We start from the raw sequence: 55,937 nt of genomic DNA, 5'->3' as shown, positions 1-55,937 counted from the left end.
TCCTCCGAACCAATCGTGTCGCTCCGCGACGTGCAGAAGAGCTTTGGCCCGCTCCGGGTGCTCGACGGCGTCAGCTTTGCCGTCGAGCGCGGCGAGGTGCTGGCGCTCATCGGCCGCTCCGGCTCGGGCAAGAGCACGGCGCTCCGCTGCATCGACCGCTTCGAGAAGGTTGACGGCGGCGAGATCGTCGTCTGCGGACATCGCGTCGACCGTCCCGACGTCGATCTGCGCGCGCTCCGTCAGGACGTCGGCATCGTGTTCCAGAGCTACAATCTGTTTCCGCACCTCACGATCGAGCAGAACATCACGCTCGCCCCCTGCGCCGTGAAGGGCATGGCGACGTCCCGAGCCAAGGAGTTGGCAGGCAAGGTGCTGGCGCAAGTCGGGCTCGAGGAAAAGCTGCACGCCTATCCCGAGCAGCTCTCGGGCGGCCAGCAGCAGCGCGCCGCGATCGCCCGTTCGCTGGCCATGCAGCCGAAAGTCATGCTGTTCGACGAGGTCACATCCGCGCTCGATCCCGAACTGACCGGTGAAGTGCTGAAGGTGATCGAACAGCTGGCGGCCGACGGCATGACCATGGTGATGGTCACCCACGAGATGGGATTTGCCAAAGGTATCGCCGACCGGATCGTCTTCATGCATCGCGGCAAGGTCCACGAGACCGGACCCGCCTCGATCCTGACGTCGCCCACGACGGCCGAACTCACGCAATTCGTCGGCACTGGAAATCTAAAATCATAACAGGAGAGGAGAACCAAGGATGATAAACAAGAAACTGCTTGGAGCTGCCGCCGCGCTATGCGGCTTCATCATGATGTCAACCACGTCGGCATCGGCCGACCTGCTCGACGACATCGTGCAGGCAAAGAAGATCCGCATTTCGACGGATGTCGCCATTCCGCCCTCGGGCATGATGGATTCCAGCATGAAGCCGACCGGCTCCGACGTCGAAGTGGCCCAGCTGCTCGCCAAGGACTGGGGGTTCGAGCTCGAATTCATCCAGACCACTGGCGCGACCCGCATACCGAACGTCCTGACCGGCAAGGCCGACATCATTATCTCGACCCTGTCGGTGACGGCCGAGCGCGCCAAGGTCATCGACTTCACGAAGCGCTACGCGACGCTCCAATCGGATGTCGGTTGCCTGAAGTCGTCGACCGTCAAGGACTGGCCTGACCTGAAAGACAAGTCGATCGGCGTCTCGCGCGGCACTACGCAGGACACGACCCTGTCCAACATGAAGGACAAGGACCTCAAGATCGCGCGTTACGACGACGATGCTACGATGGTGACGGCAGCCGTCTCCGGGCAGGTCGATTGCGTCGGCTCGTCGGCGACGATCATCAATCAGATCGGGGTGAAAAATCCGGCGCGCGTCTTCGAGTCCAGGATTCCGCTCGCGACCTTCGATCTCGCCATCGGCCTGAAGAAGGGCGAACAGCGCCTGATGGACAAGCTCAACGCCTGGATCGCAGAGAACGTCAAAAACGGCAAGCTGAACGCCATCTACAAGAAATTCCACGGGGTCGATCTGCCGCCCGACATGCGCAGCTGAACCAGAAAGAAGCCGTGACAGCCGTTTTGCGGCTGTCACGGTCAATGCACAATCGAAAAGGAAATCATATGCGTCTCGTCATCGGATCCGACCACGCCGGCTGGCCGCTCAAGCAAACCATCATCGACCACATCCGCAGCCTCGGCCACGAAATCGTCGACGTCGGCTCCTATGACGACAAGCCGGTGGACTTCCCCGACATCGCACGCGCCGTGGCGCAGAAGGTGAGCTCGGGCGAAGCGGCACGCGGCATCATGGTGTGCGGCACCGGCGTCGGTGCCTCGATCGCCGCCAACAAGATGAAAGGCATTCGCGCCGCGGTCTGCCACGACATCCATTCCGCTCATCAAAGCGTCGAGCATGACGACGTCAACGTCATGTGCATCGGCGCGCAGATCGTCGGCGCCTGGCTCGCCGTGGATCTCGTCTCGTCCTATCTCTCCGCCGAATTCTCGACCGATGAGGATTTCCGCCGCCGGGTCGAAAAGCTGCGCGTTATGGACGAGCAAGGCTGACAGGCCGCCTACCATGATCCTGGTGTTCGGATCGCTCAACGTCGATCTGGTTGCTCTGGTCCCGGTCATTCCCGGCCCCGGCCGGACGGTGCTCGCGCCGTCCTATCAGACGCATTTCGGCGGCAAGGGCGCCAATCAGGCGGTCGCCGCCGCGCGGATCGCAGGACCGCGACAGGTCCGGATGGCGGGCCGCGTCGGCCAGGACGGATTCGGCGACAGCGCGATCGAGAACCTCCGGGCAAACGGCGTCGACACCGATCTCGTCGTCAGGTCCGAGGAACCGACCGGCTGCGCCTTCATCACGGTCGATCAGGCCGGCGAGAATGCGATCACGGTGGCAAGCGGCGCCAACATGGCCGCGACCGCCGGTAACTTGCCTGCCGCACTCTTCAGTCCCGACACGGTGCTGGTGCTTCAGATGGAAGTTCCTTTTGCGCATGCGGTCGAGGCCGCGCGCCGGACGACATCGGCCTCCGGCACGGTCATCTGGAACCTCGCGCCGGTCCCGGAGAAGATGACCCGTGAGATGGTGACGGAGCTTCTCGCCGTCACTGACTATCTCCTCGTCAACGAACATGAGGCGCTGGATGCCGCCGCGGCCATCGGCCTCGCACCATCTGATTACGAAGTCGCGGCCGCTGAGCTCGCCAGAGCCGGTAACCTCAGCTGCATCGTCACCGCCGGCGCACAAGGCGCGCTGGCCGTTACCGCCGACGCCACCCGCCTGCGCGCGCCCGCCCCGCGCATCACGCCCGTGGACACGACCGGTGCCGGCGACACTTTTGTCGGCGCATTTGCGGCCATGCTGCACGAGGGGGCCTCCCTGCAACACGCGCTCGATGTGAGCTGCGAAGCTGCTGCATTAAAGTGCCTCAAGGCGGGCGCCCAAACGGGCATGCCAATGCGCAGTGCGATAGGTTCCCTCGCCTAGGACGAATCGCCCGCGTGACCGCCCCCGGCTAAACTCTCCCGATTCGTGGAGACCATTTTGGCCTTTCTCTTCGTCCTCATCGTCGGCCTCCTGGCCGGCACCATCTCAGGCATCGTCGGCACGGGGTCGTCGATCATGCTGATGCCGGTGCTGGTCTATGCCTATGGGCCGAAGGAAGCCGTGCCGATCATGGCGGTGGCTTCCGTGATGGCGAATTTTTCGCGGATCTTGGCCTGGTGGCGCGAGGTCGACTGGCGGGCCTGCGCGGCCTATTCGGTCACGGGCATCCCGGCCGCCGCGCTCGGCGCGCGCACGCTGCTGGCGCTGCCCGCGCACGCGGTCGATCTCGCCATCGGCATCTTCCTGATCGCGATGGTGCCGGTGCGGCACTGGCTCGCGCGCCATGCCCTCAAGGCCAATCTCTGGCACCTCGCGATCGGCGGAGCGATCATCGGCTATCTCACCGGCATCGTGGTCTCGACCGGCCCGCTCAGCGTACCGCTGTTCCTGTTCTACGGCCTGTCCAAGGGCGCCTTTCTTGCAACCGAGGCTGCCGCATCGCTCGGGCTCTACTTCGCGAAGTCCGTGACCTTCGAACGTTTCGGCGCGTTGACGCAGGATGTCTTCATCAAGGGCCTGGTCGCCGGCTCCTCGCTGATGGCAGGCGCCTTCATCGCAAAACGCTTCGTGCTGCGCCTGAAGCCGGAAATGTTCCGCCTGGTGATGGACGCGATCATGGTCGCGGCGGGGCTCTCCATGCTATGGAACGCGACGCAATCCTCCTGAGTACGACTCACTATCCCATGGCCAAATCCACCCTTTCCTTCGTCTGCCAGAACTGCGGCGCGGCCTATAACCGCTGGCAGGGCAAGTGCGAGTCCTGCGGTGAGTGGAATACACTCGCCGAGGAGGACGCGACCGGCAGCGTGCCGGTGTCGATCCGCTCCAAGCGCAAGGGACGGACGTTTGCGCTCGAGAGTCTGTCGGGAAAAACCCAGGACGCACCTCGCCTATCCTCCGGCATGACCGAGCTCGATCGCGTGACCGGCGGCGGCTTCGTCCGGGGCTCGGTGCTGCTGGTCGGCGGCGATCCTGGCATCGGCAAGTCGACGCTGCTCACGCAAGCAACCAGCCTGCTGGCACGCGCCGGCCACCGCATCGTCTACATCTCCGGCGAAGAGGCGGTCGCTCAGGTGCGCCTGCGCGCCGAGCGTCTCGGGCTATCGGATGCACCGGTGCAGCTTGCCGCCGAGACATCGGTGGAAGACATCGTCTCGACGCTGTCGGAAGGCGCGGTCCCCCGGCTGATCGTGATCGATTCGATCCAGACCATGTGGACCGACACGGCGGAATCCGCGCCCGGCACGGTGACGCAGGTGCGTGCCTCGGCGCAGGCCTTGATCCGCTTCGCCAAGAAGACGGGCGCGGCCATCATCCTGGTCGGCCACGTCACCAAGGACGGCCAGATCGCAGGCCCCCGCGTGGTCGAGCACATGGTCGATGCCGTACTGTCCTTCGAGGGCGAAGGCTCGCAGCAATTCCGCATCCTGCGCGCCGTGAAGAACCGTTTCGGGCCCACCGACGAAATCGGCGTGTTCGAGATGACGGGCCTTGGCCTGCGCGAGGTCACCAACCCGTCGGAGCTGTTCCTGTCGGAACGCGATCTCGGCACACCGGGCACGGCCGTGTTCGCGGGCATCGAGGGGACCCGGCCGGTCCTGGTCGAATTGCAGGCGCTGGTGGCTCCGACCTCGCTCGGCACCCCGCGCCGGGCCGTGGTCGGCTGGGACCCGAGCCGGCTCTCGATGGTACTGGCCGTGCTGGAGGCCCATTGCGGGGTCAAGCTGTCCGGCCACGACGTCTATCTGAACGTCGCCGGCGGCTTGCGCATCCACGAGCCGGCCGCCGATCTGGCCGCCGCGGCGGCGCTGGTGTCTTCCCTGGTTAACGCGCAGTTACCGACCGATGCGGTCTATTTCGGCGAGATATCGCTCTCCGGCGTGGTCCGCCCAGTGGCGCAGACCCCGGCCCGGCTGAAGGAAGCGGCAAAACTCGGCTTCCAGCGCGCCGTACTGCCCGAATCGGCCCGCGGCGAAGCCGGCGGAGACGCCGGGCTCACGCTCAATGCGGTCAACAACCTGACGACCCTGGTGGCGGAAATCGCCGCCCGCGGCTCCCGCAGGGGCGAATCGAACGCACCGGCAGAGAAAAATGCCACACCGGCAAGATTCCGCCGTGGAGAGGGTTAGCCGGAGGTGACGTCTCCGGCCCCTGCCGCTATACAGCCGTCACAAAAGCAGCATGGGATTGCGTGGTTGCGGCCTTGCCGGCAGCGTCGTCTGCCCCTCAGTTAGGGCGGCGGCCAAACACCGATTCGCTGAGCACCTTCGAGAGTACGAGCGGACCAGACCAGCCGATGCCAGTAACACTCCTCGACCTGATCCTGCTCGGTGTGATGCTGATCTCGGGCCTGCTCGCGATGGTCCGCGGCTTCATGCGCGAAATCCTGTCGATCGCGGCGTGGGGCACGGCGGCGATCGTGACGCTCTATTCCTTCTCAAAGCTGCTGCCGACCGCAAAGACCTATTTCAACAACGATACCGTCGCGAGCGTGGTCGTGGTCGCTGGCGTGTTCGTGGGCACCCTGGTCGTGGTCTCCGTGATCACGGTCCGGATCTCCGACATGATCCTGGATTCGCGGATCGGCGCGCTGGACCGCACCCTCGGCTTCCTGTTCGGGCTGGCTCGCGGGCTTTTGATCGTTGTGGTCGCCTTCCTGTTCTTCACCTGGCTGGTGCCGGACAAGCAGCGCCCGGATTGGGTCACGGGAGCCAAGTCCCGCGTGGTTCTCCAGGGAACCGGGGATTGGCTGATGGCCCTCTTGCCGGATGACCCCGAGAACACCATCTTGAAGAGATTCAAGAAAAACAAACCAGATGATGATCAAGCTGAGTCCGAGCAGCAGCCTTCGAGCAGTGGCGACGGATACAGTAAACCGGCTCGTGACAGCCTTAAAAAGCTGATCGAGAAACCTGCGGCGCGTTGATTAGGCCCTACAGAGAGGCGCGGACGAGATGCGAAACCCTGACCAGGACGCCCAGCTTGATCTCGATCCAAAGGCCAATTTGAGTCCGGCCGCGCTAGAGCTTCAGGACGATCTGGAGGGAGATACGCTGCGCGAGGAATGCGGCGTATTCGGCATCTACGGTCACCCGGACGCCGCCGCCGTCACCGCCCTCGGCCTCCACGCCCTTCAGCACCGCGGCCAGGAAGCCGCCGGCATCGTCTCCTACGACGGCAGCCGCTTTCATTCCGAACGCCGCCTCGGTCTCGTCGGCGACACTTTCTCCCGCCGTGAAGTGATCGACCGCCTGCCCGGCACTGTCGCGGTCGGCCATGTCCGCTATTCCACGACCGGCGCAACCATCCTGCGCAACGTGCAGCCGCTGTTCGCCGAATTGAATGCCGGCGGCCTGGCCGTCGCGCATAACGGCAATCTCACCAACGGCCTGACGCTGCGCCGCGAGCTGGTGAAGAACGGCTCGATGATGCAGTCGACCACTGACACCGAGGTGATCCTGCATCTGGTCGCACGCTCCAGGCGCAGCCGCTTCATCGAACGCTATATCGACGCGCTGCGCGAGATCGAAGGCGCCTATGCGCTGGTGTCGCTGACCAACAAGAAGCTGGTCGGCGCGCGCGACCCGCGCGGCATCCGCCCGCTGGTGCTTGGCGATCTCGACGGCTGCCCGATCCTGACCTCGGAGACCTGTGCACTCGACATCATCGGCGCGCGCTTCGTGCGCGACATCGAGCCTGGCGAAGTCATCGTGTTCGACGAGAACGGCCAGGACATCCACAAGCCGTTCCCCCCGATAGCCCCGCGTCCCTGCATCTTCGAATACATCTACTTCTCCCGTCCGGATTCCATCGTCCACGGCCGCTCCGTCTACGAGGTGCGCAAGGCCTTTGGCGCGCAGCTCGCGCGCGAGAGCCATGTGCCGGTCGACGTCGTGGTGCCGGTGCCGGATTCCGGCGTGCCCGCCGCGGTCGGTTACAGTCAGCATTCCGGCGTGCCGTTCGAGCTCGGCATCATCCGCAACCACTATGTCGGCCGCACCTTCATCCAGCCGACGCAGGCGATCCGCGAGTCCGGCGTGCGCATGAAGCATTCGGCGAACCGCGCCGCGATCGAGGGCAAGCGCATCATCCTGATCGATGACTCGCTGGTGCGCGGCACCACCTCGAGGAAGATCGTGCGTATGATGCGCGACGCCGGTGCGAAGGAAGTTCACTTCCGTCTCGCTTCGCCGCCGATCCTTTATCCGGACTATTACGGCATCGACCTGCCCGACCGCGGCGGCCTGCTCGCCGCGACGCATTCGCTCGAGGAAATGCGCGAGATCATCGGCGCCGACTCGCTTGCTTTCCTCTCGATCGACGGCATGTACCGCGCCATGGGCGAGCCCGGCCGCGACCCGGCCAATCCGAAGTTCTCGGATCACTGCTTTACCGGCGCCTATCCGACGCACCTCACCGACCAGACCCAGACCGAACCGCAGCCACGGCAATTGTCGCTGTTGGCGGAGGCGAGTTAAGTTCGTCGTCCTGGCGAAAGCCAGGACCCATTACCACAGGCCTCCGTGGTTCGAAGAAGGTGTGACAACCATCTTCCCCAGCCATAAACGTCACGGCGTATGGGTCCTGGCTTTCGCCAGGACGACGCTGGATAGAACCTTTCAATGACAAAGCTCCTCGCCAACCGCATCGCTCTCGTCACCGGCGCCTCGCGCGGCATCGGCTTCGCCACGGCAAGAGCGCTGGCCAGGGCCGGCGCGCATATCGTGGCGGTCGCGCGCACGCAGGGCGGGCTCGAAGAGCTCGATGACGAGATCCGGAAAGACGGCGGCAGCGCCACGCTAGTGCCGCTCAACCTAACCGATTCCGACGGCATCGCGCGGCTTGGCGCCGGCCTTCACGAGCGCTACGGCAAGCTCGATATTCTCGTCGGCAATGCCGGCGTACTTGGCCCCTCCTCGCCGGTCGGCCATATCGAGCTGAAGACCTTCAACGACGTGATGGCCGTGAACGTCTCCGCGAACTTCCAGCTGATCCGCTGCATGGAGCCGCTTCTCAAGCAGTCCGACGCCGGCCGCGCCGTGTTCATCACCTCGGGCGCCGCCAACAAGGCGACCGCCTATGTCAGCCCCTACGCCGCCTCCAAAGCCGCGCTGGAAACGCTGGCGCGCGCCTGGGCGCAGGAGACCGCGAACACCAAGCTCCGCATCAACCTGTTCAACCCGGGTCCGATCCGCACTCGCATGCGCGCAACCCTGATGCCGGGCGAGGATCCAGCGACGCTGGAGACGCCCGAGCAGGTCGCCGAACTCATCGTGCCGATGTGCGCGCCCGACTGGACCGAGACCGGCAAATTCTACGACTACAAGACGCGCAGCTTGATGAGCTTCCGCTCGCCGGCCTGATTGACTTGGCCTGATTGACTTGGCCCCCCTCCCGCGATTGACTGCCGCGCTCAAGCGGCAGCAAGCCGCAAGCCAAAAAGGGAGGTTGCCATGGCACCGTGGCAGAATCGCGCAGGCCTCGACCGTGCGCTCGCACGCGTCTCCCACGCCGTCTCCATCCTGATTGCAGCAATCGCATTCGCCCTTCCAGCTGTTGCGGCCGCGGGCGATGTCCCGACCTTCGCGGTCGATCCCTCCTGGCCGAACCCGCTGCCGAACAACTGGATCCTCGGCCAGGTCGGCGGCATCACCGTCGACTGGCAAGGCCACATCTGGGTGATCCATCGCCCGCGCTCGCTCACCGACGACGAGAAAGGCGCGAGCCTCAACCCGCCGCGGTCCAAGTGCTGCGTGTCGGCGCCGCCCGTGCTCGAATTCGACACCGACGGCAACCTGCTGCGATCCTGGGGCGGTCCGGGCGAAGGCTATGAATGGGTCGGCCGCGAGCATGGCATCGAGGTCGACGAGCGCGGCTTCGTCTGGGTGGGCGGCAATGCCGACAACGACAACGCCATCCTGAAGTTCACGCTCGAGGGCAAGTTCGTCGCCCAAATCGGCAAGATCGCGCCGAGCCTGGGCAGCAACGACACGACGCAGCTTGGCAAGCCCGCCGAGACCGCGATCGACAAGGAGGCCAACGAAATCTACGTCGCCGACGGCTATGGCAACCGCCGCGTCATCGTGTTCGACGCGAGCACGCTGGCCTACAAGCGGCACTGGGGCGCCTATGGCAACAAGCCGAACGACGACAAGCAGTCGGCCTATGATCCCAAGGCCCCCGTTGCCCAACAATTTGGCAACCCCGTCCACTGCGTGAAACTCGCCAATGACGCGCTGGTCTATGTCTGCGACCGCATCAACAACCGCATCCAGGTGTTCCGGAAGGATGGCACCTTCGTGAAGGAGTTCTTCTTCGAGAGGAACACGCTCGGCAACGGCGCGGTTTGGGACATTGCGATCTGGCCCGATCCGAAGCAGACTTATCTGCTCAGCGCAGACGGCGAGAACAACGAGATCCGGATCATCAAGCGCGATGACGGCAGCGTGGTCGGCAGCTTCGGCCGCAATGGCCGCAATGCCGGGCAATTCCACTGGGTGCATGCCATGGCCATCGACGCCAAGGGTAACGTCTATACCGCCGAGGTCGATACCGGGAAGCGCATCCAGAAATTCAAGTTGACCTCGGACGCGCTCAAATAGATCGCGGCCGGTCCTGCCCAAAAGTTAACGGCCGGACGACGCTTCGACACAGCATCGTCCGGCTTAAGGCGCATTGCCGCGGACCGCGGGACACGCTAGAGCCATCAACCGGAACAAGGCTCCATCCAAGAGAGCCGCCCGAATATTTGACAATGGAGGAAACCTTTCATGACGACGCTCGCGCGCCGCACTGCGGCATTTCTGGCCTGTGCCACCTTCGGTTTTGCAACATCCGCCTACGCCCAGGACAAGACCGTCAAGATCGGCGTGTTGAACGACATGTCGAGCCTCTATGCCGACATCGGCGGACCAAATTCGGTGGCCGCGGTGAAAATGGCGGTCGAAGATTCCGGCCTGAAGGCCAAGGGTTGGACCATCGAGGTCATCTCGGGTGATCACCAGAACAAGCCCGACATCGGCGTCAACATCGCCCGGCAATGGATCGACAACGACAAGGTCGACGTCATCTCGGACACCCCGAGTTCGGGCGTGGCGCTCGCGGTCAATAACCTTGTCAAGGAAAAGAACTCGGTGCTGCTCAATTCGGGCGCGGCGACCGCCGATCTCACCGGCAAGGCCTGCACGCCGAACACGGTCTCCTACACCTATGACACCTACATGTTGGCCAATGGCACCGGCAAGGCGCTGACCAAGGCCGGCGGCGACAGCTGGTTCTTCCTGACCGCCGACTATGCGTTCGGCCATGCGCTGGAGCGCGACACCAGCGCCGTCGTTACCGCCAATGGCGGCAAGGTGCTCGGCGGCGTCAAGCACCCGCTCAACACGGCTGACTTCTCCTCCTTCCTGCTTCAGGCTCAGTCATCGAAAGCCAAGATCGTCGGCCTCGCCAACGCCGGCGGCGACACGACCAACGCGATCAAGCAGGCCTCCGAATTCGGCATCGTTCAGGGCGGCCAGAAGCTTGCGGCGCTGCTGCTGTTCATCAACGACGTGCACTCGCTGGGCTTGAAGACCGCGCAGGGCCTGACCTTCACCGAGTCCTTCTACTGGGACCTCAACGACCAGACCCGCGAATGGTCGAAGCGCTTCCAGAAGGTCTCGCCCAAGGGCTCGATGCCGTCGATGACGGTTGCGGGCCTTTATGCCGGCGTCCTGCATTACCTGAAGGCGATGGACGCGCTCGGCGGCAATCCGCATGACGGCGCCAAGGTCGTGGCCAAGATGAAGGAGATCCCGACCGACGATCCGCTGTTCGGCAAAGGCCCGCTGCGCGCCGATGGCCGCCGCCTCATCCCCGCCTACCTGTTCGAGGTGAAGAAGCCGGAAGAGTCGAAGGGGCCGTGGGACTACTACAAGCTGGTGGCCACCATCGCGCCCGAAGACGCCGCCAAGCCGCTCGAGGCCAGCGACTGCCCGCTGGTGAAGAAATAAGTCGATGCTGACGTAGGGTGGGCAAAGGCGCGAAAGCGCCGTGCCCACCATCTCTCCGCCGTCGGGAAGAAAAAGCGGTGGGCACGCTTCTCGCTTTGCCCACCCTACGAAACCGTCTTCGTCGCAGTCAGCGTCCTCATCGCGATTGCCACGCACGCCACCATCAACACTCCCGCAAGCAAAAACGGCGCGCCGGGCAGATGCAGCGGCGCGCCACCGCCGATGAAGTAAGAGAACGTCAGCGTGAACAGGAAAGGGCCGACGAGCTGCGACACGCTCTGCACGCTCGCGGTCGCGCCCTGCAATTGGCCCTGCTGGTCGGGCGCGACCAGCCGCGTCATCAGCGATTGCATCGCGGCTCCCGAGATGCCCCACAGCGACATCACGGGAATGCCGAGCCAGAACAGCGGTCCGGTCGGCGCACTGCCGAAGATCATGAAGCCGATCGCGCCACAGCACAGGCCGAGCAGCAGCGCATTCCGCTCGCCAAGCACGCGCACGATCGGACCAATGGCAAGCCCCTGCACCACCATGGCGCAGATGCCGACCATTGCGAGCGTCAGCCCGACCGTCTTGGAATCCCAGCCATAGCGGTAGGTCGCATAGAGCACGAAGGTCGATGGCAGCACCACATGCGCGACCTGCGCGACGAAGTTGACGACCGACAACGCAGCCAGCACCGTGTTGGAACGCAGCAGGCGCAGCGCACCGATCGGATTGGCGCTCCGCCAGCGGAACGGCGCGCGCTTCTCCGGCGCCAGCGATTCCGGCAGGATCAAGAGGCCATAGAGCGCATTGGCGAAGCTCAGGACCGCCGATGCCCAGAACGGCAGTCGCGGATCGATGTCGCCGAGCAAACCGCCCAGCGCCGGGCCCAGGATAAAACCGGCGCCGAAGGCCGCCCCGATCCTGCCGAAGACCGCCGCACGCCGTTCCGGCGGCGTGATGTCGGCGATATAGGCGAAGGCGGTCGAGATGCTGGCCGAGGTGATGCCCGAGATCACGCGGCCGACGAACAGCCAGACGAGCGACGGCGCGAGCGCCATCAGCACGTAGTCGGCCGCGAGCCCGAAGTTCGACATCAGCACCACCGGACGCCGCCCGAAGCGATCCGACAGCGCACCCAGGAGCGGCGAGAACACGAACTGCATCAGCGCCCAGGCGGTGCCGAACAGTCCAAAAATGCGTGCCGCATGCGCCGTGTCGTTGTCGACAAAGCTCTCGATCAGTTTCGGCAGAATCGGCATGATCACGCCGAGCGCGAGCATGTCGAGCAGGATGGTGACGAAGATGAAGGCGACCGCGCCGCGCCGGACCGGCGCAGCGCCTGGCGCTGTCGCCTCACCGGCCTCTTCGCTCACGACAATCGCTTGCGCTTGTGCGCGAAGGGATTGGCTTTCTCGCGCAAGGTGATGCGTACAGGTGTGCCCGGCAGATCGAAGGCCTCACGCAGCGAATTGGTGAGATAGCGAAGGTAGGACTGCGGCACGGCGTCCGCGCGCGAGCAGAACAGCACAAAGCTCGGCGGGCGCGCCTTGGTCTGCGTGATGTAGTTCAGCTTGAGCCGTCGGCCTGACACGGCGGGCGGCGGATTGGCCTGGACTGCCTCCTCGAACCAGCGGTTCAATGCCGAGGTCGACACGCGCCTGTTCCACAGCGCGTAGGCGTCCTGGATCGCCTGCATCAGGCGATCAATGCCCTCGCCCATCAAGCCGGAGACGGCGACGATCGGCACGCCCTTGACCTGCGGCAGCAAGTGGTCGGCGTCGCGGCGCAAGCCCGAGATGGCACCGCCACCTTTGCTCTCCATCAGGTCCCATTTGTTGGCGGCGAGCACGATCGCGCGGCCCTCGCGCTCGATCAGGTCGGCGATGCGCAGGTCCTGCTCCTCGAAGCGGTTTTGCGCATCCATCGTCATCACGACGACTTCGGCAAATCGCACCGCGCGCAATGCGTCCGCAACCGAGAGCTTCTCCAGCTTCTCCTCGATGCGCGAGCGCCGGCGCAGGCCGGCGGTGTCGAACACGCGAAACTCGCGGCCCTTCCAGTTGATCTCGACCGCGATGGAATCGCGCGTGGTGCCGGCCTCCGGGCTCGTCAGCAGGCGCTCCTCGCCGAGCAGGTGGTTGATCAGCGTCGACTTGCCGGCATTGGGCCGGCCGACGATCGCGACCCGGATCGGGCGCGTCGCTGCCTCTTCCTCCGAGAGCGGCTCGTCGTCCTCGGCTTCATCTTCGTCGACAGGTTCAGGCATCAGCCGGGCCAGGGCGTCGTAAAGCTCGCCCATGCCCTCGCCGTGCTCGGCCGAGACCTGGATGGGATCGCCGAGGCCGAGCGCAAAGGCCTCCATCGCGCCGGCATCACCATGCTTGCCCTCGCTCTTGTTGGCGACCAGCAGCACCGGCTTGTTGGCGCGGCGGGCGAAATCGGCGAAGGCGCGGTCGTTCGGCGTAAGGCCAGCGCGGGCATCGATCACGAAGAACAGGGCGTCGGCCTGCGCGATCGCGGTCTCCGTCTGCTCCTGCATGCGCGCCGTGAGCGAACCCTTGGCGCCCTCGTCGAGGCCGGCGGTGTCGATGATGATGAATTCGAGGTCGCCGAGCCTGGCCTCACCCTCGCGACGGTCGCGGGTGACGCCGGGGAGATCGTCGACGAGCGCGAGCTTCTGTCCGACCAGGCGGTTGAACAACGTTGACTTGCCGACATTGGGCCGGCCGATAATGGCAATCGTAAAGGACATGGGTCATTCGTGCGCTGCGGGGGCCGCGCCTGTCAATGCAATGAAACAATCAGCGGGAGAAACTGCCGCTCGGCATCGGCGCCGGGAAGGCTCCCTGCGATTGCTGCTGCGTGGTTTGGGTCGGTTGCGCCTGCTGGGCGGGCTGATCCGACGGTGGCGCGGTGGTGCGCTTGCGCACGATCTTCTGCTTGGGCGGCGGAGCGGCCGTGGGCGGCGCTGCCTCGGGCTGGACCTCGCCGTCGACTTCGCCGGCCGGCGCCTCAGCGGGCGCGGTCGCGGCGGTGGCAGGCTGCCTGGTCTTCTTCGCCTTGGCACCCTTTGCCGATTTGGCCGACTCGGGCGGTGGCTCGACCGGCGCAGCGGCAACGGCAGCCGTGTTCGGATCCGGCTGCTGCTGCGCGCCCTTGTACATGTCCCGCGGGACGCCCTGCTCGAGGCCCGGCACCCCCTCGGGGAAGACCGGCTTGCGGTCGCCCGGAAGCTTCTTCTTGGTGTCGAGGAAGTCGAGCATGTCGCTCGGATCGAAGCTGGAGCAGCCGCCCAGGACGCCCGTGAAGGCGATCAGGACGGCGGCTGCGATCAAGCGTGGCGTGCGGCGCATATCGGTATCTCGTCTCAGCTCTCGGGGCCGTCAGCTTTTGGCGACGGGCGGCAGCAGGGCCTGGAGCGCGTCAGCGCGCGAACGCAGGCCCGGCGGCGTTTCGCCATCCTCGGCGATCGCGTCGAGCCATTTGCGGGCCGCGGTCATGTCGTTGTTGCGCCAGGCCGATAGCGCCAACATCTCGCGGGCGCTGTGACGGAAAGTCGACTTGGGCGCGGCGGAGGCCTCCAGCCGCTGCTGCATGTCGGCATAGCCAACGCTGTCGAGCAGCAAGCCGGCCGCGCGGACCTTGGCGAGGTCCTGCCACTCACCGGCGACGCTGCGGTCGGCGGCAATATCGTCGTACATTTTCGCGGCGGCCTTGGGATCGCGAGCCGACGCCTCAGCCGCAGCGCGCAGCCGCGCCAGCGTTCGGTAGCCCGAAGGCGCCTTGACGGCGAGATCGGTGAAGGCGGCCTCGGCCTCGGCGTGCTTGTCCTGCTCGGACAGCTCGACGGCCTTCTCGAAGGCGGCGCCGGCCTCGGCAGCCTTCTTGGTTTCCAGATACTGGTAACCGCGCCAGCCACCCACGGCGGCCACGATCAGCACCATCAGGGCGATGAAGTAGATCGAATATTTATCCCACAGCTTCTTGAGCTGTTCGCGACGTACTTCCTCGTCGACTTCGTCAAATAATTCAGCCACTTAAGCCAATCCCATGCCCCGGCCGGGAGCGCGCGCCAGATTGTTCGCGTCAAAAACCCGTCCCCACGTGGCGGCGGCGATACCCTATCGATATGGCGGTGGCAAGGCAAAGCAAGCCCAATCAAGGCGTTAACCCGCCCGGGATACCCTGGAGGACGCCCTATCCGCTCAGGTTCCGACCAGAATCTCCCGCAGCTGGCGTTTCAGCACCTTGCCGTTGGCGTTGCGCGGCAGCGGCTCGGCGGTGATCGCTATGGTTTCGGGGACCTTGTAGTCGGACAGCCGCTCGGCGCACCAGGCCCTTAAGGCCTCGCCGGCAACCGGCGCGCGCGTGACCACCACCGCGTGGACGCGCTCGCCCAGCACCGGGCATGGTTTGGCGATGATCGCGCTTTCGACCACGGCGGGATGGCCGGCCAGCACGGATTCGACCTCGGCTGAGTAGATTTTCAAGCCGCCGCGATTGATCATGTCCTTCTGCCGGTCGAACACGCGGACAAAGCCGTCCGCATCGACCGAGCCGAGATCGCCGGAATGCCAGAAGCCCGAGGTGAAGCTCTCGGCTGTGGCCTTCGGGTTGTTCCAGTAGCCCTTGATGACGGAAGCGCTCTGGATCCAGAGCTCGCCGATCTCGCCGTGCGGCATCTCACGCCCGTCCGTCCCCATCGCCACGATACGCGCGCCAGGGCACGGCAGGCCGACGCTGTCGATATGGCTTGCCGTCAGTTCGCCCGGCATGATCGTGGACGGCGACGTTGTCTCGGTCGAGCCGTAGCAGTTCATCAGCTTCAGCCCCGGAATCTTCGCCTTGAGCTTCTCGATGGTCGCGACCGGCATCGGCGCGCCACCGAAGCCGCCGATGCGCCAGCTCGAGAGATCATAGCCGTCGAAATCGGGTTGGAGCAGGCAGAGATTGTACATCGCCGGCACCATCACCGTGTAGGTGACGCGCTCGCGGGCCGCGAGCTTGAGATAATCGGCTGCCTTGAACTCCGGCATGATGATCAGCGCGCCGCCGCAGCAGATCATGGTCGTGATGTTGGCGACGACGCCGGTGACATGGCCGAGCGGCACCGCCGCGATCGAACGGTCCGCCGCCGTCAATTGCAGGCAGGACGCGAACACCATCGAGGAATGGACGATGTTGCAATGGGCAAGCATCGCGCCCTTCGGCTTGCCGGTCGTGCCCGAAGTGTAGAGGATCATCGCGGTATCCTCCTCGCTGACATCGACCGGCGCCGAGGCGGGCGCGTTGTCTGCGAGCACTGCGAAACGCGAGAGCTGCGGATCGACGTCGATGGCGATGCGATGGATCACGTCGGGAATGTCCCGCGCATCAGGCAGCCGCTCGGCGAGCGCCGCTTCGTGGATCAGGATTTTGGCGCCGCAATCGGTCAGCACATAGGCAATCTCCGGCTTCTGCTGGCGTGTACTGAGCAGGACCGTGACGAGGCCCTCATGCGCGGCGGCAAACAGGATCAGCGGAAATTCAACGCGGTTGCCGAGCAGGATTGCGACGCGGTCGCCGCGTTGCAGGCCGAGCTTGCGGAAGCCCGCCGCGATCCGCGCGGCCTGGTCCACGACCTGCCGCCAGCTCAGCCGGACATTGCCGCAGATCAGCGCTTCGCCATCGGTATTCCGCGCGCAGGCGTCCGCAATCATCGCCCAGATGCTCGCCGGCCGGCCACAGAATGCCGGCACGACCCGATCGCCAAAGCGCGCCTCGAGCCGCATCGGCGGGATCTGAGAATGCGACCAGTCCATCGGAGGGCCCTCGACTTGTTGCTTTTGTCACCTTCCGCGCATGGGCACGCAGTCGTGTCTTGCGCTGATCGGCTGCGGCTAGACCCCTATGACGGGAACACCGATCACGACCGGATGGAACGCGAAGGCGAGCGCCAGATAGGCGACGACGCCAACCGCGACCGCGATCAGATCGTTGCTGACGCCGCCAACAGGTATCGGTGGACCGCCGCTATCGGTGCGGTGCTTCAGCGAAATGCGATCATACACCGCCCAGCCGAGGAACGAACCGAACAGGATGATGGAGCCGAGATCGCCGTTGGCCAGGAGATGCGCCGCCGCCCACAGCTTGATGCCCGCCAGCATCGGATGCTTCAGCGTCGCATAGATGCGGCCGCGCAGATATGACGCGACCACGAGGATCACGGCGGGCAGCATCAGCGCGAGCGCGATGTGCTTCATTGCTTTCGGCGGATACCAGACGTCGATCCAGCCGGTCGCCCGATAATGCGCAAAGCCCCAGATGATCAGCGCGAGGCCGGCGAGCGATACCAGCGAATAGAGGAGCTTGTAGGTCCCCTCGCCCAGTCTCGCGACCGCCTGCGCGCGCGCCTCGCGTTTGGTGGTGAACACATGCGCCGCAAAAAACAGCGCAAGCCCCAGGATCATGACCAGCAGACCCACGACGTCCTCCCCTCAACCAGCGCCCACACACATGGCGTATCATTGATTGGGCGGCGGTCGCAACTGATGCCCCCTCATGGTGAGGAGACAGAGCCTATGTCGGATTACTTCTTGAGCTCCCGATTGTCGACATACCGGATCGCGATCGGCCGCCCCGCCAAAGCTCCACCGAGCCCGCCGGTGAATTTCAGCGGCAGACAGGCGTTCAGCGACGTGTTGATGGCGTCGAGATAGGTCGTTCGGATAACGGCCGGGACGCCTGCGGTCGCATAGGTCAGGCGCGGCGGGCCGATCAGGCCACCCGCCCTGTTGAAGCTGAACCGCACCGACATCTGCATGCCCGCGCGCCCATTGTCTGATGGCGGCGACCAGCAGGCGCGCAGTTCGGCGAAGAGGTCGCCGATTGTATCGAGATCGTGACCCGGCTTCTGATACTTGGCGCGGTCAACCTCGGAGGGGACGCTCTCGATGGTGAGCTGGAGATTCTGGCCGTAGGGATAGTCGATCTCGGGAATGCAGGGGCCGTGCTCGAGCACGCTGCAATAGGACGGCGTACAAGGGCGGTTGTCGAGCACGCTGCACGGCTCGTGCGAAAACGGGATCGGATTGATCTGCCGCGGCCGCGCGTCGGCGGAGATCGAGGTTGTTGCCAGCAAGAGGAGAACAAGAATGCAGCGCCACATGTGCTGAGACCGTAATGGCATTTGCACGACAGTTGGCGACGGTTGTGAAAGGGACAAGGCTTGCCGCGATGCGACGACGGGCTTGCCGCCAGAATTGGGACAACAATCCCATGCAAAGTAGCCGCTCCGAGGCGGAGCAGGCTCAGTCGGGACAGCAAACCCGCTTCACTCAACGACTTGATCGGCTTGTGCCACCAGCGTGGGAGGTACACTCAGTCCCAACGCGTTGGCTGTCTTGAGATTGAGCAGGAATTGGAATTCATTCGGCTGCTGGACTGGCAAATCTGCCGGACGCGCTCCTCTCAAGACGCGGTCAACATAGTCCGCCGAGCGGCCGACAAGGTGCGAAATCGAGACTCCGTACGACATCAGCCCGCCTTCCGTGACGAAGAAAGGGAACGGATACATCGCCGGCAGACGGTGGGTGGCCGCCAATTCTAGAATCAATTGCCGGTGAACGAGTGGAAACGCGTCGGGAAAGATCAGCAAGCCGCCGTGTGGCTGCTCTGCAAAGCGGGAAATCGCCTGTTCGAGCTCGGTCGCGTTGTGCGCCGGTGCCGGAACCAGCTGGAGCTGGACTGCCGGAATGGCAGCTTCCACGGACGGCATCAAGATCATGGGAGCTGTTCGCGGATTGAAAACTGCGGCGACCCTTCGTATCTCTGGTGCCGCCTGCTTGAGCAGTTGCAGCCACTTGCCAGCCATTTCAGGTTCGAAAGTTGTGAAGCCCGTAATGTTTCCACCCGGCTTGCCCAAACTTTGAACGAAACCGGCACCCACGGGATCGGCAACTACCGTGAACACAATCGGCAACGTCTGCGCGTGTCGCTTGAAGGCTTCCACGGACGGAGTACTGATTGCCAGGAGCACGTCCGGACGCAATCCCGCCAGCTCAGCCGCCTGAGCATCCGCAAGAGCCGGATCGCCGGCCCACCAACGATATTCGATCTGGATGTTGCGTCCCTGTTCCCAACCAAGTTCACCTAGACGCTGCCTCAGTTTCTGGTAGCTGGCCTGGCTTTCCGGATCACTGGGCTTGCCTCCCGCCATCACACCGATTCGCCGCACATTACCCTGCGCGGACGTGCCAAGCGGGTAGGCCGCCGCGCTTGCAACGAGCATGATGAAATTGCGCCGCCTCATGACCGCCGACCTCGCTATGCGTTGCCATCCTGCTTCACGGGCAACGTCTGGGAAACACTAGCTCTTCTTCTTGACGTCCTTGACGTTGGTGAACTCGATGCCCTCGGCGCGCTCCCGGGTGTAACCGAGATAGAACTCGTTCCTGGCCAGATACACGGGATCGCCATCGACGTCGTCGGCGATGCTCGATGTGTTGGCGGCGATGAAGGTGTCGAGTTTCTTGCGGTCATCCGAGGCGACCCAGCGCGCAAGCTGGAACTCGCTTACCTCGAATTCGACCGGCAGGGCATATTCGGCCTCCAACCGCGCCTTCAGCACGTCAAGCTGCAGCGCGCCGACCACACCGACCAGCGCCGGCGCACCGTCGCGTGGGCGGAACACCTGCACCACGCCCTCTTCCGACATCTGCTGGAGCGCTTCCTTCAGCTTCTTCGCCTTCATCGCATCGGTCAGCCGGACGCGGCGGACGATTTCCGGCGCGAAACTCGGCACGCCGACGAAGTTGAAATCCTCGCCCTCGGTCAAGGTATCGCCGATGCGCAGCGTCCCGTGATTGGGAATGCCGACGACGTCGCCGGCAAAAGCTTCATCCGCCACCGAGCGGTCCTGCGCGAAGAAGAATTGCGGGCTCGACAGCGGCATGCTCTTGCCGGTGCGCACCAGCTTGGCCTTCATGCCACGGCTGAGCTTTCCGGAGCACAGCCGCGCAAAGGCGATGCGGTCGCGGTGGTTCGGATCCATGTTCGCCTGGATCTTGAACACGAAGGCGCTCATGCGCGGATCGGTTGCTTCGACCTTGCGCTGGTCGCTCTCCTGCGCGCGCGGCTCAGGCGCAAACTTTCCGAGCCCTTCCAAGAGATCGCCGACGCCGAAATTGCGCAGCGCGCTGCCGAAATAAACCGGCGTCAGATGGCCCTCGCGAAAGGCCTCGAGTTCGAACGGCTTGGAGGCCTCGGTGACGAGCTCGAGTTCGTCCCTCACCGCCGAGACGTCGAGATTGGCGTTGAGCTTGGCCAGCTCGGTGATCTCGATCTGCTGCGCGGCGCCGGTCTTGGCGCCGCCGCCTTCGAGCAGGCGCACGCCGCCATTGACCACGTCATAGGTGCCGAGGAAGTCGCGGCCGCGGCCGACCGGCCAGGTCATCGGCGTGGTGTCGAGCGCCAGCGTCTTTTCGATCTCGTCGAGCAGCTCGAACACGTCGCGGCTCTCGCGGTCCATCTTGTTGATGAAGGTGATGATCGGGATGTCGCGAAGACGGCAGACCTCGAACAGCTTTCGGGTGCGCGCCTCGATGCCTTTGGCGGCGTCGATCACCATCACGGCGGAATCGACCGCGGTGAGCGTGCGATAGGTGTCTTCCGAAAAGTCCTCGTGGCCCGGCGTGTCCAGCAGGTTGAACACGAGGCCTTCGAATTCGAAGGTCATCACCGAGGTCACGACGGAGATGCCGCGTTCCCGCTCGATCTTCATCCAGTCCGAGCGCGTGTTGCGCCGCTCGCCCTTGGCCTTGACCTGGCCGGCGAGATTGATCGCGCCGCCGAACAGCAGGAGCTTTTCGGTCAGCGTGGTCTTGCCGGCGTCCGGGTGCGAGATGATCGCAAAGGTTCGCCGCCGCGATACTTCAGCGGCAAGCGGGGAACGAGCCGGCGATTCGGCTGGGATGGCGATGTCGGACATGGCGCAGCGTTTGGCAGGGAAAATGGGCCTGATCAAGCCTCATTTGCTGATTGCGGAGCCCTCCGGCCAGCCCCATATCGGGCTTGGGATCAGGCTTGGGAGGGACGGCCTTCCTGCCCATCAGCACATCACCCGCGGGGACGACCCTGCCTTGAACGGAGGTCGTCCTGGCCTGGAGCATCCTGTTCGTCGCAGGTCTTCTGGAGATCTCCTGGGCGATCGGCCTCAAATATACCGAGGGCTTTACGAAGCTTGTCCCGTCCGTCCTCACGCTCGGGGCCATGGCCGGCAGCATCATCCTGCTTGGCCTCGCCCTCAAATCGCTTCCGATTGGAACCGCTTATGCAGTCTGGACCGGGATCGGCGCGGTCGGCACCGCGACGCTCGGCATCATCCTGTTCGGCGAGCCGGCGACCGCGTTTCGCCTTGCGAGCATCGGACTGATCGTCGCCGGCATTGTCGGGCTGAAACTGGTTACCTGACGAAGATCTTGACCGCCCACCAGGTCAGCGCGGCAACGATCGCCGAGGCCGGCATCGTGATCACCCAGGCGTAGACAATCGAGCTGGCGACGTTCCATCGCACCGCCGAGAGGCGGCGGGCGGCGCCAACGCCGACGATCGCGCCGGTGATGGTATGGGTGGTCGAGACGGGAACCCCGAGGTAGGTCGCCATGAACAGGGTCGCTGCGCCGCCGGTCTCGGCGCAAAAGCCCTGCATCGGCGTCAGCTTGGTGATGCGCAGGCCCATGGTGCGGACGATGCGCCAACCGCCCATCAGCGTGCCCATCGCCATGGCCGCCTGGCAGGACAGCACCACCCAGAACGGGACAGAGAATTCGCTGCCGAGATGGCCCTGCGAATAGAGCAGCACGGCGATGATGCCCATGGTCTTCTGCGCGTCGTTGCCGCCGTGGCCGAGCGAATAGAGCGAGGCAGAAGCAAATTGCAGGATGCGGAAGGCGCGATCGACGGCAAACGGCGTCGAGCGCACCGAGGCCCAGGACACGATCGCAACCAGCATCATTGCCAAGAGGAAGCCGACCAGCGGCGACAGCACGATCGCCAGCACAGTCTTGGTCAATCCGCTCCACACCGCCGCCGAAATCCCGGCCTTTGCCATGCCGCCGCCGACGAGGCCGCCGATCAAGGCGTGCGACGACGACGATGGGATGCCGAGCGCCCAGGTCACGAGGTTCCAGACGATGGCGCCGACCAGGGCCGCGAAGATCACCTGCGCATCGACGATCGCGGGATCGATGATGCCGGTGCCGATGGTCTCGGCGACGTGCAGCCCGAACACCATGAAGGCGACGAAATTGAAGAACGCGGCCCAGAGCACCGCGAATTGCGGCCGCAGCACGCGGGTCGAGACGATGGTCGCGATCGAATTGGCGGCGTCGTGCAGGCCGTTCAGGAAGTCGAACAGCAGCGCGACGGCGATCAGTCCGACCAGGACGGGAAGACCCAACGCAGCATCCACGGCGCGGCCCCTGTCCTAAACTTGCTCGATGACGATGCTGTTGATTTCGTTCGCGACGTCGTCGAAACGGTCGGCCACCTTTTCCAGGTGGTCGTAGATCTCGGCGCCGACGATGAAATTCATCGCACTGCCGTCACGGTGCTTCAGGAACAGCTCCTTCAGGCCAATGTCGTGGAGATCGTCGACGCGGCCCTCCAACTTGGTCAGTTCCTCCGTGATCGCCGTCAGCATGGCGACGTTTGGACCAATCGCCTGCATCAGCGGCAGCGCGCGCCCCACCAGGTTGGCGCATTCGATCAGAAGCCCACCGATCTCCCGCATCGGCGGCTCGAAGCTGCGGACCTCGAACAGCATCACCGCCTTGGCCGTCTGCTGCATCTGGTCGATGGCGTCGTCCATCGACGTGATCAGGTTCTTGATGTCGCCGCGATCGAACGGCGTGATGAAAGTGCGGCGCACCGCCGTCAGCACCTCACGGGTGATGTTGTCGGCGTCGTTCTCGAACTGGTTGACGCGCTGGCAATAGACCGGCGTCTCCTCGCCGCCGTTCAGCATCCCCTGAAGCGCGATCGAACCCTGGATCACGGTCTGGGCATGGCGGTCGAACAGGTCGAAGAACCGTTCTTCCTTGGGCAGGAAAGCGCGAAACCATCGCATCATGGGGATAGGCTACCGGTTGGAAATGGCCCGGCCCGAACCGGCCGTCACAAAACTTTCATAGACCATTTTCGATCCGCGCGCGTGCCACCTCACGCCCGCGGAGCCGGATCATCCACCGCTTTCACGCAACAGATAAGTTTGATATAAATCAAAAGCTTAGAGTGAGCGCCGGAAGTAGTGCGCGATTTCACCGACCACGCCGCGGCGGAAGGTGAGCACGCAGATCACGAAGATCGAGCCCTGGATCACAGTCACCCACTGGCCGAAGCTCGCCAGATATTGCTGCATGGCGATGATCGCGAAGGCGCCGACTACAGGCCCGAAGATGGTGCCGAGACCGCCGACCAGCGTCATCAGCACAACTTCGCCCGACATCGACCAATGCACGTCGGTGAGCGAGGCATTCTGCGCCACGAACACCTTCAGCGATCCGGCAAAGCCGGCCAGCGTGCCCGACAGGACGAAAGCCAGGAACTTGTACTGGTCGGTCCGGTAACCCAGCGAGATCGCCCGCTGCTCGTTCTCGCGGATCGACTTCAAGACTTCGCCGAACGGCGAATTGATGATGCGGTAGATCAGCAGGAAGCCGGCGAGAAAGCCGACGAGCACGACATAATAGAGGACGGTCGGCTTCGAGAGATCGAAGATGCCGAACATGTGTCCCTGCGGAATGCCCTGGATGCCGTCTTCACCATGGGTGAACGGCGCCTGGAGGTAGATGAAGTACAGCAGCTGCGACAGCGCCAGGGTAATCATCGAGAAATAGATGCCCTGGCGGCGGATCGAGATGTAGCCGGTCACGATCGAGAGGACGAAAGCACCAGCGACGCCGACGAGGATACCGAGCTCCGGCGGCAGCGCCCACACCTTCAGCGCATGCGCGCTGCAATAACCGGCGGTGCCTAAGAACATCGCGTGACCGAACGACAGCAGGCCGCCATAGCCAATCAGAAGATTGAAGGCACATGCGAGCAGCGCGAAGCACAGCGCCTGCATCACGAAGAACGGGTAGACGCCGCTGAATGGCACCGAGGCCAGCAGCAGTGCCATCACAGCGAATACGATCATCTCGTCGCGCATCGCGCGCGGGGTCACCGGCAGCGTATCGTCCGTCAAGGCTGTCATATCAGGCCGCCCTTCCCGTCAATCCCGTTGGCTTCACCAAGAGTACCAGCACCATCAGCACGAACACGACGGTGTTGGAGGCCTCGGGGTAAAAATACTTGGTCAGGCCCTCGATCACGCCGAGCGCGAAGCCGGTGATGATCGATCCCATGATCGAACCCATGCCGCCGATCACCACCACCGCGAACACGACGATGATGAGGTCGGCGCCCATCAGCGGCCGCACCTGGTTGATCGGCGCCGAGAGCACGCCGGCGAGCGCAGCAAGGCCGACGCCCAATCCGTAGGTGAGCGTGATCATGCGCGGCACGTTGATGCCGAAAGCGCGCACCAACGTCGGGTTTTCCGTCGCGGCGCGCAAATAGGCGCCGAGCCGCGTCTTCTCGATCAGGAACCACGTCGCAATGCACACCACCAGCGAGAAGATGACGACCCAGCCGCGATAGACGGGCAGGAACATGAAGCCGAGATTCATCCCGCCCTTGAGCTGATCCGGAATGGCGTAAGGCAGGCCGGACGAACCAAAGTAGTTCTGGAACACGCCCTGCACGATCAGCGCGATGCCGAAGGTCAGCAGCAGGCCATAGAGATGGTCGAGCCCGGTCAGCCATTGCAGCATGGTCCGTTCCAGGATCATGCCGAAAATGCCGACGACAATCGGAGCGACGATCAATGCTGGCCAGTAGCCAATACTGAGATAATCATTGTTGAGCAGAAAATAGGCGACGAACGCGCCCATCATGTAGAGCGCGCCATGGGCGAAATTGATGATGTTGAGCATGCCGAAGATCACGGCAAGCCCGAGACTGAGCAGCGCGTAAAACGAGCCGTTGATCAGTCCTACCAGTAGCTGAGCAAAAAGAGCCTGCATCGATCGATCTCGTACCCGGTCTCGTTAAGTCATTTCACAGGGCTACGCCCGCGGGCGCGGCTGGTCTTACTTCTTCACCAACGGACAAGCACTCTCCGAGAGCGGTCGGAAGGCCTGGTCACCCGGGGTCGTGCCGATCAGCTTGTAATAGTCCCAGGGGCCCTTGGATTCCTCGGGCTTCTTGACCTCGAACAGATAGGCAGGATGGAGCTTGCGGCCGTCCACGCGGATCGTACCCTGGCCGAACAGCGCGTCGTCCGTCGGCATCTCCTTCATCTTGGCGACCGCCTTGGCCCCGTCGTGCGGATTGCCGCCCATCGCCTCCAGCGCCTTGAAATAGTGGATCAGGCCCGAATAGACGCCGGCCTGCACCATCGAGGGCATCGCCTTGTTCTTCATGCGCTCGGAGAAGCGCTTAGAGAAGGCACGGGTGCCGTCGTTCATGTCCCAATAGAAGGTTTCAGTGAAGTTCAGCCCTTGCGCCACCTTCAGGCCGAGCGCGTGAACGTCAGTGATGAAGAGAAGGAGGCCGGCGAGCTTCTGGCCGCCCGAAACGATGCCGAATTCAGCCGCCTGCTTGATCGTGTTGGTGGTGTCGCCGCCGGCATTCGCCATGCCGATGACCTTAGCTTTCGACGCCTGCGCTTGAAGCAGGAACGAGGAGAAGTCTGCGGTATTCAGGGGATGCCTGACGGTGCCGATCACCTTGCCGCCCGATTTCACCACGACCGCAGCAGTGTCGCGCTCGAGCGCATGTCCGAAGGCATAGTCCGCAGTCAGGAAGTACCAGGTGTCGCCGCCCGCCTTCACTAGCGCCTGCCCCGTGCTGTTCGCGAGCATGTAGGTGTCGTAGACCCAGTGGATCGTATTCGGCGAGCATTGCGCGTTGGTGAGATCCGACGTCGCCGCGCCGGTGTCGATCAGGATGGAATTCTTCTCCTTGACGATATTGTTGACCGCCAGCGCAACGCCGGAGTTCAAGACATCCATGAAGATGTCGACCTTCTCGACGTCGATCCATTGCCGGGCAATCGCGGAGCCGATGTCGGGCTTGTTCTGATGGTCGGCGGAGATCAGGTCGATCTTCCATCCCTTGGCTGCAAGCCCGGAATCCTCGATGGCCATCTGCGCCGCCACCGTCGAGCCGGGGCCGCCCAGGTCGGCATAGAGCCCCGAATTGTCGGTGAGCACGCCGATCTTGATCGTCTTGTCCTGCGCGACTGCCCCGCTCGTTGCGCCGATCGCCAGCGCCGCACCAAGCAACATCCCTGAAATGCTATGCTTCATGGTTCGCTCCCAAATCCCTTCCTTAGATTATTCTTCACTCGAGGCTATTCTTCACTCGGCCCGATCTTTCGCAGAAAGGTCATACGCCGAGATAGGTATGAAGCTTGTCCATATTGGCGGCGAGCTCCGAATTGGAAAATCCGTCAATGATTTTGCCGTGCTCGACCACATAATAGCGGTCGGCGACGGTGGACGCGAACCGGAAGTTCTGCTCGACCAGGAGGATCGTGAAGCCCTCCTTCTTGAGCCGCGCAATGGTGTGACCGATCTGCTGGATGATGACCGGCGCCAAACCTTCGGTCGGCTCGTCCAGCATCAGGAAGCTGGCCCCGGTGCGCAGGATGCGCGCGATCGCGAGCATCTGCTGCTCGCCGCCGGACAGCTTGGTTCCCTGGCTGTTGAGGCGTTCCTTCAGGTTCGGAAACAGATCGAAGATCTGTTCGAGCGGCAATCCGCCTGCACGTACCACCGGCGGCAGCAGCAGGTTCTCCCGCACGTCGAGACTGGAGAAAATTCCCCGCTCTTCCGGGCAGAACGCGATACCCATCCGCGCGATCTTGTCCGAGGTCGTGCGGATGATGTCCTGGTTGTTGAACTTCACCGAGCCGGTGCGCTTGCCGATGATGCCCATGATCGACTTCAGCGTGGTCGTCTTGCCGGCGCCGTTACGCCCGAGCAGGGTAACGACCTCCCCTGCATTCACGTCGAAATTGATCCCGTGCAGGATGTGGGATTCGCCGTACCAGGCTTCCAGGTTGCGGACCTGAAGGATGTTGCCGCCGGTCGCAGCCTTTGCCGGAGCTTCCGCAATCGCAGTCTCAGGCATGACCCGCTCCCAGATAGGCTTCCTTGACGCGCTCGTCCTTGGTGAGTTCGCTGTAATGGCCCTGCGCAAGCACCTGCCCGCGCGTCAGCACGGTGATGATGTCGGAGAGATTGGCCACGACGCTCAGATTGTGCTCGACCATCAGGATGGTGTACTTCGCCGAGATGCGCTTGATCAGCGCCGCGATCTTGTCGATATCCTCGTGGCCCATGCCGGCCATCGGCTCGTCCAGCAGCATCATCTCCGGGTCGAGCGCGAGCGTGGTTGCGATCTCAAGTGCCCGCTTGCGCCCATAGGGCATTTCGACCGCGGGCGTATTGGCAAACTCGCTGAGGCCAACATCGTTCAACAGTTCACGCGCGCGATCGTTGAAGCCATTGAGCACGGACTTGGAGCGCCAGAAATCAAACGAGCTGCCGTGCTGGCGCTGGAGCGCGACGCGAACGTTTTCAAGCGCGGTGAGATGCGGAAACACCGCCGAAATCTGGAACGAACGTACCAGTCCCATGCGCGCCACGTCGGCCGGCGCCATCGCGGTGATATCCTGCCCCTTGTACAGGATTTTCCCGGCTGACGGCTTGAGGAACTTGGTCAAGAGATTAAAGCACGTCGTCTTGCCGGCCCCGTTCGGGCCAATCAACGCGTGAATGCTCCCACGACGAACCTTGAGCGCAACGTCGCGGACGGCAAAGAAGCCCGCGAACTCCTTGGTCAAGCCTTCCGTTTCGAGAATGAACTCATCGGCCAAACAGATTTCCCCCTGCCCGCACGACGCGCTGGCCGCGCGTGGCTGTCCTTGTTGCTTCGGCTTTCCGGAGGCCTTTAGAGCCTATCCGGAACGCCGCCTCCGGGCGCGGAATATGCCGGAGGTGACGGGGGTTAGGCAAGGCGGAAAGCTGAGCAGATCAGGCCTCCGGCTGGGATACAAATGCTCCCTTAGTCGGAGGTGTTTCGATGTCGCGCCTGCCCGGCCTCCCGGTTCGCAAGGCACCGGTCATCAAGTCGTCGTTAACGGTCTTTCGTTCCGCGCGCCAGCCTTCATAGAAAATTTTCCCGCAACTGGGATCATGTGCGGGTTTTTATCGCTGGGAATATTGTTTTGGATTTCGCAAGCGCCGCTCCCTCCGCAGTCAAGTCGATCAGGCAGCGTGATCTCCTGAACACGTGGCTGAGACTTTATGCGCGCCAGCAGATCGCACCGGCAATCTGGGAGTATCAGCCGGCGCGGCTGGAGGAAGAGCTGTCCGATCTCATCTATTATACGGTGGACGCCTCGACGCCGACACCGCGCCTGACGATCCAGAGCGAAGGCACGCGCATTTCGCGCGCCTATGGACATACCGGCAAGGGCGTTCTGCTGGATGAGTATATCGGCCCCCGACTCGTGCCTTTCGTGATGCCGGTTTATTATGAATGCGTGGCGCGCGGGCTTCCGGTCTACAGCGTTGCTGACGTCGACGACATCTACGGGCGTATCGTCGCCTATGAACGGTTGTTGCTGCCGTTCCAGGCCGACGGCAAGATCTGCCACGTCATCGCATCGCTCAAGACCTTCTGCGAGGACGGCGGCTTCGAGATCAAGAATCTGATGCGCGGAAATGACGCGCTGCCGCGCCCGAAATCGCGCGCCGTGATCGACCGCGATCTCTTTCATCGCGCACCGGGCCGTATCGCGGCTGCCGAATTGGTCGAGTTCGCCGACCAGTCCGGCCCCAACGTCACCACCGAGATCATCGAGCTGAATTAGCCATCAGCGCGACTTTGTGCCGACTTCCTCGGCGCTGATTCTTTGGCGCCGACTTCCTTCGCATAGATATCCGGCTTGAAGCCGACCAGGAGCTTACCGCCGATTTCAAGCACCGGCCGCTTGATCATCGATGGTTGCGCTAGCATCAACGCCAGCGCCTTCTTCTCGGACAACCCTCCCTTGTCGGCCTCGGGCAGCTTCTTGAAGGTCGTGCCGGCGCGATTGAGCAGCGTCTCCCAGCCGAGCTTGTCGCTCCACTCCTTGAGCTTATCCTGCTCTACGCCGGCCGACTTGTAGTCGTGGAACTCGTAGGCGACACCATGGGTGTCGAGCCACGCGCGCGCCTTCTTCATGGTGTCGCAGTTCTTGATGCCATAGATGATATTGGGCAATGCTCATTCCTCGGACATGCGTCGCGTGACGCTTCGGCTGTGGCCGTTGTACGAAACTCCGGTTCACGCGACAATATTGCGAACGAACTTGTGGACTCTCCAAACGGAAACCCCATGCACGTCACCTACGATCCCGCCGCCGCCGTGTCGCCGACCATCGACTTCAACGCCTTCCTCGCGGTCGATATCCGCATCGGCACGATCGTCGACGCCAAGCCTTTTCCGGAGGCGCGCAAGCCGGCCTGGCGTCTCTGGATTGACTTCGGCCCCTCCATCGGCGTGCGCAAGAGCTCGGCGCAGATCACGGAAAATCACCCGATCGAGACGCTCGTGGGACAGCAGGTCGCGGCAGTCGTCAATTTCCCGCCACGCCAGATCGGGCCGGTCGTCTCAGAGGTGTTGACGCTCGGCTTTCCCGATGCCGACGGCAAGGTCGTGCTGGTGCAGCCGAGCAAGCCCGTGCCGAACGGCGGGCGGCTGTTCTAGTTTCACGGCCGCTTTGGAATGTTCAGCCCGCGCTGCACCGCCGGTCGCGCCACGCCCCGCTCGAGCCAGGCGCCGACCGATTTGAACTGGCTGAATTCGACGAGATCGCCGGCGCCGTAGAAACCAACGAGATTACGCACCCAGCCGAGCATGGAGATGTCGGCGATGGTGTAGTCGTCATCCATGAACCATTGCCGGCCGGAAAGATGGCTCTCCATCACACCGAGCAGGCGCTTGGACTCGTTGACGTAGCGCTCGAGCGGCCGCTTGTCCTCAAAATCCTTGCCGGCGAATTTGTGGAAGAAGCCGACCTGGCCGAACATGGGACCGATGCCGCCCATCTGGAAATGCACCCATTGAAAGGTCTGGTAGCGGCGCGCGGCATCCTGCGGCAACAGCTTGCCGGTCTTCTCGGCAAGATATTGCAGGATCGCACCGGACTCGAACAGCGGCACCGGCCGGCCGCCGGGACCGTTGGGATCGAGGATCGCCGGGATCTTGCCGTTCGGATTGAGCGAGAGGAATTCCCGCGTCTTCTGGTCGTCCTTGCCGAAGTCGACCAGATGCACCTCGTAAGGCAGTCCGATCTCTTCCAGCATGATCGAGACCTTGACGCCGTTCGGCGTCGGCAAGGAATAGAGCTGAAGCAACTCAGGATGCTTGGCCGGCCAGCGCTTGGTGATGGGAAAGGTGGAGAGATCGGACATCGAGACCCCGGCTGCATGCGTGAGATGCAGCCCAATCTAGGCGAGCGGACGAATGACGCAAGGCCCTCCACCATCGCACGCGTACCCAGGTCGTATCAGAGCGGCCGCAGCAAATGGGTCGTGGCGTATGCGATATCGCGTTGCGCGCGTTGCTCGATGAAGAGCTGCCCGGTGACGAGCAGTGCAACGGCGAAAGCGAGCGTGAGTATCGCGGTCGCGAATTGACTGGCATCATTCATCGCGAGCTACTCGGTGTCAGGTTCGCACGGGAAACGCCGGCCGATCACCGGCAGTTCCTGCACATCTGAAATAAATTGCCAGTTTTTCCCGGTCCGTGGCCGCGCGGTAGGCAGCCTCAATAATTGATCTCCATCCGCAAGCCCCGCGGATCGACCTCCTCACCGCCGACGCGCTGCGAGCCGTCGCGTGCCGCGACCGCGCAGGCACAGGCATCGATGAGATCGTCGCGGCCGATGCCGGTGCCATGACGCTGGGTCAGCCATTTCGGCAGGCGCGTGAAGCCGCGTTGCTCCAGGAGCGCGATGCGCTGCTCGCGGCCGCGCGCCGACGTCTTGCTGTCGAGGTGCACGCGGCCCGCAAGATTCCAGAAGATCAATTCCGGATGCGCTTCGCCGACGATCTCTTGCCGTGCCGGCGTCATGATCTCGTCGAGGTCCCTGATCTTGTCCCTGATATTCCAGAGCTGCGCCGACACACCCCTGCCCTTGCCCTCGTGCTCCCAATAATGCCGATTGGCCGCGGCCATGTCGGGAAACCTCCAGAGGTCCCGGCGCGCACCGAGAAACACGGCGGCGCCGACCAGTTCGCGTGCACGCAAGTCGCACGCTCGATAGCCGCTCGGATTCAATCCGATCGGCATGTCGACCATCGCGCGTGCATGCGGCATTGCAAGGAGACGCGTGAGGCCCGGCGAATAATCAAAACCTTGATCACCGCGATCGTCGATCCAGGCCGCCACCCAGCCAAAGCGAAATCCGTCGAGGCCCAGATAGTTTGGCAAACTACGTGTCCAGATGTCTGCAAGGCACCTACTTTTCTCCGTCACCTCGATGTTGCTCGAACAGGCGCTGCGCCAACAACGCATGGCCGAGGGTACCGCCGGCGCGCACCGCCGCCGCAATCAACGCAGCTTCCGCCACTTCCTCGCGCGTAGCACCCGCCTTCGCGGCTTGCGCCGTATGCACGTCGAGGCAATAAGCGCACTGCGTGGTGAGCGCGACCGCGAGCGAGATCAGTTCGCGATATTTTGGCGGGATCAGTCCATCCTTGCGTTCGACGGCATGATTGAACGCCAGGAACGCGTTGGCCTCGACCGGCGCCAGCGCGACAAAGGAGGGAATCGATTTCAGATCGTCAGGGGTTTGATAATCGGTCATGTCTCATCTCGTCAGATATTCGCGCATCAGGGCGCGGGCGCGATGCAGGCGTGCCTTCACGGTCTGCCGGGAGGCACCGAGCGCGGCGGCGATTTCGTCGATGGTCATTTCCTTGACGTCCCGCATCAGCGCGACATCGCGGTAGTGCGGCGGCAGCGCCTCGAAGGCGGCGGCCACGTCGAGCCGCAGATCGGATTCGGAGCGCGACAGCAGCAGCGCCTCCGCCTTGCTGTCGTCGATCGCCGGCGCAAGGCCGGCTTTGCGCGCGAGCCGCAGACATTCGCGACGGACCACGCTGAACAGCCAGCCGGAAAACGCCAGCAGCGACCGGATCGTGCCGACATGCCGGAACAGGATCCACAACGCCTCCTGCGTCGCATCCTCGGCGTCGGCCGAGCTGCGGCAGGTTGCACGCGCATAGCGGCGGATGTCCGGCTGCGCCGTCTCGAGCAGGCGGGCGATTGCATGTTGGTCGCCGAGCCGCGCCGCGTCAAACAGGTTTGGCGAGATTGCGGCCGCGCTCACGACATGTCCCCTCTTCCGATCCCGGCCATCGCGCACATCGGGCAATAGCCGACCAGCCCCGTCAGCGCAAAGCCCACGCCGCCGAGCACGATGAGCCACGCGGCAGCACCGGCGAGATAGGCGAACGCCGCGACCGCCACCGCTATTCCAACGGCAATCCGCGCCACCTGGTGCAAGCCGCCGATGTTCTTTCTGTAAAATGCCATCGCATCCTCCGAGTTGAGCCGAGGCGAACTGCCCCGACCAACAAGAGGACGCAATAACCGCAAAGGATTCGCGGGAGCCTGCAAATTTTTTCGCGATCAGCCTCCAACCGCCTGATAGGCCAGCCGCTTGAACTCGAAGAAGAACGGATTCCAGAAGCCCATGTAGCGTTGGGCCATCAGCACGCCGGCGGAATTGGCCTGCGGGCAAATCCACCAATGGGTGCCGGCGAGCCCACCCCACTGGAATTCGCCGGTGGAATTCGCGGGATCAAAGGGCGTCGGCGCGAAGGTGACGGCGCCGCCGAGGCCAAAGCCCTTGCCGGGGATGGGGCCGAGATTGGCGAAGCGAATGGTTTGCCCTGCGGGCAACTGGTTCGTCATCATCTGCCGCAGCGTCTCCGGCTTCAGCAGCACATCCGAACCGGGCAACAGCGCGCGCAGCAGCGCGAGCATGTCCGGCAAAGTCGAAACCAGACCGCCGCCGCCCGACAGCCGCGGAAATTGCCGCCGATAAGCCTGTGGAAACGGCAGATTGTCCGCCCGCGTGAGTCCGGGCTTCATCGGGTCGAGCACGTCCGCGCCGGTGTAGAGCGCGACCAGCCTGCCCTGTTGCGCCTGCGGGACGTAGAATCCGGTATCGACCATGCCGAGCGGATCGAAGATGCGCGTCTTGAAGAAGGCATCGAGGGCCTTGCCCGAGACGACCTCTGCGACGCGTCCGAGCACGTCGGTCGCCACCGAATATTCCCAGCCCGTGCCGGGATGATAGGACAGCGGCAGATCGGCAAGGCCGTCGATCATGTCGGTCAGCAGCGTTAGCGGATTGAGGATGCGCGCCTCGTTGTAACCCTTGAACAGCACGGTGCCGGGATCGAAGATGCCGTAGCTGAGGCCCGACGTGTGAGTCAGAAGCTGGCGGATCGTGATCGGGCCCTTCGCCGGCTCGACATCGGCAAGGCTCGCCGCGCCCTGTTTCAGCACCTTGCGATTGCCGAGCTGCGGCAGGAATTTTTCGAGCAAATCATCGAGCCCGATGTGGCCCTCCTCCACCAGCAGCATGATCGCGCAGGTGACGAATATCTTGGTGTTGGAGAACGCGCGAAAGATGTGGTCAGGCCGGAGCGCGGTGCTGGCCTCGCGGTCGGCAAAGCCGACGCATTGCTGATCGACGATTTCGCGGCCACGCAGCACCGCCCAGGACACACCGGGGATGATCTCCTGATCGACGTAGCGCTGCATCGCCGTCCGTGCCGTGGAAAAATCGGTTGTCCTGGCGTCCATGTATTCCCCCAATTGTGGTTGGGATGGATATAGCCTGAATTCGTCGGATATGAAGCCCACCCGAACAACGGCGCCGCTTATCCCTGCTTCATCAGTGCGGTGACGTGCAGGCGGCGCCGGATTGCCATCCCCTGCCGCTGATAGAGCGCAATCGCCGACGCGTTGCTCGAGAACACGTGCAGGAACGGAATTTCGCCGCGCGCCTCGATCTGGCGCGCGACGGCCGCGAGCAACGCCTGCGCGTAGCCGCGGCCGCGATGTTCGGGATGCACGCAGACCGCGGTCATTTCGGTGAAATTGCCCGGCTTCATCCGCTCGCCCGCCATCGCGACCAGCTCGTCGCCGGCGCGGATGCCGAGGAACGTGCCGAGCTCGTGCGTGCGAGCGGCAAACGGGCCGGGCTTGGTCAGCTCTGTCAACGCCATCATGGCGGGAACATCGGCAACGCCGAGCCTGACGATCGCGGCGTCGCGCAATGGGCTGTCAGCGGGCGAGCCGATCATCTGCTCGCCGCTTTCGGCGAGCACGACCTTGAAGCCGGCGGGAACGTCGACGGCCTCCGGCGTGAACAGAGCGGCGACCTGCGAGTCCGACAGGAGGTCACCGAGCGCGGCGAAGCTTGCCGCCGACATGTCGACCATGTCGGCGAAGGGCGTCATCGCCACGGGATAGCGCAGCGCGCGCGGGCCGCCTTCCGCCAATGCCTTCTGGCGGGTCGTCAGCGCGCTCCAGATCGGGCGGTCCAGCAATGTCAGATCGGAATCGGGCATCGGCCCCTATTCCTTGTCGAAGCTGACGATGACGGCGGCATTGGCGATGAGGATAGAGTCATTGCCCTGCTCCGCCGGAATCTCAAGCCCGCCGTTGACCGCGTTGACGGTCACCGTGCCGTAAGGCAGCTCCTTGGCGACCGCTTCCTTGTCGACGGCTTCGGGATTGGGCACCGCGATGGTGACATCGACGAACATGTCGTTCGCGGTTTTCCCGATCATCCGGAAGAAGCCGAGGCTCGAATGCCTGATCGCATCCGACACCGCGCGCTTCGCGGCCTTGGTGGCGTCCTTGCCGTGGACGTCGACGCCCATGCCCATCTCGGTGATACAGCGAACGCGCGTCATTTCTTAGTCCTGTGGTTGGTTGGATGGTTGGGAGTGTCGGAGATCAATGATGGCGACACAAGTTGTTAACGTATTCCGGCCGGCAACACACCCCGTCATTGCGAGCCCAACGAAGCAATCCAGACTGCCGCCGCGGTGAGATTCTGGATTGCTTCGCTGCGTTCGCAATGACGAGGTGGGAATGGCTGTGCATCAAACTACCTGCGTTACCTCTCCCGCGCCCGCAGCTCGTCGACGAGCACCCGCACGTTCTCCGAATAATCGATCGGGATCGAGACCAGGTGCACGCCGCCTTCCTCGAACGCGGCGTCGAGCGTCGGGGCAAACCTGTCGATCGACTGGATGCGATGCCCCTTCGCGCCATAGGCCTTCGCGTACAGGACGAAATCGGGATTGCCAAAGGTCATGCCGAAATCGGCGAAATGATCGACGGCCTGCTTCCAGCGGATCATGCCGTAAGCGTTGTCCTCCAGCACCAGCACGACCAGGTTGAGCTTGAGGCGGACGGCCGTTTCCATCTCCTGGCTGTTCATCATGAAGCCGCCGTCGCCGGCGACCGCGAGCACGCGGCGGTCGGGATTGAGCATCGCGGCCATCATTGCCGACGGCAGGCCGGCGCCCATCGTCGCCAGCGCATTGTCGAGCAGCAGCGTGTTGGCGACGCGGGTGCGGTAGTTGCGCGCGAACCAGATCTTGTACATGCCGTTGTCGAGCGCGACGATGCCGTTCTCCGGCATCACCTGCCTGATATCGTGCACGATGCGCTGCGGCGTCGGCGGCCAGCGCGCCTCGGTGGCGCGGTCGGCAATATGGCTGAGGATCTTTTCGCGCAGCGGCAATAGCGCCGCCGCCTGCGGCAGCTTGCCTTCGACACGGTCGGCGAGCAATTCCAGGCTTGGGCCGACGTCGCCGACGACTTCCGCGTCCGGGAAATAGACCTGCTCGACGCTGGCCGACGTGTAGCTGACGTGAATGACCTTCGGCCCCGAGGGACCCATGATGAAGGGCGGCTTCTCGATCGGATCGTGGCCGATCGCGACGATCAGATCGGCGGCATCGATGGCCTCGTGAACATAGTCGCGCTCGGACAGTGCCGCCGTGCCCATATAGAGATTGGTGCCGCCGGGCACCGTGCCCTTGCCCATCTGCGTGGTGAAGAACGGGATCCCCGTCCGCCGCACGAAACTCGCAATGCCGTGGGTCGCGCGCGGCCGGCTGGTTGCGGCGCCCATCATCACCAGCGGATGTTTCGCGGCCAGGATCATCTCGGCCGCGCGGTCGAGCGCGGCGCGATGAGCAACCGGGATTTCGATCGGATGGGTCGGGATCACCGGGACTGCGGGCACTTCATCGCCCGCGATGTCCTCGGGCAATTCGAGATGCACCGGCCCCGGCCGCTCCTCCATCGCCACGCGAAAGGCGTCGCGGACCACGGTCGGGATACTGGAGGCGCTGATGATCTGCCGCGACAATTTCGTCAGCGGCTTCATGGTCGCAACCACATCCACGATCTGGAAGCGCGCCTGCCGGCTGCTCATGATCGGCTTCTGGCCGGTGATCAAAATCATCGGCATCGCGCCGAGATGCGCGTAGGCCGCCCCCGTCGACAAATTGAGCGCGCCCGGGCCAAGCGTCGAGAGACAAATGCCGGGCTTGCCGGTCAACCGCCCATGGGTCGCGGCCATGAAGGCGGCGGCCTGCTCGTGGCGGGTCAGGATCAGCTCGATCTTGGACGTGCGCAGCGATTCGACCAGGTCGAGATTTTCCTCGCCGGGGACACCGAATATGCGATCGACGCCTTCATTCTCCAGCGCTGCGACAAACAGGTCCGATCCCTTCACCATCCGCGCCTGATCGCCCATGTCGCCTCCCGCTCGCAGTTCCGCTTCCCGTTCCGGGGAAGCTTCGAACGTATGGTAGCCGCCCAGCGCTCCGGCACAACTCACAAAGAGGCATTCCTGTCTGGATTGGACGTAGGTCGTTCGACAACGTCGTCCGGCGAAGCCCGACGGGTCATGGATTTGGCGCGCACTACGTGCGCTTGTCCGCGGCTTTTGTTAGGGGAGGCGTGGCCTGTGCGCGATTTCCGAATTTCGACAAAGTCAAATATTTTGCGCCGGCGATCGATCCAGCTCTGGGATGTTTTTCCTGTCAGGCAACGCACGAGGTTGTAGTCCGGGATAAATTATCAAGCTCCGGATCGTTTCTGCCGGACGACGGAGTCAGGCGCCCGATGCACGACGAGAGTTCCGCGCCCAAAAAATCAGCATCAAATGGCCTCATGTGAGTCAGCAACCTTTCACGGCGCGGCGACTTCTTGGGCAGCGACTCTTCGTCGCGATCTGAACTGCCAACCAACCAAAAGGAGTACACATGGCTCTACTCGGAAACCTGCTCGGTACTGTCGACGGTCTGCTCGGAACAGCAACGGATACGCTGTCTGGCAGTGCCAGCGCAGGTGGAAGTGCAGCGGCCGGTGCCAGCGGCGCCGTCGATCTGTCGCACACGCTTGACGTCGGAGCGCTGATCGAAACCAATCCCAGCGTTGACGTATCCGCGTCGGGCCTTGCGGGAACCGGCGGCATCGATGCTTCGATCTCCGCCCCGACCGCGATTGGCGTCAGTGCAGACGTCGGCCATCTCGACGTCGGGGGCCTCCTTCACGGCCTCGTTTGAGTCGCAATTCCGCACATTCGCGGACCAATCCTTGGCGTGGGGCGTCAAGCCCCACGTCATTCATTGCGTGAGCCCGCCAGCGTCTGCCGCAGGCCCCTTCTCAGCCAGCCGAGGCAATCGGCGCAGCAACTTCACTTTCGAGGATATCGCAGATGGCGGCAGGGCTTTCGACGGTCGCGGACGAAGCGGCAGGGTCGTCGTATCGGGGCGACGACGTTCGCGAGGCGTTGTTGAAACTCTGGCCACACTTCCTCTGGGCCGGATTGTTCTCGAGCGCGATCAACCTGCTCTATCTCAGCTCCCCGCTGTATCTGATGCAGGTCTACAACCGCGTCCTGCTCAACGAAAACATCTCCACGCTCGTCCTTCTCACCCTGATCCTCGCCGTTGCACTCCTGACCATGGCGGGCCTGGACGCAGTACGCGCCTGGATCCTGATCCGCTGCGGCATCCGGCTCGACATGGAGCTATCGACACGTGTGTTCGAGGCGCTGGTGGTACGATCGGCCGAGCGCGGCGCCTCGCGTGGCGCGCAGCAGCTGCGCGAGCTCGACCAGTTCCGGACCTTTGTGACAGGGCCCGGCATCTATTTCGCTTTCGACTTGCCGTGGATTCCGATCTACCTGCTGCTGCTGTTCTTCATCCATCCCCTGCTCGGCATCGTGGCCAGCATCGGCGCCCTGCTGCTGCTGGGGCTTGCCGGCGTGAACGAGGTGCTGACCCGCGCTCCGATGAAACAGGCCGAGGCGGCCGGCAACCAGTCCTACGTCTTCACCGAGAATGTACTGCGCCATGCCGATGTCATCCGCGCCATGGGCATGCAGCCGGCCGTTGAGCGCAACTGGCAGAGCCAGCGCTCCGCGATGCTGGTGCAGCAGGCGGCTGCCAGCGACAAGAATGCGGTCATGACGTCGTCGATCCGTTTCTTTCGCCTCTTGCTGCAATCGTTGATGCTCGGCACCGGAGCCTGGCTCGCCATCGACCACGCCATCACGCCCGCGACCATTTTCGCCGCCAGCATCGTCATGGGCCGGGCGCTGGTGCCGGTCGAACAGGCCGTCGGCACCTGGAAGCAGTTCATCGGTGCGCGCGATGGCTACACACAGGTGCGCGATCTGCTCGCGACTATCGACCTGATCCCGCCGCAGACCATCGTGCCGAAGCTGCGCAACACCATCGAGGTACAGGAGCTCGTTTGCGAGTTGCCGACGCGAAAGGAGCCGGTGATCAAAGGCCTTTCGTTTGCGCTCGCGGGCGGCCAGGCGCTCGGCATCGTCGGTCCGAGCGGATCCGGAAAAAGCACGCTGGCACGCCTGCTGGTCGGCGCAATGGCGCCCGCCGCGGGACGGCTGCGTTTCGGCGGTCTCGACTATGGTCATTGGGATCCGGTCGAATTCGGCCGTCATGTCGGCTATCTGCCGCAGGACGTCGGCCTGTTCGCCGGCACCGTCCGCGAGAATATCGCGCGCTTTGGCGATGCCTCGACCGAGGAGATCATCGAGGCGGCCATACGTGCCGGAATCCACGAGATGGTGCTCGATCTCCCCCGGCAGTACGACACGCGGCTCGGCGTCGGCGGCGTCGGACTGTCCGGCGGCCAACGCCAGCGGCTGGGCCTGGCACGAGCACTGCTCGGCCGTCCGCCGCTTCTCGTGCTGGATGAACCCAACGCCAATCTCGACGGTCCCGGCGAGGAAGCGTTGAAAGTCGCGCTCCTCCAGGCCAAGACCGACGGTGCCGCTGTGATCGTCATCACCCACCGCACCACGATCCTCGACATCGTCGACATCATGATGGTTCTGCGCAATGGGATGCTCGACATGCTCGGCCCGCCCGGCGAGGTCTATCAGGCCTTGCAGCAGCAGGCCACCGCACGAGCCGCCGCATCATGAGTACGCTCGGCGGGACCTATGTCGCCGATCGCGAGCGCACCGCCTATGCGCGACCAGGGCGGCCGGCGTTCGTCGGCGCCATCGTGGCCGGTGCGTTCGCATCCGCGATGCTGCTGTGGGGAACGCTTGCCCCGATCTCGGGGGCCGCCATTGCCAGCGGCAATCTCCAGGTCGAGGGTCGGCGCCAGAGCGTGCAGCATCCCTATGGCGGCGTCATCCGCCAGCTTCTGGTCCGCGACGGGGCTCGTGTCGAGAAGGGACAGCTCCTGGTCGCGCTCGACGACAGCGATCCGCGCGCCAGGCTCGAGGTGCTGGTTGCCGATCGCGATGCGGCCCGTGCTGCGGAAGCCCGGCTGATCGCCGAGCGCGACGGCCGCGATGCGCCGGACTTCGGCGTCGATCCGCAAGGCGCGAACACAAAGCCCGCGCTGCGCCAGGCGATGGCAAACGAGATCTCGATGATGGCCGCACGCAAGCACCAGTTCGACGCGGAGATAGCCGTGGTCAACGGCAAGATAGCCGAACTGACCGCCCAGATCGGCGGCACGCAGGCCCAGCTCGCCGGCACCGAGAAGCAGCGCGAGCTGTTGTCCGACGAGATGAATGGCGCGCAGCACCTGTACGAACAGGGTTACACGCCGAAAACCCGGATCCTGGCGCTGCAGCGCGAGGACGCCAAGCTGCAGGCCGACATCGGCGCGCAACGCGCCACCATCGCCGGCATGCAGCAGCAGATTTCGCAAAACGAGCTTGAGATCGCCAAGGCCGAACGCGCAAGGATGAGCGAAATCACCGATCAACTCCGCTCGACCGAAAACAAGCTCGCCGAGCTCGCGCCGAAGGTTGATGCCGCGACCGACGTGGTGGCCCGCACGCAAATCAGGGCTCCGGCGACCGGTTCGGTCGTCGGGCTCGACGTGTTCACGGAAGGGGGCGTGATCCAGCCGGGCGCAAAGCTCATGGACATCGTGCCTTCCGACAATCCGCTGATCGTCGACGCGCAGTTGAAGCTCTCCGACATCAACGACGTGACGGTCGGCCGCCGTGCCGAAATCCGGCTGACCGGCGTCAACTATGCGGAACGTCCCCGCCTCTACGGCACCGTGAGAACGGTTTCGGCCGACCGCGTCACCAACAACGACAAGTCCGGGCCCGGCTACTACGCGGTCGAAGTCTCGCTCGAGCCGGAGGACGTGAAGAAGTCGCGCGTCGAATTGCAGTCGGGCATGCCGGCGGAGGTGATCGTGCCGACGCGCCCGCGCACGCTGTTCGAATACCTCTTCGGCCCCTTGCGCGACGAACTGACCCGCGCCTTCCGCGAACGCTGACGAGGAGAAGGGCCTATGACCGCGTCCGATCGGAACAACCGTCGCGCAGAGAAGGCGGAGCTTGCACGTCACATCGCGACCGACGAGACAGTCGCGTTCATGACCGCGCTGGTCGCCTTCCTGAACGAGGCCCACACGACCCGGCATCATGATGCCATCGAGGCTCAACCGCCCTCGACGGACTCGCCCTCCGCACCCGACTCGACGCCTGTAGAGGCGGCGCCGGGCGAGCACCAGCCGGCTCCCGGCGTTCAGCATAGCGATGCAGTCGCGCCATCATCGGACGAGGTTTCAGCGGCGCGCCACGCCGACGCCGCGATCGTCGGTGACATCCCGGATTCCGGCGGGAGCGCTAACGTCGCAGCCGCGACAGAAAGCCATGTCACCGCATCTGTCCCCGCTGGCGGGCCGGCTGCGGCGAGCGCCCCCGTCCCAACTGATCACCTCATGGCGGCCGGAGACGGCTCCACGCATGCCGAGGCAGCCACGTCCTCCGCGGTCGATCCGGCTGCGTCAATTCTCCAGCTCGGAACGACGATCACTCACCTTGTGGACACATCGCTTGCGGTGGTGTCGCATACGCTGGAGAGCCTGGGCACAACCGTTGCGCAGTTGACGTCCTCGGTAACCGGCACGATCGGCCAGCTCGCGGACAATGTCACCGGCCTCCTCGGCGGCATCGTGCAGTCCGCCGAAACCCTGACACATGAGGCGCCGGCCACTCACCTGTTCGACGCGCTGGTCACCGATATCGTCAGTTCACCGCTTGCGGCACCGCATGACGGCGCACCGGCACATGAAATTGGCGCGCTCGATACCGCCGGCGCCGTGCCGATGGCCGCCTTGCCGCCACTGACGTTGCATCTCGGCTTTCTCGGCCAGCCGACGAGTGATGGTCACGAAATCCATGACGGCGCGTTTTCGGCCCTCGGCGTGCATCATTTCTAGGGCATGATCCGGAAAAGTGCGAAGCGGTTTTCCGAAAAGATCATGCTCAAACAACAACCTAAAGCGCGATGATGATTCATCCTCATCTCATCGCGCTTTAGGGCGGCTCCGCGCTCCGTGATTGTCCCTCAAGACCTCGCTCAGGCGGTGAAATCCGGGCGACGGGCTTGACATCACACTGACATGTCGCTGGTCCTCCGCCTCCCTCGACCGCGACCGCGCCTATGCCCTGCTTCGCGACCTCGTTATCTCCGGCGAGTTCGCCCCGGACGAGCCGCTCTCCGAACGCAGCCTGTCGACCCGGCTGACGCTGGGACGGACGCCGATCCGCGAGGCGCTGAAGGCGCTCGCCAAGGACGGCCTGCTCACCATCCATCCGATGCGCGGCACGTTCGTGCGGCATATGTCGTTCGACGATCTGCGCGAGATCCACGAATTGCGGCTCGCGCTGGAAGGCATGGCGGCCTATCTCGCGGCGACGCATGGACCGACCGACGCCTTGCGGCACTGTGCGAGCGAGCTGCGCAGGATCCAGCAGAGCACGACTCTCGATGTCGAGGACGCGCAGCATGCCGGCTGGGCCTTCCACGACGAAATGTTCCGCGCGACCGGCAATGACCGGCTGGCGCAGGCCTACGACAATCTGCGCGCCCAGAGCGGCCTGGCGCTTCAGAAGATGCGGCAATACAGCGTCGAACGGACGCGTCAGGCGGTCGGCGAACACCTCGACATCTATGCCGCGATCGAAACCGGCACCCCCGACGCCGCGCAGCAGCGCATGTGGCGACATCTGTCGTCGGCCTTCGACGCGCGCCTCACGGCGCTGGGCGCGATCCGCGCGCAATATCCCGGACAAGGAGACCATCAAGCATGAGTTGGCGAATGATCCGGCCGTTGTTCAGACTGCCGCTCGTGTTTCAAATGCTGGTCGGCCTCGCCCTCGGCCTCGGCGTCGGACTGATCTGGCCGGATGTCGGCGCAAGCCTGCGCCCCGTCGGCACCGCCTTCGTCGAGGGCGTGAAGATGATCGTCATCCCCGTCGTGTTCACCTCGGTCACGCTCGGCATCTACCGGATGGGGAGCGAGCTGAACGTTCTCGGCCGCGTCGCTGCGATCAGCCTCGGCTATTTCTACGTCGCGACCGTGATCTCGATCGTCATCGGCCTTCTCCTCAACGCCGCCTTTCATCCCGGCGCCGGCGCGCCGCTGGCCGCAACCGGCAAGGTGCCGCAGAATCTGGCGGTGTCGGTCGACTGGATCAAGTTCTTCATGGACAGATTCCCTCCAACATCGTCGCGGCGATGGCCGAGCAGAAGATCCTGCCGACACTCGTCTTCGCCATCCTGTTCGGTCTCGCGCTGGCTTCGGTCGGCAAGGTCGGCGAGCCCATGATCGCCGTGCTCGAAGCGGTGATCGCGGCGATGTTCAAGATCACCAGATGGATCACCAACCTCGCGCCGATCGCCATCTTCGCGGTGATGGCCTGGCTGTTCGCGACCCAGGGGCTTGCCACCGTGGTCGCGCTCGCAAAGCTGGTCGCCGTGATGTATCTCGGGCTCGCGATCATGGTCGTGATCTTCTGGCTGATGCTGCTCGCGATCGGTGAAAGGCCGCTTGCCGTCACGCGGGCGGTGATGGAGCCGATGATCCTGGCGTTCTCCACCCGTTCATCGGAAGTGACGCTGCCGCTGCACATGGAAAAGCTGCGGGCCATGGGCGTCTCCGAGCGCATCGTCTCGGTCGTGCTGCCGCTCGGCTATGCCTTCAACCGCGACGGCGCCATCATGTATTTCGCGCTCGCCGTCACCTTCCTGGCGGAAGCCTATGGCGTGACGCTGAGTTGGTCGACGCTGTTCACCATCGTCATGGTCACGACCATCGCGAGCAAGGGCAGCGCCAATGTCCCCTCCGGCGGGCTCGTCGCCATCGCCATGGTGCTGTCGGCGATCGGGCTGCCGATCGAGGCCCTCGCGATCATCGCCGGCGTCGATGCCTTCCTCGACATGGGCCGCACCGCGATCAACGTGTTCGGCAATACGGTCGCGGTGAAGCTGGTCGAGCGGTTCGCAGACGGCGAGCCGGTGGATGAGACACGGCCCGCGACGACCGCACTGCAAGTGCAGGACGCGTGATGGCCGCCGAGCAGTCCTGTGTCGACCTGCGCAGCGACACCGTCACGCATCCCACCGAGGCGATGCTGGAACGCATGCAGTGCGCGCCGCTCGGCGACGACGGCCGCGAGGGTGATCCCACTGTCCGTAAGCTCGAAGCGCGCGGCGCGGGGTTGACGGGCAAGGAGGCTGCCCTCTTCGTGCCGAGCGGCACGATGGGAAATCTCCTCGCAATGCTCGTCCATGCCGAGCCCGGCGCGGTCATTCTTGCCGATGGCGGCGCGCATCTCCTCAACTCGGAGATCGGCAGCGTCACGCGGATCGCGGGACTGGTGCCGACGCCCGTGCCGAGCCACCAGGGCGCGATGGATGAAGCGGCGCTCGAGGAGACGGTCCGGCTGTCGCTCGCCTCGACCCGGGTCGGGTTGATCGCGATGGAGACGACGCACAACGGCGCCGGCGGGATGGTGCTCTCCCTGTCCCACATGGAGCGCATCCAGGCGCTCGGCCGATCGCATCGCGTTCCCGTGCATCTCGACGGCGCACGGGTGTTCAATGCCGCCGTCGCACTCGGCGTCGGGGCCCGCGACATCGCCGTGCATGCCGACAGCATCATGTTCTGCCTGTCCAAGGGGCTGAGCGCACCGGTCGGCAGCCTGCTGTGCGGCTCCGGCGATTTCATCGCGAAGGCGCGAGGCTTCCGCAAGCTCGTCGGCGGCAACATGCGCCAGGCCGGTGTCGTCGCGGCCGCGGGCCTCGTGGCACTGGAGACGATGATCGAACGGCTGCGGGACGATCATGCCAGGGCAAAGCGGCTTGCGACGGGATTGAGCTGGCTCGATCCTTCGCTCACCGAACCCGCGCGGGTCCAGACCAATATCCTGCGCATCGACCTCTCCGCCGGCGCGCGTAAGGCGCCCTCCTGGGCCTCGGCTCTGAAAGAGCATGGCGTTCTCGTGCAGGCGAGCGCCGCCAACCAGCTTCGGCTCGTCACCCACCGCCATATCGACGACAGCGCGGTCGACCGCACCATCGCCGCCTTCGCCGCACTCGGCCGCTAGGGCGTTGCAAGCCCCGCGCGCCGTGCTATCGCTCCCGCCATGACTCCAAGAGCCTTCGAAGCACGCTGCCTGCGCCTGGCCGCCGTCACCAAGGTGGTACAGTGGGAGGGCACGTCGGTGTTCAAGGTCGGCGGCAAGATGTTCGCGCTCGGCGGCGGCTTTGCCGCGCGTTCCGGCGGCTACATGTTCAAGACCTCGAACATGGCCTATGCGATGCTGATCGAGCACGGCATGGCGCGCCCGGCGCCGTATCTCGCACGCGCCAAATGGGTGCAGCTCGTAAGCAACAACGCCCTGCCCGAGGCAGAACTCACGGCCTATCTCGCGCAGGCGCATGCCCTGATCGTCGCAAGGCTCACGCGCAAATCGCGCAAGGCGCTGGGGCTGGACTAGAGTCTAGCCTCACCAAAGATGCGGCCGATCCAGTCGAGGAACACGCGCAGGCGCAGCGTGAGCTGGCGGTTTTGCGGATAGAGCGCCGACAGCGGCGTCGGCGATGGTGGATGGCCGGAGAGCACCTCGACCAGTGTGCCGCTCGCGAGATCGTCCACGAAGCGATAGCGCGGGGCTTGTACAAGGCCGAAGCCGAGCCGCGCGAGGTCGGCCATGGTGTCGGAATTGTTCACCCTGATCCGGCTCGGTAGCACGACTTCGCGCAAGGCGCCACCGATCGAAAACTCCAACGGCAGCACTTCGCCGGTCCGCGACGAGATGAAGCCGACCATCTGATGCCCGTCGAGTGCATCCGGCGATGACGGCATGCCGTGCTTCGCGAGATAGGCCGGACTTGCCACCGTGATCTCAGCGATGGTGCCGAGGCGGCGCTGGATCATGCCACTGTCCTCGGGCTGGCCGGCGCGGATGACGCAATCGACGCCTTCACGCACGAGATCGACCAGACGGTCGCCCTGCCCGATCTGCAACTCCATCAGCGGATGGCGCGCCAGGAAGTCCGGCAGCTTCGGCAGGATGAAGGTGCGCGTCAGCAGCGGATGCGCATCGACGCGCAACAGGCCGCGCGGTTGCGCGTCGCGCATCGCGGCCTCCGCCTCCTCGACGTCAGACAGGATCGCGACGCAGCGGCGATAATATTCGTCGCCGTCGAGCGTCGGCATGACATGCCGCGTGGTGCGCTCGAGCAGACGCACGCCGAGATGTGCCTCCAGGCTCCGCAGCACCTCGCTCGCCGTCGAACGCGGCAGTCCCAGATCGGCTGCGGCGGCCGTAAAGCTGCGCCTTTCGACGAGGCGGACGAACAGGCGCATGGTGTCGAAGCGATCCATGCCGATTGTTCAACACAGCCGACAGGTGATGGCAAGTGCGGCCGGATTATCCGCTCCGCGCGATCGGCTACGTCCTGCACGGAAGGCGAAGAACTGAGGCTGGATATCTTCTGCGATTTGGTTATCGCTTCCTCTCGCCGTCGGCTTGCGTTGCGGAACGTCGGCACGGTGACCGCGAGTGAACTTGCGACGTACATCGTCGAGAAGGGCAAGCCGCCGCTGACGCCGGTGAAGTGAGGCATGCGCGCAGGCTCGGGCTTTGCCGGGCCTCATGCCATCACGCGTCGAACAAGGCCTTGACGTCATCCTCGGTGAGCGTTGACGCCATCCGGCCTTCACGATCGAACAGACCGTCAGCGAGAGCGCGCTTCCGGGCCTTGAGTTCGTCCATCTTCTCCTCGATCGTGCCGGAGGCGACGAGCCTGTAGACGAAAACGGCCTTGTCCTGTCCGATGCGATGGGCCCGATCGATCGCCTGTTCCTCCACGGCGGGATTCCACCAGGGATCGAAAATAATCACGGTATCTGCCGCGGTGAGATTGAGGCCGACGCCGCCGGCCTTCAGGCTGATCAGAAAAACGTCGGTCGCACCGCCCTGAAAGGCTTCGATCGGTTTCTTGCGGTCCTTGGTATCTCCGGTGAGCGTGCTGTAGCGCAGCCGTTCGGCATCGAAGCGTTTCCGGACCAGATCGAGCATGGACGTGAATTGCGAGAAGACGATGATCTTCCTGCCCTCACTGAGCAGCTCAAGCACCATTTCCATCAACCGGTCGAGCTTGGCGGATGGCCGGTCCAGCCCGTCATCGAGTTTCAGGAGCGCCGGATCGCAACACGCCTGCCGCATCCTGAGCAAGGCTTCCAGGACAACGATATGACTTTTCGCCAGACCGCGCTCCTCGATCGCCTTGCGGACCTTGCGCGACATCGAGAGCCGGATCGAATCGTAGACATCGCGTTGCGCGCCCTCGAGCACGATGGTTTCGATGATCTCGGTTTTGGCCGGCAACTCCGTCGCCACCTCCGTCTTGGTCCGGCGCAGCAGGAAGGGTTTCACACGCTGCGCCAATGCGGCGGAGCGTGCTTTGTCGGCACGCTTCTCGATCGGGGTTCGCCACTGCCGCGAGAAGGCCGCCTTGTCGCCGAGATAGCCCGGATTGACGAAACTCATGATCGACCAAAGCTCGCCCAGATGATTTTCCATCGGCGTTCCGGTCAGGCAGAAGCGGTGCTGCGCCTTGACGTCACGGAGCCACCTCGTCGTTGCGGCATCGGGATTCTTCACGGTCTGGGCCTCATCCAGCACCGCAATGTGCCACTCGCGCGACAACAACACCTCGCGATCCCGCGCAATCAAGGGATAGGTTGTCACGATCACGTCGTGATCCGGGATCGCCTCGAAGTTCTGCTTGCGATCGGGCCCGTGGAGGACGAGCACCTTCAGATCGGGTGCGAACCTCTGCGCCTCGTTGAACCAGTTGGTCATCAGACTGGTCGGCGCGACGATCAGCGCGGGCGGCGCGAGATTGCCGCGCGCTTTCTCGAGCGCGAGCAGGGCCAGAAGCTGGATCGTCTTGCCGAGCCCCATATCGTCGGCCAGCACACCTCCGAGGCCACTTTCGCGAAGGAGCTCAAACCATGCGAGGCCCTGGGCCTGGTAAGGTCGAAGTTCGGCGCGGAAACTGTCCGGCAAAGGCGGCGGGACTAGCCCACGCGTCTGAAGCAACCCGGCGAGACGACGAATATTATCGGCTCCCCGGAATGCGAAATGCTCGTTCTCCAGTCCGAGCAGCGGGACCAAATCGGCGCGCGACAGCCTGATCTTGCCCGACGCGTCAAAGCCGCTCAGCCTCAGACTGTGAAGCGCCAGAACCAGCGGGAGAAAGCGATTGGCCGCCAACGCCAGATAGCGTCCATCCGCCAGCGGTAAAAAGAAGGAGTCACCAGCTTCGGCCCGTTCTCGGATCAAGTCGGGAGTGAAGTCGGGCGTCGACACCAACTCCGCGATCAGGGGCGCCAGATCGTGGCGTTCGCCATCGATATCGACGCCCAGCGCCAATTCGAACCAGTCGATGCCGCTCGACTCGAATTCGGCATCGAAGTCGCCCGAGGTCTGGGCCAGCCGAAACGGAAACTGATCATCGACGATGATCTCGAAGCCTTCAGTCTGCAGCTGCGCAACGTCAAGGTTGAGGAAATCAAACCAGTCACCCGGGTCCGCCAGCGTCAGATCCCCGTCGTGGCGGTGGTCCAGGTATTGAAATCGGGACCTCGCCGCGATCAAACCGAGATCGGTCAGCCGCTTGCGCGCCTGTTTCTCCTTTGGCTGGCGTCGCACGATCTCATAAACCTGTCCGGCGTGAAACGCCTCCAGCCGGGCCCCCCGCTTGGTCGATTCGATCTCAACCGGGCCGTAGCGGAAATGCAGCTGCGCAATGCCGATGGGATCGCTCTTCTGCTCACGGCTGCGATAGTAGAACGCGATTGGGCTCTCCTTGCCGGGCATCAAGCGCAGAACGGGAACCGGCGGCGCGTCGATCTTCGTTGCCTGCGCCGGCTTGGACGGCAGCAGATCGTGATGCCGTACAGGCAATCTTCGACCGAGTTGGCGCGACACCTCATCGAGTTCGGCCCGCGGAATCGACGGCGCGGAGAGTAAATGACCGGCAAGCCGCGGCGGCATGTCCAGGGCAACCGGCCCGATCGTCCCGGTGCTCTCGTCGACATAGACCGGAGGCTCGGCATTAAGTGCGACCACGTCCGGCACGATCAGGTGGGGCGCGACCGCTCGCGTACCGACCTGACGCCACTCGATGCGGCCTTCACGCTCTTCACCCCAGCGCAACGGCGCTCGCTCATGGTCGAGCCAGAAGGCACGGCCGGTGGCAACGATCATTTGCAACAATCCGGCAGACTGTGGGACAGCTCCGAACGACTGCCCTCGGGCGCGGGCGTGGAGCTGCGACAGGATGTCGAGGTCGGAGTCGCGATAATATTTGGCCGCGCGGTCGGGAGAGAAATCCACCACGTGGGGCTGCGTGTAGTTGGCCGAAAAATCGCCGTTCTTCAGGATCCGCACCGAGAGCAGGCTTATCGCCAGGACAGGCATCGGAGCGCGTTCGTCGGAGGGATACAGACGATACAGCAGCCGCTGATTCAACTCGGCAGGATAGTCGTCGCCGCGGACCGCACTGCCGAGCTTTTCGAGCCAGCTGTTGATTTCGTAGGGCAGAACGCCGGGCGGCCGCGCCGGGGCGGTTGACCGCGGCGGCAGACGCAGCCCAGCAGAGGGTTGCCCTTCGCTGATAGCCTCGAGCAGCGTCGCCACCACATGCTTGCAATTGGACGCCATCGGGCAACTGCAATTGCCGCGAAGACCGACGAGCTGCGCGTCCTTGAACTTCAATTGGATATCGACGGCGTAATCGTCGACCTCGCTGCCCTCGACGTCCGCCTCGACGCGCGTCAGGTCGTCGCTGATTTCCAATCCCGAAACGCGCGCCTGGAGCTGATAGGCATGGCCCTTCTCGAACGCCGAGCGGGTGAAATAATTATAGAGATCCTTGCGCTTGACGACGTTGGCGAGCACGCGAGCAGATTCCAGTATGGACGGACCGTCGTCCAGACATACTCCCGTCCGCGGCGCGAACAAAGCCGCGAATGCGCGCTATCCAACAGGAAATGACCGCAGGAACCAGGGACGAAAGATCTGCCTTTTTATTGACAGAAATCATTATCTGACTAAAGTCAGATATCATGCTCGATCCCGTCTCCCGCGTCCGCCGGTTCAACCGCGCCGTCACCTCCGCGGTCGGCGCGCTCGATACCTCGTTTCTCGGGCGCGGCCGCCCGCTTGGCGCGGCGCGGGTGCTCAACGCGATCGGGCATGGGCGTTCGGACGTGGCCGAGATCCGCGACTATCTCGGGCTCGATTCCGGGCTGATGAGCCGTCTCTTGCGCAGCCTCGAGGACGAAGGACTGATCGAGACCACGGCGCAGGAGGACGATGCGCGCCGCCGCGTCGCGAAGCTGACGCGCGCGGGCCGGCGCGAGTTCGCGGCCTACGAGGCGCTGTCGAACACGCAGGCCGAAGACTTTCTCGGCCGCCATTCGCAACGGGAGGCGTTGCTGGCGGCGATGGACTTGATCGCCTCCGCGCTGACGCGCGACCGGATCGCGCTGGACGAGATCGACCCGCGCAGCGACGCGTCGCGCTACTGCCTCGGCGAGTACTATGCCGAGCTCGGCCGCCGCTTCAAACAAGGATTCGACGTCTCGCTGTCGCGCGATCCCGATGCCGCGGACATGGTTCGCCCGCGCGGCACGTTCGTCGTCGCGATGTCGGACATGCTGCCGATCGGCTGCGTCGGCCTGAAGGGAACGGATCACGGCTACGCCGAGATCAAGCGGCTGTGGGTCGCACCCGCCGCGCGCGGACTGCGGCTCGGCCGGCGCCTGATGGACGCGGCCGAGAGCGCAGCGCGCGATCTCGGCATCGCGCTCTTGCGGCTCGACACCAACAGCGCGCTGGCGGAAGCGGGCCAGCTCTACCGCCGAAGCGGCTGGAGCGAGATTTCGCGTTTCAACGACGACCCCTACCCTGACCTGTTCTTCGAAAAACGTCTCTGAGCGGGGCGTCGAAACCGCTCCTGCCGCGTTGGTGGCCGTGGCCGCAGGAGCGTTGCTATGACCAAAGCCGACCTCGCCGATATCTATCGCAACTACATCGCCTGCCTGAACCGGCAGGACTGGCCGACGCTCGGCAAGTTCGTTCATGACAACGTTGCCCACAACGCGCGACCGCTCGGGCTGGCAGGCTATCGCGCGATGCTGGAGCAGGATTTTCGCGAGATTCCGGACCTGCATTTCAACATCGAGCTGCTGATCTGCGATCCGCCCCACCTCGCCTCCCGACTGACATTCGATTGCAGGCCGGTTGGAAAATTCCTGGGGCTCGATGTGAACGGCAAGCGGGTCTCCTTCTGCGAGAATGTCTTCTATGAGTTCCGCGACGGAAAAATCCGGCAAGTGTGGTCCGTGCTCGACAAGGCCGCAATCGAGGCGCAGCTCTAGCGCGACGCCTCGATGAACCTGCTTACGCGGTCGCCGGCGCCGCCTCGCCTTGCGGCTTTGCGAACGGGCGGAACGTCATCGCCATCAGGAACGCGCCGAGACCCATCGCCCAGGAGCCGATATAGAGCCAGGCGTAGCTCGAGAACGCGTCGTAGATCAGGCCGCCGGCGAGCGGACCCGTCGCCATGCCGAGGCTACCGGCCATCGCCGTGCCGCCGATCACCGTGCCCATCATCTTGAGCGGAAAGTTTTCACGCGCGAGCACGGCATAGAGCGGCATGGTGCCGGCATAGATGAAGCCGAAGATGGCGCCGACAACATAGAACGTCGCGAGCTGATGCGCGAAGACGTAGGCGAGCGCGCCGAAGGCCTGCAACAGGAGGCCGGAGACCAGCACGCGCTTGGCGCCGAAGCGATCGCCCATCAGGCCGAAGGCGATGCGGCCGCCCATGCCTGCAAAACCCTCGACGCTGTAGATTGTCACCGCCGCGATCAGCGGAATGCCGCAGCTCACTGCATAGCTGACGGTGTGGATGATCGGGCCGGAATGGGTGGCGCAGCAGAAGAAATTGGTGGCGAGCAGGATGAGGAATTGCGGCGAGCGCAGCGCCTCGCCCATCGACATCTCGTTGTGCGGGGCGCCCCCGCCCGACCGCGCGGCCGGCGCGTGCGCGAGCGCCGGCGGGCGGCGGACCAGCAGCGAGAGCGGGATCATGATGGCGCCGACCACCAGCGCCACGATCTGCATCGAGGTGCGCCAGTCATGGTTCGAGACGAGCCAGGCCGCGAGCGGCGACATCGTCATCGGCGCCATGCCCATGCCGGCCGAGACCAGCGACACCGCCAGGCTGCGATGGGTGTCGAACCAGCCGGTCACAGTCGCCATCATCGGCGCGAAGATCGCGGCGCAGGAGGCGCCGACCAGCAGGCCGAACACGAACTGGAACGCCAGCAGCGAGGTGGCGTGGCTCGCGGCAAACAGGCTCAGCGCCAACACCGTCGATCCCGTCAGCACCACCGGCAGCGGCCCGAACCGGTCGGTCAGTGTACCCCAGGCCATGCTGGTGAAGGCCATCGCCAAAAAGCCGATCGTCATCGCGCTGGAGATGCCGGTCACCGACCAGCCGGTGTCCTTGGCGATCGGCTGCAGGAACACCGGCAGCGAAAACATGCCGCCGATCGCGACGCAGCCGAGCAAGCCGCCGGCGGCGACGATCACCCAGCGATAGTTGGAAGGGGTCATTTTTGGTCTCCCGTCAGGTCTCTCTGGGTGGAAGACGAACGGGAACCGCGGGGGCCGACATCGAGACCAGCGTGTTCCACAAATTTTCTGACGAGCTGTTCTGACTCATCTGCAAGGCGGACCGTCACGACGTCGGCAGCCTTGCATCGTTCTCCCGCGGCTAGTTCGCCAATCCCTGCTTTTCAATCCAGTCGTTGACCAGCCTGGCGATGTCGTCCGAGTTGCGGTCCATCATCATCATGTGGGTGTTGCCCTTGATCCCCATCCTGGGCAGCTCGAACGTATCGACCTTGCCGCCGGCAGCCGCGATCGCCTGACTCCATTTGGTCGGATTGACCACGAGCTTCGACCAGACCGGGACCCGGTCGAGGAAATCGCCCCATACGATCAAATGCGGCACGCCCTTGAGGCGGGCGGCATCAGCCTTGGCGGGATCCGGCGCACCGGACGGCTCGATGGTGATCAGCGCCTTCACCTTGTCCGGCGCGTTGAGCGCGGCGGTGAAGCCGAAATTGCCGCCTTGGCTGTGCACCAGGATGATGCACGGGCACACTTTCTGCACCAGCGCGTCATAGGCTTTTTGCGTCGCAGTGTCATTCGTGGCCCAGCGCGGGATACCCTGCTTGGCGAACTGGTCGAACGCCTCGACCGGGAATTGCTCACCGTCGAACGCCTCGCGTTTGGCGCCGACCTCATAGCTCGGCCCGATCCGGAACAGCTCCCAGGCTTCCTTCTTGGGGCGGAAGAACGGCTCGCTCTTGAAGATCTCGGGATAGCGCGCCCAGGAGGCACGGCCGCGCTCGACCGCATCCGAGACGTAGACGTCATAGCCCGCATTGAGGAAGTACTGCTGCCAGCCCGGCTTGCCGTCGGGCTTGGTCTCCCAGGTGACGCCGGAAAGGCCGCCGCCATGCCAGAGCAGCAGCGGCAATTTTGACTTCGGTTGCGCGAGCTTGACGAACTGGACATACATCTGCTCGACCTCGAACTCGCCGTTCGGATCGACCTTGATCGGCGGGGCGCCGGGAGAGAACACGATCTCCTTGGACGGAAGTCCGTTCAGCGTTTCCGTGTGTCCGCCAATGTGGAAGCTGCCGACCTCCTTGACCAGATAGTCGGCCGCGGCCGGCGTTGCCGCTGTCATGGCCGCCGCCAGTGCGATCAGGATCGTGCGCATGAGTTGCTTCCTCCGTTGTCGACGCTTCTTGTTGGCGGCATTGTTATGCGATGCGTCGATGCGGGGCAATTTCGGAAGCAGTCTCCAACAAAAATATCGAAAACAACCCCATGCAAAGTAGCCGGCGGCAGCTGGATCAATGACTTACGATGCCTGTGACATTACCAAGCCGCGATTTGACTCGTCGGGCAAAACACCGGCACCATGTCATCATCCCGCCAACGCAATCGCATCACTCTCCAGGCGCACGCCGCTAAGCCCGCTCAGCACGACGCCTCCATTCGCTTACCGTGAGCCAGAGCGCCGAGACCAGGAAGTAGAGCGCGCCGACCGCGGCATAGCCTGCAACATTCGTGATCGACGGAGGCGCAGGCATCGCGGCTTGAACGATGAAGAAGCCGCCTGCCAGGGCTGACTGGCCACCACTGAGCACCATGGCCCACTGCGCACCAAAACTTCTCGGGCGCCGGACCGCAGTTCCGAGCTGGAGCAATCCGGACAGGATCGCCCATGCACCGAAAACGCCGAGCACCCGGTTCATGCTCATCTGCAAGCCAACAACGACCGCAACCGTGGTCGCCAGACTTACCAGGACGTTCAGAGCCTGCGTGCGATTTTGATTCAACCCGCCGCTGCGCAATGCGTCCAGCAGGTTGGCCGCGGCGTCCCATGCCGGATAGACGACGAGCAAAAATCCGGCGATCACCGCAGAAGACTGGCCGACGGCGAACGCAGCGACGACCCAGACGACCGAAACCGCCGCGCGAAGGAAGTAGTAAAGCGTCAGCCATTGTTCCTGTTCAGCGCGCGCCATGTCCAACTGACGATCCTTCATAGTCACTCCTTTACCTACTAGTTGGTAGTCTATCGCGCGAAGCAAACTCGCCTCGACACGCAGATTGCTTGCCGATGTGTCTCAGTGCCTGGGAGAAAGCCGATCCAGTAGCGGCCGGGTGATCACACCGAACATTTTTGGATCGCCGTAGGCGCGCGCCGACAGCATTGCGCCATGAACGGTCGCCATGAAGCCTTCCGCCTCGACCCGAGCGGTGCTGGAGAGTTGCAGCCTCCCCTGCCGCTTCCCGCGCTCCATCACCGAGGTCAGCCAGGAGGCCAGGGAGCGGAAGTGGGCCCGGACTTCAAGCGCCACGTCCTCAGGCAAGATCGGAAGCTCGCTGGCAAGAAGGGCGCAAACGCAGAAGGGAGCCGTCGCGTCCTTGATGCACGACTCCCAATACGCGACATAGTTTCTGAGTTGTTCGCCTGGGTCCGAGATATTGCGCTCGAGCGCCGCCAGTCCCGCCTGGGCTTCTTCGCGGTACCGCGACACGAGGGTGCGGACCAGGTCGACCTTGCTGGCGAAATGGTGGTGGATACTCGGTTTGCGTATTCCGATGATCTCGGCCACGTCGGCGTAACTGAAGCCGTTGTAGCCGCCAGCAATGATCAGCGTGCGCGCGCAGGCCAGAATGTCGTCGGCGGTCGAGGAAACGTTGCTCATAAGCCAACAACTACCTTCCAGTTGGTAGGCCGTCAACAACGAGATGCTTCAACAGCCCGTGAGTGGTAGGAGCCTGCATGACCATTCGCCCCATCGTCCGCTATCCCGACCGCCGGCTCGCGATGCCGGCGCGCCCCGTCGCCAAATTCGACGACACGCTGCGAGGGCTGGCGACGGATCTGCTCGAGACCATGCGCGCGGCGCCCGGGATCGGCATCACCGCGCCGCATATCGGCGTGCCCTTGCGGGTCGTGGTGCTCGAGCTCGACGCCAGGGACGGCGCTCGCACCTACGTCAATCCGCAGATCGAATGGGCCTCACCCGAGATGATCATGCACCGCGAAGGCAGCGTCTCGATGCCCGGCGTCAACGACGAGGTCCAGCGCCACGCGCGCGTGCGGATCAGCTATCAGGATATCGACGGCAACATGCAGACGGAGGAGTCGGATGGTTTACGCGCCGTCTGC

The 55,937-nt window shown here is 64.0% G+C and carries 58 protein-coding genes and 1 pseudogene (2 of these 59 cut by a window edge); 27 read left to right on the top strand and 32 right to left on the bottom strand.

The window, feature by feature from the left end; all coding sequences use genetic code 11:
* The 11 genes from IVB18_RS22600 to IVB18_RS22550 all read left to right on the top strand — a co-directional run.
* Positions 1–741, top strand: partial view of an amino acid ABC transporter ATP-binding protein gene (locus tag IVB18_RS22600; protein ID WP_247991703.1) — the 3' portion only. It extends 18 nt beyond the left edge of the window; only the last 741 of its 759 coding nucleotides appear in the window; the start codon falls outside the window, past its left edge; its stop codon occupies positions 739–741.
* 19 nt (positions 742–760) lie between these two features.
* Positions 761–1,555: a transporter substrate-binding domain-containing protein gene (locus IVB18_RS22595; RefSeq protein WP_247991151.1), complete on the top strand. Its 795-nt coding sequence runs from the start codon at positions 761–763 to the stop codon at positions 1,553–1,555.
* Positions 1,556–1,623: 68 nt separating this feature from the next.
* Positions 1,624–2,070: a ribose 5-phosphate isomerase B gene (rpiB, locus tag IVB18_RS22590; protein WP_247991150.1), complete on the top strand. Its 447-nt coding sequence runs from the start codon at positions 1,624–1,626 to the stop codon at positions 2,068–2,070.
* Positions 2,071–2,083: 13 nt separating this feature from the next.
* Positions 2,084–3,001 (top strand): ribokinase, encoded by a 918-nt coding sequence (locus IVB18_RS22585; protein WP_247991149.1) that lies wholly within the window; start codon positions 2,084–2,086, stop codon positions 2,999–3,001.
* Between the two features lie 57 nt (positions 3,002–3,058).
* Entirely contained in the window at positions 3,059–3,787 is a 729-nt protein-coding gene (locus IVB18_RS22580; protein WP_247991148.1) for a sulfite exporter TauE/SafE family protein, read from the top strand.
* 17 nt (positions 3,788–3,804) lie between these two features.
* Entirely contained in the window at positions 3,805–5,250 is a 1,446-nt protein-coding gene (gene radA / locus IVB18_RS22575) for a DNA repair protein RadA (protein ID WP_247991147.1), read from the top strand.
* A 167-nt stretch (positions 5,251–5,417) separates the two neighbouring features.
* Complete coding sequence (locus IVB18_RS22570; protein ID WP_247991702.1) at positions 5,418–6,047, top strand: CvpA family protein; 630 nt, start codon at positions 5,418–5,420, stop codon at positions 6,045–6,047.
* A gap of 28 nt (positions 6,048–6,075) precedes the next feature.
* Entirely contained in the window at positions 6,076–7,599 is a 1,524-nt protein-coding gene (purF, locus tag IVB18_RS22565) for an amidophosphoribosyltransferase (protein ID WP_247991146.1), read from the top strand.
* Positions 7,600–7,743: 144 nt separating this feature from the next.
* On the top strand, positions 7,744–8,484 hold the full coding sequence (locus tag IVB18_RS22560) for an SDR family NAD(P)-dependent oxidoreductase (RefSeq protein ID WP_247991145.1): 741 nt from the start codon (positions 7,744–7,746) through the stop codon (positions 8,482–8,484).
* Between the two features lie 90 nt (positions 8,485–8,574).
* Complete coding sequence (locus IVB18_RS22555; protein ID WP_247991144.1) at positions 8,575–9,723, top strand: hypothetical protein; 1,149 nt, start codon at positions 8,575–8,577, stop codon at positions 9,721–9,723.
* A 168-nt stretch (positions 9,724–9,891) separates the two neighbouring features.
* Positions 9,892–11,115, top strand: coding sequence for an ABC transporter substrate-binding protein (locus tag IVB18_RS22550; RefSeq protein ID WP_247991143.1), 1,224 nt, complete (start codon positions 9,892–9,894; stop codon positions 11,113–11,115).
* Positions 11,116–11,219: 104 nt separating this feature from the next.
* Here the strand turns inward: IVB18_RS22550 and IVB18_RS22545 are convergent, their stop codons facing one another.
* The 9 genes from IVB18_RS22545 to IVB18_RS22505 form a co-directional block, all read right to left on the bottom strand.
* Entirely contained in the window at positions 11,220–12,476 is a 1,257-nt protein-coding gene (locus tag IVB18_RS22545; RefSeq protein WP_247991142.1) for a TCR/Tet family MFS transporter, read from the bottom strand.
* Positions 12,473–13,855, bottom strand: a complete 1,383-nt coding sequence (der, locus tag IVB18_RS22540; RefSeq protein WP_247991141.1) for a ribosome biogenesis GTPase Der — start codon at positions 13,853–13,855, stop codon at positions 12,473–12,475. The genes IVB18_RS22545 and der overlap by 4 nt, the downstream gene beginning before the upstream one ends.
* 49 nt (positions 13,856–13,904) lie before the next feature.
* A complete protein-coding gene (locus tag IVB18_RS22535; RefSeq protein ID WP_247991140.1) occupies positions 13,905–14,456 on the bottom strand; it encodes a hypothetical protein in 552 nt (183 codons plus the stop codon).
* Between the two features lie 30 nt (positions 14,457–14,486).
* Positions 14,487–15,140, bottom strand: coding sequence for a tetratricopeptide repeat protein (locus tag IVB18_RS22530; protein WP_247991139.1), 654 nt, complete (start codon positions 15,138–15,140; stop codon positions 14,487–14,489).
* Between the two features lie 168 nt (positions 15,141–15,308).
* Positions 15,309–16,904 carry a class I adenylate-forming enzyme family protein gene (locus IVB18_RS22525; protein ID WP_247991138.1) on the bottom strand — a complete coding sequence of 532 codons (1,596 nt, stop codon included), beginning with the start codon at positions 16,902–16,904 and terminating at the stop codon, positions 15,309–15,311.
* Positions 16,905–16,982: 78 nt separating this feature from the next.
* On the bottom strand, positions 16,983–17,567 hold the full coding sequence (locus tag IVB18_RS22520; RefSeq protein WP_247991137.1) for an NnrU family protein: 585 nt from the start codon (positions 17,565–17,567) through the stop codon (positions 16,983–16,985).
* Between the two features lie 104 nt (positions 17,568–17,671).
* On the bottom strand, positions 17,672–18,250 hold the full coding sequence (locus IVB18_RS22515) for a hypothetical protein (protein WP_247991136.1): 579 nt from the start codon (positions 18,248–18,250) through the stop codon (positions 17,672–17,674).
* A 165-nt stretch (positions 18,251–18,415) separates the two neighbouring features.
* A complete protein-coding gene (locus tag IVB18_RS22510) occupies positions 18,416–19,393 on the bottom strand; it encodes an ABC transporter substrate-binding protein (RefSeq protein ID WP_247991135.1) in 978 nt (325 codons plus the stop codon).
* A gap of 57 nt (positions 19,394–19,450) precedes the next feature.
* Complete coding sequence (locus IVB18_RS22505; protein ID WP_247991134.1) at positions 19,451–21,070, bottom strand: peptide chain release factor 3; 1,620 nt, start codon at positions 21,068–21,070, stop codon at positions 19,451–19,453.
* Positions 21,071–21,237: 167 nt separating this feature from the next.
* Here IVB18_RS22505 and sugE point away from each other — a divergent pair, with 167 nt between their 5' ends.
* Positions 21,238–21,552 carry a quaternary ammonium compound efflux SMR transporter SugE gene (gene sugE / locus IVB18_RS22500; RefSeq protein ID WP_027569634.1) on the top strand — a complete coding sequence of 105 codons (315 nt, stop codon included), beginning with the start codon at positions 21,238–21,240 and terminating at the stop codon, positions 21,550–21,552.
* Here the strand turns inward: sugE and IVB18_RS22495 are convergent.
* The 7 genes from IVB18_RS22495 to IVB18_RS22465 form a co-directional block, all read right to left on the bottom strand.
* Positions 21,545–22,552: an inorganic phosphate transporter gene (locus tag IVB18_RS22495; RefSeq protein WP_247991133.1), complete on the bottom strand. Its 1,008-nt coding sequence runs from the start codon at positions 22,550–22,552 to the stop codon at positions 21,545–21,547. The genes sugE and IVB18_RS22495 overlap by 8 nt on opposite strands.
* A 15-nt stretch (positions 22,553–22,567) precedes the next feature.
* The gene (locus IVB18_RS22490; RefSeq protein WP_247991132.1) at positions 22,568–23,212 is read right to left on the bottom strand and encodes a DUF47 domain-containing protein; all 645 of its coding nucleotides are present in this window, start codon (positions 23,210–23,212) and stop codon (positions 22,568–22,570) included.
* A 156-nt stretch (positions 23,213–23,368) separates the two neighbouring features.
* On the bottom strand, positions 23,369–24,337 hold the full coding sequence (locus IVB18_RS22485; RefSeq protein WP_247991131.1) for a branched-chain amino acid ABC transporter permease: 969 nt from the start codon (positions 24,335–24,337) through the stop codon (positions 23,369–23,371).
* Position 24,338: 1 nt separating this feature from the next.
* Complete coding sequence (locus IVB18_RS22480) at positions 24,339–25,208, bottom strand: branched-chain amino acid ABC transporter permease (protein WP_247991130.1); 870 nt, start codon at positions 25,206–25,208, stop codon at positions 24,339–24,341.
* A 66-nt stretch (positions 25,209–25,274) separates the two neighbouring features.
* Complete coding sequence (locus IVB18_RS22475) at positions 25,275–26,495, bottom strand: ABC transporter substrate-binding protein (protein WP_247991129.1); 1,221 nt, start codon at positions 26,493–26,495, stop codon at positions 25,275–25,277.
* 79 nt (positions 26,496–26,574) lie between these two features.
* A complete protein-coding gene (locus IVB18_RS22470) occupies positions 26,575–27,321 on the bottom strand; it encodes an ABC transporter ATP-binding protein (protein WP_247991128.1) in 747 nt (248 codons plus the stop codon).
* Positions 27,314–28,069 carry an ABC transporter ATP-binding protein gene (locus IVB18_RS22465; RefSeq protein WP_247991127.1) on the bottom strand — a complete coding sequence of 252 codons (756 nt, stop codon included), beginning with the start codon at positions 28,067–28,069 and terminating at the stop codon, positions 27,314–27,316. Before IVB18_RS22465 ends, IVB18_RS22470 begins: the two co-directional genes overlap by 8 nt.
* 351 nt (positions 28,070–28,420) lie before the next feature.
* Here IVB18_RS22465 and IVB18_RS22460 point away from each other — a divergent pair, with 351 nt between their 5' ends.
* On the top strand, positions 28,421–29,068 hold the full coding sequence (locus IVB18_RS22460; protein WP_247991126.1) for a hypothetical protein: 648 nt from the start codon (positions 28,421–28,423) through the stop codon (positions 29,066–29,068).
* Here the strand turns inward: IVB18_RS22460 and IVB18_RS22455 are convergent.
* Entirely contained in the window at positions 29,065–29,460 is a 396-nt protein-coding gene (locus IVB18_RS22455; RefSeq protein WP_247991125.1) for an ArsC family reductase, read from the bottom strand. The two genes, IVB18_RS22460 and IVB18_RS22455, sit on opposite strands and share 4 nt — an antisense overlap.
* Positions 29,461–29,574: 114 nt before the next feature.
* Here IVB18_RS22455 and IVB18_RS22450 point away from each other — a divergent pair, with 114 nt between their 5' ends.
* Entirely contained in the window at positions 29,575–29,946 is a 372-nt protein-coding gene (locus IVB18_RS22450) for a tRNA-binding protein (protein WP_247991124.1), read from the top strand.
* Between the two features lie 2 nt (positions 29,947–29,948).
* Here IVB18_RS22450 and IVB18_RS22445 read toward each other — a convergent pair whose 3' ends face one another.
* The gene (locus IVB18_RS22445; protein WP_247991123.1) at positions 29,949–30,653 is read right to left on the bottom strand and encodes a glutathione S-transferase N-terminal domain-containing protein; all 705 of its coding nucleotides are present in this window, start codon (positions 30,651–30,653) and stop codon (positions 29,949–29,951) included.
* 140 nt (positions 30,654–30,793) lie between these two features.
* Between IVB18_RS22445 and IVB18_RS22440 the strand changes: the two genes are divergently transcribed.
* A complete protein-coding gene (locus IVB18_RS22440) occupies positions 30,794–30,961 on the top strand; it encodes a hypothetical protein (RefSeq protein ID WP_247991122.1) in 168 nt (55 codons plus the stop codon).
* Between the two features lie 47 nt (positions 30,962–31,008).
* On the opposite strand, the gene IVB18_RS22435 is transcribed toward IVB18_RS22440, so the two are convergent.
* The 8 genes from IVB18_RS22435 to IVB18_RS22400 all read right to left on the bottom strand — a co-directional run bounded on the left by IVB18_RS22435 (position 31,009) and on the right by IVB18_RS22400 (position 37,024).
* Positions 31,009–31,674, bottom strand: coding sequence for a DUF429 domain-containing protein (locus tag IVB18_RS22435; RefSeq protein WP_247991121.1), 666 nt, complete (start codon positions 31,672–31,674; stop codon positions 31,009–31,011).
* A 28-nt stretch (positions 31,675–31,702) separates the two neighbouring features.
* Positions 31,703–32,050 carry a carboxymuconolactone decarboxylase family protein gene (locus tag IVB18_RS22430; protein WP_247991120.1) on the bottom strand — a complete coding sequence of 116 codons (348 nt, stop codon included), beginning with the start codon at positions 32,048–32,050 and terminating at the stop codon, positions 31,703–31,705.
* A gap of 3 nt (positions 32,051–32,053) precedes the next feature.
* Positions 32,054–32,575 carry a sigma-70 family RNA polymerase sigma factor gene (locus IVB18_RS22425; RefSeq protein ID WP_247991119.1) on the bottom strand — a complete coding sequence of 174 codons (522 nt, stop codon included), beginning with the start codon at positions 32,573–32,575 and terminating at the stop codon, positions 32,054–32,056.
* Positions 32,572–32,781 carry a DUF2892 domain-containing protein gene (locus IVB18_RS22420; RefSeq protein WP_247991118.1) on the bottom strand — a complete coding sequence of 70 codons (210 nt, stop codon included), beginning with the start codon at positions 32,779–32,781 and terminating at the stop codon, positions 32,572–32,574. Before IVB18_RS22420 ends, IVB18_RS22425 begins: the two co-directional genes overlap by 4 nt.
* Positions 32,782–32,877: 96 nt before the next feature.
* Complete coding sequence (locus IVB18_RS22415; protein ID WP_247991117.1) at positions 32,878–34,062, bottom strand: serine hydrolase domain-containing protein; 1,185 nt, start codon at positions 34,060–34,062, stop codon at positions 32,878–32,880.
* A 77-nt stretch (positions 34,063–34,139) separates the two neighbouring features.
* Entirely contained in the window at positions 34,140–34,832 is a 693-nt protein-coding gene (locus IVB18_RS22410) for a GNAT family N-acetyltransferase (RefSeq protein ID WP_247991116.1), read from the bottom strand.
* 6 nt (positions 34,833–34,838) lie between these two features.
* Entirely contained in the window at positions 34,839–35,180 is a 342-nt protein-coding gene (locus tag IVB18_RS22405; RefSeq protein ID WP_247991115.1) for a Lin0512 family protein, read from the bottom strand.
* 206 nt (positions 35,181–35,386) lie between these two features.
* Positions 35,387–37,024: an acetolactate synthase large subunit gene (locus tag IVB18_RS22400; RefSeq protein ID WP_247991701.1), complete on the bottom strand. Its 1,638-nt coding sequence runs from the start codon at positions 37,022–37,024 to the stop codon at positions 35,387–35,389.
* Between the two features lie 529 nt (positions 37,025–37,553).
* Between IVB18_RS22400 and IVB18_RS22395 the strand changes: the two genes are divergently transcribed.
* The 9 genes and pseudogenes from IVB18_RS22395 to IVB18_RS22350 all read left to right on the top strand — a co-directional run bounded on the left by IVB18_RS22395 (position 37,554) and on the right by IVB18_RS22350 (position 45,589).
* Positions 37,554–37,856, top strand: a complete 303-nt coding sequence (locus IVB18_RS22395) for a hypothetical protein (protein ID WP_247991114.1) — start codon at positions 37,554–37,556, stop codon at positions 37,854–37,856.
* Positions 37,857–38,008: 152 nt separating this feature from the next.
* On the top strand, positions 38,009–39,748 hold the full coding sequence (locus IVB18_RS22390) for a type I secretion system permease/ATPase (RefSeq protein ID WP_247991113.1): 1,740 nt from the start codon (positions 38,009–38,011) through the stop codon (positions 39,746–39,748).
* On the top strand, positions 39,745–41,076 hold the full coding sequence (locus IVB18_RS22385; RefSeq protein ID WP_247991112.1) for an HlyD family type I secretion periplasmic adaptor subunit: 1,332 nt from the start codon (positions 39,745–39,747) through the stop codon (positions 41,074–41,076). The genes IVB18_RS22390 and IVB18_RS22385 overlap by 4 nt, the downstream gene beginning before the upstream one ends.
* A gap of 15 nt (positions 41,077–41,091) precedes the next feature.
* A complete protein-coding gene (locus IVB18_RS22380; RefSeq protein WP_247991111.1) occupies positions 41,092–42,024 on the top strand; it encodes a hypothetical protein in 933 nt (310 codons plus the stop codon).
* Positions 42,025–42,196: 172 nt separating this feature from the next.
* Positions 42,197–42,898, top strand: a complete 702-nt coding sequence (locus tag IVB18_RS22370; RefSeq protein WP_346732674.1) for a GntR family transcriptional regulator — start codon at positions 42,197–42,199, stop codon at positions 42,896–42,898.
* Positions 42,895–43,254: pseudogene (locus IVB18_RS22365) on the top strand (cation:dicarboxylase symporter family transporter); the annotation flags it as partial. The gene IVB18_RS22370 and the pseudogene IVB18_RS22365, both read left to right, overlap by 4 nt.
* Positions 43,255–43,277: 23 nt before the next feature.
* Positions 43,278–44,156, top strand: a complete 879-nt coding sequence (locus IVB18_RS22360; RefSeq protein WP_346732673.1) for a dicarboxylate/amino acid:cation symporter — start codon at positions 43,278–43,280, stop codon at positions 44,154–44,156.
* Positions 44,156–45,196: a low specificity L-threonine aldolase gene (locus IVB18_RS22355; RefSeq protein ID WP_247991108.1), complete on the top strand. Its 1,041-nt coding sequence runs from the start codon at positions 44,156–44,158 to the stop codon at positions 45,194–45,196. Before IVB18_RS22360 ends, IVB18_RS22355 begins: the two co-directional genes overlap by 1 nt.
* A gap of 39 nt (positions 45,197–45,235) precedes the next feature.
* Positions 45,236–45,589, top strand: a complete 354-nt coding sequence (locus IVB18_RS22350) for an MmcQ/YjbR family DNA-binding protein (protein WP_247991107.1) — start codon at positions 45,236–45,238, stop codon at positions 45,587–45,589.
* Here IVB18_RS22350 and IVB18_RS22345 read toward each other — a convergent pair.
* Positions 45,586–46,479 (bottom strand): LysR family transcriptional regulator, encoded by an 894-nt coding sequence (locus IVB18_RS22345; protein WP_247991106.1) that lies wholly within the window; start codon positions 46,477–46,479, stop codon positions 45,586–45,588. The two genes, IVB18_RS22350 and IVB18_RS22345, sit on opposite strands and share 4 nt — an antisense overlap.
* Before the next feature lie 277 nt (positions 46,480–46,756).
* Entirely contained in the window at positions 46,757–50,065 is a 3,309-nt protein-coding gene (locus IVB18_RS22340) for a DEAD/DEAH box helicase (protein WP_247991105.1), read from the bottom strand.
* A 167-nt stretch (positions 50,066–50,232) separates the two neighbouring features.
* On the opposite strand from IVB18_RS22340, the gene IVB18_RS22335 reads away from it, so the two are divergent.
* Positions 50,233–51,105 carry a bifunctional helix-turn-helix transcriptional regulator/GNAT family N-acetyltransferase gene (locus tag IVB18_RS22335; RefSeq protein ID WP_247991104.1) on the top strand — a complete coding sequence of 291 codons (873 nt, stop codon included), beginning with the start codon at positions 50,233–50,235 and terminating at the stop codon, positions 51,103–51,105.
* A 57-nt stretch (positions 51,106–51,162) separates the two neighbouring features.
* Positions 51,163–51,549, top strand: coding sequence for an ester cyclase (locus tag IVB18_RS22330; RefSeq protein WP_247991103.1), 387 nt, complete (start codon positions 51,163–51,165; stop codon positions 51,547–51,549).
* A 22-nt stretch (positions 51,550–51,571) separates the two neighbouring features.
* Here IVB18_RS22330 and IVB18_RS22325 read toward each other — a convergent pair whose 3' ends face one another.
* The 4 genes from IVB18_RS22325 to IVB18_RS22310 all read right to left on the bottom strand — a co-directional run bounded on the left by IVB18_RS22325 (position 51,572) and on the right by IVB18_RS22310 (position 55,470).
* Positions 51,572–52,792: an MFS transporter gene (locus IVB18_RS22325; RefSeq protein WP_247991102.1), complete on the bottom strand. Its 1,221-nt coding sequence runs from the start codon at positions 52,790–52,792 to the stop codon at positions 51,572–51,574.
* Positions 52,793–52,952: 160 nt separating this feature from the next.
* Positions 52,953–53,969 carry an esterase gene (locus IVB18_RS22320; protein WP_247991101.1) on the bottom strand — a complete coding sequence of 339 codons (1,017 nt, stop codon included), beginning with the start codon at positions 53,967–53,969 and terminating at the stop codon, positions 52,953–52,955.
* 253 nt (positions 53,970–54,222) lie between these two features.
* A complete protein-coding gene (locus IVB18_RS22315; protein ID WP_247991100.1) occupies positions 54,223–54,804 on the bottom strand; it encodes a DUF308 domain-containing protein in 582 nt (193 codons plus the stop codon).
* An 81-nt stretch (positions 54,805–54,885) separates the two neighbouring features.
* Positions 54,886–55,470 carry a TetR/AcrR family transcriptional regulator gene (locus tag IVB18_RS22310; RefSeq protein WP_247991099.1) on the bottom strand — a complete coding sequence of 195 codons (585 nt, stop codon included), beginning with the start codon at positions 55,468–55,470 and terminating at the stop codon, positions 54,886–54,888.
* 77 nt (positions 55,471–55,547) lie between these two features.
* Here IVB18_RS22310 and IVB18_RS22305 point away from each other — a divergent pair, with 77 nt between their 5' ends.
* On the top strand, positions 55,548–55,937 hold the 5' portion of the coding sequence (locus tag IVB18_RS22305; protein ID WP_247991098.1) for a peptide deformylase. It continues 108 nt past the right edge of the window; the window shows 390 of its 498 coding nt (coding positions 1–390); its start codon is at positions 55,548–55,550; the stop codon falls past the right edge of the window.

This window comes from Bradyrhizobium sp. 186, from assembly GCF_023101685.1.
Classification (GTDB): Bacteria; Pseudomonadota; Alphaproteobacteria; order Rhizobiales; family Xanthobacteraceae; genus Bradyrhizobium.
Note: the sequence above shows the minus strand (reverse complement) of the source record. Positions and strands in the feature narration are given on the sequence as shown.

What these genes read in the sequence shown, in the direction of transcription:
- IVB18_RS22595 (WP_247991151.1), top strand. Translation starts at nt 761, where the DNA reads ATGATAAACAAGAAACTGCTTGGAGCTGCCGCCGCGCTATGCGGCTTC.
- rpiB (WP_247991150.1), top strand. Translation starts at nt 1,624, where the DNA reads ATGCGTCTCGTCATCGGATCCGACCACGCCGGCTGGCCGCTCAAGCAA.
- IVB18_RS22585 (WP_247991149.1), top strand. Translation starts at nt 2,084, where the DNA reads ATGATCCTGGTGTTCGGATCGCTCAACGTCGATCTGGTTGCTCTGGTC.
- radA (WP_247991147.1), top strand. Translation starts at nt 3,805, where the DNA reads ATGGCCAAATCCACCCTTTCCTTCGTCTGCCAGAACTGCGGCGCGGCC.
- IVB18_RS22570 (WP_247991702.1), top strand. Translation starts at nt 5,418, where the DNA reads ATGCCAGTAACACTCCTCGACCTGATCCTGCTCGGTGTGATGCTGATC.
- purF (WP_247991146.1), top strand. Translation starts at nt 6,076, where the DNA reads ATGCGAAACCCTGACCAGGACGCCCAGCTTGATCTCGATCCAAAGGCC.
- IVB18_RS22560 (WP_247991145.1), top strand. Translation starts at nt 7,744, where the DNA reads ATGACAAAGCTCCTCGCCAACCGCATCGCTCTCGTCACCGGCGCCTCG.
- IVB18_RS22555 (WP_247991144.1), top strand. Translation starts at nt 8,575, where the DNA reads ATGGCACCGTGGCAGAATCGCGCAGGCCTCGACCGTGCGCTCGCACGC.
- IVB18_RS22550 (WP_247991143.1), top strand. Translation starts at nt 9,892, where the DNA reads ATGACGACGCTCGCGCGCCGCACTGCGGCATTTCTGGCCTGTGCCACC.
- der (WP_247991141.1), bottom strand. Translation starts at nt 13,855, where the DNA reads ATGTCCTTTACGATTGCCATTATCGGCCGGCCCAATGTCGGCAAGTCA.
- IVB18_RS22535 (WP_247991140.1), bottom strand. Translation starts at nt 14,456, where the DNA reads ATGCGCCGCACGCCACGCTTGATCGCAGCCGCCGTCCTGATCGCCTTC.
- IVB18_RS22525 (WP_247991138.1), bottom strand. Translation starts at nt 16,904, where the DNA reads ATGGACTGGTCGCATTCTCAGATCCCGCCGATGCGGCTCGAGGCGCGC.
- IVB18_RS22515 (WP_247991136.1), bottom strand. Translation starts at nt 18,250, where the DNA reads ATGTGGCGCTGCATTCTTGTTCTCCTCTTGCTGGCAACAACCTCGATC.
- IVB18_RS22510 (WP_247991135.1), bottom strand. Translation starts at nt 19,393, where the DNA reads ATGAGGCGGCGCAATTTCATCATGCTCGTTGCAAGCGCGGCGGCCTAC.
- IVB18_RS22505 (WP_247991134.1), bottom strand. Translation starts at nt 21,070, where the DNA reads ATGTCCGACATCGCCATCCCAGCCGAATCGCCGGCTCGTTCCCCGCTT.
- IVB18_RS22490 (WP_247991132.1), bottom strand. Translation starts at nt 23,212, where the DNA reads ATGATGCGATGGTTTCGCGCTTTCCTGCCCAAGGAAGAACGGTTCTTC.
- IVB18_RS22485 (WP_247991131.1), bottom strand. Translation starts at nt 24,337, where the DNA reads ATGACAGCCTTGACGGACGATACGCTGCCGGTGACCCCGCGCGCGATG.
- IVB18_RS22480 (WP_247991130.1), bottom strand. Translation starts at nt 25,208, where the DNA reads ATGCAGGCTCTTTTTGCTCAGCTACTGGTAGGACTGATCAACGGCTCG.
- IVB18_RS22475 (WP_247991129.1), bottom strand. Translation starts at nt 26,495, where the DNA reads ATGAAGCATAGCATTTCAGGGATGTTGCTTGGTGCGGCGCTGGCGATC.
- IVB18_RS22470 (WP_247991128.1), bottom strand. Translation starts at nt 27,321, where the DNA reads ATGCCTGAGACTGCGATTGCGGAAGCTCCGGCAAAGGCTGCGACCGGC.
- IVB18_RS22450 (WP_247991124.1), top strand. Translation starts at nt 29,575, where the DNA reads ATGCACGTCACCTACGATCCCGCCGCCGCCGTGTCGCCGACCATCGAC.
- IVB18_RS22445 (WP_247991123.1), bottom strand. Translation starts at nt 30,653, where the DNA reads ATGTCCGATCTCTCCACCTTTCCCATCACCAAGCGCTGGCCGGCCAAG.
- IVB18_RS22430 (WP_247991120.1), bottom strand. Translation starts at nt 32,050, where the DNA reads ATGACCGATTATCAAACCCCTGACGATCTGAAATCGATTCCCTCCTTT.
- IVB18_RS22420 (WP_247991118.1), bottom strand. Translation starts at nt 32,781, where the DNA reads ATGGCATTTTACAGAAAGAACATCGGCGGCTTGCACCAGGTGGCGCGG.
- IVB18_RS22415 (WP_247991117.1), bottom strand. Translation starts at nt 34,062, where the DNA reads ATGGACGCCAGGACAACCGATTTTTCCACGGCACGGACGGCGATGCAG.
- IVB18_RS22410 (WP_247991116.1), bottom strand. Translation starts at nt 34,832, where the DNA reads ATGCCCGATTCCGATCTGACATTGCTGGACCGCCCGATCTGGAGCGCG.
- IVB18_RS22405 (WP_247991115.1), bottom strand. Translation starts at nt 35,180, where the DNA reads ATGACGCGCGTTCGCTGTATCACCGAGATGGGCATGGGCGTCGACGTC.
- IVB18_RS22400 (WP_247991701.1), bottom strand. Translation starts at nt 37,024, where the DNA reads ATGGTGAAGGGATCGGACCTGTTTGTCGCAGCGCTGGAGAATGAAGGC.
- IVB18_RS22395 (WP_247991114.1), top strand. Translation starts at nt 37,554, where the DNA reads ATGGCTCTACTCGGAAACCTGCTCGGTACTGTCGACGGTCTGCTCGGA.
- IVB18_RS22390 (WP_247991113.1), top strand. Translation starts at nt 38,009, where the DNA reads ATGGCGGCAGGGCTTTCGACGGTCGCGGACGAAGCGGCAGGGTCGTCG.
- IVB18_RS22385 (WP_247991112.1), top strand. Translation starts at nt 39,745, where the DNA reads ATGAGTACGCTCGGCGGGACCTATGTCGCCGATCGCGAGCGCACCGCC.
- IVB18_RS22380 (WP_247991111.1), top strand. Translation starts at nt 41,092, where the DNA reads ATGACCGCGTCCGATCGGAACAACCGTCGCGCAGAGAAGGCGGAGCTT.
- IVB18_RS22355 (WP_247991108.1), top strand. Translation starts at nt 44,156, where the DNA reads ATGGCCGCCGAGCAGTCCTGTGTCGACCTGCGCAGCGACACCGTCACG.
- IVB18_RS22350 (WP_247991107.1), top strand. Translation starts at nt 45,236, where the DNA reads ATGACTCCAAGAGCCTTCGAAGCACGCTGCCTGCGCCTGGCCGCCGTC.
- IVB18_RS22345 (WP_247991106.1), bottom strand. Translation starts at nt 46,479, where the DNA reads ATGGATCGCTTCGACACCATGCGCCTGTTCGTCCGCCTCGTCGAAAGG.
- IVB18_RS22335 (WP_247991104.1), top strand. Translation starts at nt 50,233, where the DNA reads ATGCTCGATCCCGTCTCCCGCGTCCGCCGGTTCAACCGCGCCGTCACC.
- IVB18_RS22330 (WP_247991103.1), top strand. Translation starts at nt 51,163, where the DNA reads ATGACCAAAGCCGACCTCGCCGATATCTATCGCAACTACATCGCCTGC.
- IVB18_RS22325 (WP_247991102.1), bottom strand. Translation starts at nt 52,792, where the DNA reads ATGACCCCTTCCAACTATCGCTGGGTGATCGTCGCCGCCGGCGGCTTG.
- IVB18_RS22320 (WP_247991101.1), bottom strand. Translation starts at nt 53,969, where the DNA reads ATGCGCACGATCCTGATCGCACTGGCGGCGGCCATGACAGCGGCAACG.
- IVB18_RS22315 (WP_247991100.1), bottom strand. Translation starts at nt 54,804, where the DNA reads ATGAAGGATCGTCAGTTGGACATGGCGCGCGCTGAACAGGAACAATGG.
- IVB18_RS22310 (WP_247991099.1), bottom strand. Translation starts at nt 55,470, where the DNA reads ATGAGCAACGTTTCCTCGACCGCCGACGACATTCTGGCCTGCGCGCGC.